The following is a 57,209-nucleotide window of genomic DNA, read 5'->3' on the forward strand; positions in this document are numbered from 1 at the left end:
GCTTTTCGCCATGCTGCCTTTGGCTATGTTCCTTCTCACATTTATCGGAGGGATAAAGGGGCGTGACCGGTTACTGAGCCTCGGGCTGTTTCTTCTCGTGGTCATGCAGTTTCTTACGGTTCAGGTATTTTCCTCCGTATTCATCATTGCAGCGCTTCATCCGCTTATCGCGATGGTTCTGTTCTGGGGCTCGATGGCGGCAGCGCGAAAAGCATGAGCTGTATCGTGTCGTGTCTGCCGGACAACGACTCATCCAAGGAGGTACACATTGAACCTGTTATCTGGAACATTAGCATGTCGATGAGCTGAAAAGGAAGGAGATTGATCAATTTGAAAACAAATATAGATCCCCATTTGGTAAAGCTGGTGCAATCTCAGCATCCGGAGAAGCTGCTTCCCTTTGTCCGCAATATGAATGATCAGACGCTTGCCGCTATTTACGGCACGGATGCCGATACTTACAGATCGATTATTCGTCACTTGACACAGTTGGCTCAGGACACGGCTCGGGAGATGTTGAACGATGCGGCGTTTGCCAATAAGCTGGATCGTATTCCGTTTCAAGCGGGACAGACGATTATTGCAGTCGGCGAAAGCACGACGGACGATCTGCTTTCCTGGTTTGAGCTGCTTCGTCATCTTATCGGACTGAGAAGGCCGCATGACGGAATCCGGTTTATTAATGAAGGTATTTCAGGCTACACATCGACGCAAACGCTACGAAGGATGAGCAGCGTGACCGCCATGAACCCGGACTGGATCTTGTGTATGATCGGCGGCAATGACGCGTTAAGAATCGGCCCGGAGCCTGCCAAAACACAGGTCAGTCCAGAGGAAACGGCGAAAAATCTGAGTGCGATCAGACACATCGCCGCTTCCCGGACGAAAGCCCGCTGGGTCTGGCTGACTCCCCCGCCGATTAATGAAGAGCAGGCAGCGGCTTATCCTTACTTTCAGTTCAGCCAGCTTGCCTGGCGCAGCAAGGATATCGCGCGCGTTAGCGAAACGATCCGCAGCCTCCCGGAGCCTGTCGTTGATATGCAGTCCGTATTTACGGCATATGTTGATCAACCGCCGCTCGGTCCCGACGGCGTTCATCCTACCCTGGAAGGCCATCAAGCGATTGTGACACAGCTTGTTGAAGCTCTTGCCGGAGGGATAACGGCATGAAGCTCGTCATATTCGGTGCTACCGGCGGCACCGGACGCCAGGTCGCCGTTCAAGCCTTGGAGAAGGGACATAAGGTCACGGCGGTCGTTCGTAAACCTGAGGCGTTGGATCTTCGCCATGATAATCTGGAAGTTATCCAGGGGGACGTTCTCCATCCGCCTTCCATAAGGGAGGCAATAAGCGGGAAGGATGCAGTGCTGTCTGCGCTTGGCGTCACGCACCGGAATCCGACAACCGTATATTCCGCCGGAACGGCTAATGTCATGGAGGCGATGCGGACGGCAGGCGTGCAACGTCTCGTCTGCCTTTCGTCGGCAGGGCTTGAGGTCCCCGCCGATACACCGCTTTTGCAGCGGCTTGTCATCCGGCTCATCATTTAGCGGAAGTATCGACACGCTTATCAGGACATGTCGCGCATGGAGACGGAACTCCGGGAATCCTCCGGGTTCACCTGGACCGTTATTCGTCCTCCGCGATTGACAAACGGGCCGCACACCCAGGCTTACCGTACGGCTGTAAATAGGCCGCTGTCTCAAGCGAAGGGGATATCGCGCGCCGACTTGGCGGACTTCATGATCCGATCGATTGCGGATCCGGCCACTTATCAGGCAGTTGTTGAGATATCTGACTAAAGCTACAGGAGGAGTACCAAGATGGCTGGTAAACGCATAGTTCGCGGCCTTTACGTCATCATCGCAGCACTTGGGTTAGGAGCGGTTTGTTTTGCCATCCTGCCTTATCTTACTCTTGATCCAAGCCTTAGCCGTGTGGAGCTGAATCCAGCAATTCCTCTGCACTATCCGCTCCTAATCACACATATTGGCTTCGCCTTTATCGCCGTCATCATTGGCTGGCTGCAATTTTTGCCTGGACTTAGAAAGCGGCGGCCGGTCCTTCATCGATGGACAGGAAGGATATATTTGGGGTGTGTTGCGATCGGGGCCGTAACCGGACTTACCGTAGGAGCTTTTTCAGCTAGCTATGTAAGACAGATGGCTTTCCTGCTCTTAGGGCTGCTGTGGCTGTTTACAGGCTGGAAAGGCTACCGGAAAGCAAGGCTCGGACGATTCGGCGAGCATGGTGTATGGATGGCGAGAAATTACGCACTAACCCTCGTTGCGGCAAGCGCGCGCCTGCTGACTCCGTTCTGCATCCTGCTCTATTTGGCATTGCATGGAGGTCCGCCGGCCGGGGGCGTTGCAGAGATAGTGAAGCAGGTGCTGGAGATCAACATATGGGTCGGTCTTGCGGTAAATCTTGTCATTACGGAGTGGATGATTGTAAATCGATTCAACACCAAATAAGAAAGGATGCTGAGACTTGTGACTATGCCTGAGCAAACAAGAGCATTTCTGGAGGAAGCGTCAAAGTTTCGTTGAAACGGTATCCGGGCATGATCCATCTGTTTTATACAATGACGGATGTGTTCTCCGACGGAAACGATGTTTATGAATGGATTCGCCGGCAGCTTCGGACGCTGGATGCCCCGGACAAATCGTTATCCTGATACCGACCGAATGCCGGATACGAAGCACCCGCGGGTATCTGCATGCCTCCCTCCTCATATGATGTAGAGATAACCGGAAATTGTTCGGATGAAGGCAGGGGATGAAGCATGAGCGTGTGGCATGAAGCGGATGAAGAAATTCGCCGCCTGCGGAACGAGCTTGAAGGGCTGCAGCATGGGGACGGCAGCTGGCGGTTTTGCTTTGAGAACGGTATATTGACCGATGCCTATATGATCATTGTGCTCCGGACATTGGAGCTTCCCTATGAAGCGTTAATACGGCGGCTGCACGACCGGATCGCCTCGGAGCAGCAGGACAACGGGGCATGGAAGGTGTATGCCGACGAGGAGGAGGGCAACTTATCCACCACCGTCGACGCGTACTATGCCCTGCTGTATTCCGGCTACAGTACGAAAAGCGATGAATCGATGCGAAAAGCGGCGCGGTTCATTCGCTCCAAAGGCGGACTCAAGCAGGTGCGCGGCGTTCTGACCAAGGTGTTCCTGGCGGCGACAGGACAATATCCTTGGCCTTCTTCGCTTATCATCCCTCTGGAGGTGCTGCTTCTCCCTCCTTCGTTTCCCATCAGCTTTTACGATTTTTCCGGCTTCGGGCGGGTGCACCTGGTTCCTATGCTTCTTATGGCCGACCGCCGCTTCACGATCCGGACGGATGCCACGCCGGATCTGTCCGATTTGAGCGGGAGCGGTCCTGTTCACGATAGGACGGAAGACGGTACGAACTCGTCATCCCGTATTTCCCATCAAAGGCTTCTGGACGAAATTCAATCCGGCCTTCAGCAGCTGGCCGGACTCCCGGGACTGCTTCACGAGCGCGCTTCAGCGGAGGCCGAGCGCTATATGCTCCAGCGTATCGAGCAGGACGGCACCCTGTACAGCTATGCTACCAGCACATTGCTTATGATCATGGCTTTGATAGCCCTCGGCTACGAGAAGCGCCATCCGGTGATTACCGCCGCCGTACAGGGACTCATGACGATGGTGTGGAGCTTCGACGGGCGAAGCCATCTGCAGAACTCGCCGTCCACCATCTGGGATACGGCTCTGTTATCCGACGCTCTGCAAAGAGCGGGGACATCGCCCGACAGCCCAACCATTCGCAGAGCGAACGCTTTTTTGCTCACCAAACAGCAGCATAAGCTCGGAGATTGGAGCCTTCGAGTCGCTCATCCCGTACCCGGCGGCTGGGGCTTCTCGGAGTCCAATACGATCAACCCGGACGTGGACGACTCCACGGCTGCTTTAAGATCGATCCGTCAGCACGCGCTGCGTGATCCGGCTTACCGGGATGCATGGAACCGGGGGCTCCAATGGGTATTATCCATGCAAAATAAAGACGGAGGCTGGCCGGCATTTGAACGCGGCTCGAACAATGAGCTGCTTGCGCTGCTTCCCATCGATGGTGCCCGCGCAGCCGCAATCGATCCTTCTACTGCCGATTTGACCGGCAGGACGCTGGAATTTTTGGGCACGGCGGCGGGACTTGGCCGAGGCCACGCTTTTGTGAGGCGCGGGGTCGATTGGCTGATCGACAATCAGGAGGAGGACGGCTCGTGGTACGGCCGATGGGGCGTTTGTTACTTGTACGGCACATGGGCCGCCTTAACCGGCATGACGGCTGTCGGCATTCCGCATGAGCATCCTTCGGTCCATAGAGCGATTGCGTGGCTCTTCAGCATTCAGAATGCAGACGGAGGCTGGGGAGAATCCTGCGCCAGCGACCGATTGAGTCGCTATATGCCGCTCCATGCGAGCACGCCTTCGCAAACCGCGTGGGCACTGGACGCCTTAATCGCAGTGCACGATAAGCCCTTGCCCTCGGTGGATAAAGGCATCCGGCAATTGATCGCTCAGCTCCACAAGCACGACTGGACGACCCGCTATCCGACAGGCGCAGGCTTGCCGGGCATTTTTTACAGCAACTATCATAGCTACCGGTATATTTGGCCGCTGCTCGCCCTCAGCCATTATGTCGGGAAGTACGCGGCGCAATGATAATCATTTCAAACTAATGCTGCCTCAATGATGCTTCAACCTCCAATTTGTATGTTTCCACAATATGCAAAAGCCTCCAATCCCCACTGCAACTGCATTAGTGGTTTTGGAGGCTTTTATGCTGACACTTTGGGACGGGCTTACTCAAACCTGTGCTCTCCTTTGCGGATTGCGCCCTTTACAATCGGACCCGCGCCTTGGCGGACAGGAGATCCGTTATTTACCAAAATACCGGCTCTGCTTAAGTACAATCGGACAATGGATCCTTTATTTGGCATTTTTTCGCTCAAACAGCTCCGTAAATGGCCGAATAACGGAACCACGGTCCTATAGCCTCTGCTTTTGAGCTATTTTTCCGAAATAGCGGAACCATTGTCCGAAGAGAGGGAATAGCTGGTCTATACATAAAGCGGGTCAGTACCTTTGGATACTCCCATACGAGTGTTTATGCTTGAACTCAATGATTCGGGACTGCAGCTCTCCAAGACTGCAAGCTCAATCTATTCCTCGTAAATTTTGGTCAGCAGCTCGCTCAGCGTCTTTTGCGCCTGCTCCTCCTGCTCGCCGTCCACTTCCAAAGTCACTTCATCGTTGTGCTGGATACCGAGCGTCAGCATGCTTAAGGAGCTTTTGCCGTTCACTTTTCTCCCGCCCTTGATCACACTCACCTTGCACGGAAATGCGCTTGCCGCCTGTACGAACGCTTTGGTCGGACGCGCATGAAAGCCCGAAGGATTGAGTATCGTATACGTTTGAGATATCATATCAGGTCACTCCTTGTTCTTTTGTTTTACGAATTGTTGAATGCTCGCTTGATTGCCTATCGAGAGAACTTGCTCTATATATCCGGCCCATTCGACCTGCGAGGTTTTACGGATCAATGCTCTTGCCGGCAAAATGGAGCTCGCGCTCATGCTGAATTCATGGAGGCCCATACCGAGCAAAATCGGAATGGCGTTTTCGTCACCTGCCATTTCACCGCACATGCCAACCCATTTGCCTTCCTTCCTCGCTGCCTGGATGACCATATGGATAAGCCGCAGGACGGAAGGATGACACGGCTGATACAGGTAGGAAACATTTTCGTTCATCCGATCCGCCGCCATCGTATATTGAATCAAGTCGTTCGTCCCGATGCTGAAGAAATCGACTTCCTTGGCCAAGAAATCGGCGGCAAGCGCCGCGGCCGGGATCTCAATCATAATCCCTACCTCTATGGAGCCGGATACGGGAATGCCTTCCTGAACCAGCTTCTCTTGTTCTTCCTGAAGCAGGCGCTTAGCCTCACGAAGCTCCTCCGTTACGGCAATCATCGGAAACATGATCTTCAGCTGGCCGTGCACGCTCGCTCTGAGCAGGGCTCTAAGCTGCGTACGGAACAAATCCTGCCTGCTGAGCGTCAGCCGAACGGCACGCAGCCCAAGGAAAGGATTGCTTTCGATCGGCAGCTTCATATACGGAAGCTCCTTATCCCCACCGATGTCGAGCGTACGGATGACAACCGGCTTGTTGTTCATCCGCTCCAGTACATGCTTGTAAACCTGGAACTGCTCTTCTTCGTTAGGAAGCGCATTGCGTCCCATATAAAGAAATTCGGTCCGGAACAAGCCGATGCCTTCCGCGCCGTTCTCGATGACCTTCTGCAAATCTTCCACACTGCCGATATTCGCCGCCAGTTCAACGCGATGGCCGTCCTGCGAGATCGTCGGCTGATCCAGAAGCTTCCGCAGCTCTCTTCTCTTTTCATCGTACGCTTGTTTACGAGCTTGATACATTGTGAGCTCTGCATCGGTCGGATCAATGATAACGGTACCCTCGACGGCATCCATAATGACCATCGTGCCGGTCTCGATTCCGGAAGCGTCCTTGCCCGCTCCGACAATGGCAGGCACTTCGAGAGATCTCGCCATAATGGCCGAGTGCGATGTACGGCTGCCGATCTCGGTTACAAAGCCCAGCACATAATCGAGATTGAGCTGCGCCGTATCCGAAGGGGTCAAATCTTCGGCTATGAGGACACAGGGCTCATTGATCGCCGTTACCGCAGCATAGGATACGCCGCGAAGACGGCTCATAATTCGTCCGGAGACATCCCGCACGTCGGCAGCCCGCTCCCGCAGCAGCTCGTTATCCATCGAGCTCAGCATCTCGATGAAGCTCCTCGCTATGTCGTAGAGGGCAAATTCGGCATTAATGCTTTCATTCTCAATGTTCTCGATAATGGGATCGATCAAATCCGGATCGTCCAGGAGCATCAGATGCGCTTCGAAAATCTCCGCTTTAGCCGCTCCGAGCCGCTCCTCCGTCATCGCTCTGATCTGCTCCAGCTCCAGTCTTGCTTCCTCTACCGCTTGACGGAAGCGCTCCGTCTCTATAGAAACGTCAGCCACCCTCTCAGGTGACGGCTCGTAATGTGCGTTGTTCAGTCGGAATGCTTTGGCAATGGCAATACCGGGGGATGCGGTAATACCGGATAAACGTATGGAACTCAGTTTCGCCATAGAAGAACTCCCCTTTCTTTCTTATCAGGAATGAGATTGCTGAAATTGCTCGTAATGCTTCATAATGGCAGCATGCAGCGGATGATCCTCGCCAATTGACGTATATTTGGCGATCGTTTGAGCGGCGCCAAGCTTGGTAAGCTCGGATTGCAGCTCTACCGCTTCCGGATCCGCTTCGTCCTGGAATAATAGTGCCGCCGCGATGCCCATAGTCAAATAGTTCGGCATCATCCCCAGCTCATATGCCTGCAAAGCCGGACGGACAAGGCGGTCGTTACGCGACAGCTTGCGAATCGGTGATCTTCCCACTCGCGTGACTTCATCCGTCAAATAAGGATTCACGAAACGGCTGATAATTTTGCTAATGTATTGCGCATGCTCCTCAGGTTGGAATCCATACTGGCGAATCAGAACCGCTCCCGTTTCCTCCATGACACGCCGTACCCGCTCCGCAATCGAGGAATCCGCCATAGCTTCTTGTATCGTAGCAAATCCTTCGATATATCCCAAATAAGCGGCAACGCAGTGTCCTGTGTTAACGGTAAAAAGCTTGCGCTCAATATACGACTGCAGCCGGCTCACATAATGAACGCCTTCGATGCGGTGAAAGCCAGGGATCATCTGCGATTCATCGACGACCCATTCGTAGAACGGCTCCACCTTCACTTCCAGAGGATCCTCGTTGTGCTGAATCGGTACGATGCGGTCAACCGCGGCATCAGGGAATGCGACGGTCCGGCTCACCTTCTCCGTGACCTCCGGGCTCAAATGGCTGTATACGTGCTCTTTGAGCCGGGTACTGCCGCCAATCGCATTCTCACAAGCGATTATGTGCAGCGGCGCCGCTTCCCTCTCCGCCCGCTTCTCCAGGCCTTTTGCAATACCGGGGGCAATATGCTTAAGAATGTTCACTCCGACGGCGGTTGTGATCAGATCGGCTTGGGATACGGCTTCGGCAACGTCGTCCAGATGCTTGCCGTTAATAGCCGTCACGTCCTCCACCAAGAAGGTATCCTGGCTCTCATTCGCTAGGCGGACCGTATACGCCTTTCTCTCCTGGAGCAGCTCCACCAAGCTGTCGTTCACATCGGAGAAACAGACTTGGTAGCCAGCTTGAGATAATATCAGCCCGATGAAGCCTCTGCCTATATTGCCGGCACCGAAATGTACCGCCTTCATAGCTCCATACCGCTTTCGAAGATGTTCAGCATATCCTCCGGCGTCTTCGCCGCCATAATGCGTTCGATATTCTCGTCCTCGGAGCAAATCATGGCCACATTGGTCAAAATATCCAGATGCTCATTGCCCGCGGCGGCGATGCCGATCACCAGGTTGGCTCTTTCGCCGTCCCCGAAGTCTACGCCTTGCGGAATTTGTACGATAGACAGCCCTGTGGAGACAATCAGCGACTTGGAATCCTGTGTTCCGTGAGGGATCGCCAGCCCATTTCCCATATAAGTAGACAGTGTTTGTTCGCGCTCGATCATTTTCTCGATATAAGCCGGGGCCGCATGGCCCGCATCGACCAGCAGTTGTCCCGCCATGCGGATAGCTTCCAATTTATCTTTAGGCTGAGCGTTCATTTTGATTTTGTTGACAGATAAAATACTCATAGCAGGTTCTCTCCCTATCCGAATTATTTTTTATTTTCTAAAAAAGCCGTAAGCTCTCGCGATAAAAATTGCTTGATCTCGCTCTGCTCCCCTGTTCTCAGAAGCTCAATCATTTCCGGAAGCAGCAGGTAGGAGCTGATTTCGCTCAGCACCTCCAAGCTTTCCTTGGGAAGCTCTTGCGGACCCAGCATGAGCAGCACATGCCTGACGCCAGGCGATACGGGCTGATCCAGCAGTAAATCCTCCTTCAACTGAAAGAGCGTCAGGGTAGGCTCCAACACCCTCCCGCTTCGGATATGAAACAGCGCCAGCTCCGTATCGGGAATGACTTGGCTGCTTAACCGCTCCCGTTCCAGCAGCAGCTCGACGATCGATTCCACATCCTCGATATAACCCGATTGCCGCGCGTATTCGCACATGACTTGAAGTGTCTCGCGCAAGCTATGAAACGATTGATCCAGAGGATACACCGTGAAGCCGTCCACAATCCGGACGATTTCATTGACGTACATCCGGATCCGGTGAAGGCTTTCGGTTGAATGCTTGAGGTTCCGTACTACGACTCCCTGATCCCTGCCGTTGTCCTTTTGCAAGGTGACGTTTTGGATAAATAACCGGAGCCGTTCGGCTTCATCCTTCGTTAGCAGCGGGCTGAGCTTGATATATTGGTCGTCATCCAAAGGCAAATCTACCGTCGAGATGATCAAATCGTATTCAGCCTCCGGAATATGGACCGCCTCAAACCAGGAGACGTGACCGAGAATTTCAATTTGCGGGAGCTCCTTGGTAAGCCTGACCGCAAGCATCTTCGAGGTACCGATTCCGCTGGTGCAGACAATGATCGCTCTGACGTTGCGGCGCAGCTGCTTTTGCCTTTCCAGTGAAGCCCCGAAATGCATGACCAGAAAGCCGATCTCTTCGTCGGGAACCGCCGGCTCTATTATTGTCTCGTTAACCGACAAACGTATGGCTTCAAACAGCTCTTCGTAGTCTCTCTTGATTTGCGTTAGCAGCGGGTTGCGGATCGTTGCTCCGGCTTGAAGCCGTTTCAGTGCGGATTCAAGGTGGCTTAGCAGGCCGTCCCTTAGGGAGCGGTCCTCACTGTACGATACACCGCTGCGCTCTTCCATTCGCCGGATCAGCTTCCAGACAATTTCCATATAGCTTAATTCATCAAAAGGAAGCAGCTGGTTCGGGTGAGGCTCCTCCGGTTGAAGCAGCTCCGCCAGATAGCGTATTTCCGCCTCCGGCCATTCCATGGGAACGATCTTGGACAATTGTTCTATCGTATGAGTGAGCAAATCACTTCGACGTATGGTTTCCGTTTCTACATTTGCCTCAATAACCTTTCCCTGCTTCATTCTTGCTATCAAAATAGAGATGTCGATCAAGAGACGGGTATATTCACTTTCCGACAGCTTATTTAAACCTTCGTCCTCCGCATCCCAAAGCGCCGCTTCGACGTCCGCAAAATACGATTTGCCGATGAGCTGGAGCAGCTTCATGACAAGCGGCGATGGAGAGCGTGCCGATTTTCCATACAGGTCGGATTCATCCAGATAGTTTCTCGCCAGCCGTGCGATCAGCTTCCGTTTGTTCATCTCCGTGCCGTTCAAGCCGACGCCGTACCCTCTTCTTCGGATAAGAGTAAGGTTGGACTTTTGGATCCAGCTCTCCAGCTCATCCAAATCGTTAGTAATCGTCGGGATGGTCACACGGAGAGAGTGGGCTAAAGCGAACAGCTTCACCGGCTCATCCTCGTCAAGCAAAGTGCACAGAATGAACAGCTTGCGGTCCTGCGACGAATGTTCGATCGCTGCCGCATCATGCAGCTTTCTTTTGAAAGCCTCTATGTCCTGCAAATCGCCTTGAAGCTGGATGCCTTTGCCGGACTTTTTTTGCAGCGATAAGCCGGAAGACGATATTATCGCCTCCAGCTCCGTCAGCTCCCTGTGAACGGTTCGCGTGCTCACGTTGATTTCGGCGGCAATTTCCCCGGCTGTCACATCGACATTACGGCTCAGCAGCAGCTCAAGGATTTGACGGTGCCTATGAGAGAGGGTCATATGCATGCTCCTCGATAACATAATGGAGATAACGCCGGCCGTAAGCCAGCGTTAGCCATGATTCTTAACCCCGCAATCGTTTGACGAGCTCGTCGTATTCCGGGCTTTTCATGAAATTATCAATGGAAATATGCTCGGCTTGCGGCGCTTGATTGCGCGCCCGATCCGTCAACGATTTGTGAGTGATTACGATATCGGCGTCCTTCGGTATTTCGCTGATTGCGGTGTTTACCACGGTGACGTCGACCTCGGCCTCTTTCATTTTCTTTCTTAATATCGAAGCTCCCATCGCACTGGAGCCCATACCGGCATCGCATGAGAATACGATTTTGTTGACTGCGGAAGCCAGCTTCACTACCGCTTCAGCTGCAGCCGGTGCATTAGCAGCAGCTGCTGCTGCGTTTGGCGCTTGCTTCATTTGCTTCATTTTCTCGGTTGCCTGCTCCAGCTCATCCTCTTCACCCGATTGCTTGGTCGTTTTGAGCAGCAGTGCGGCAACGAGGAACGAAACGATAGTCGCAGTGATGACCCCAGTGAAAATGGAGAGCAGACCGCCCTTAGGCGCCATAGCGATGTAGGCGAAAATACTTCCCGGCGACGGTGGAGCAACCAGACCGGCTCCGAACAAGGAGAACGTAAAGGTACCGGTTACGCCGCCCGCAATAACCGCCAAGAGTAAGCGAGGGTTCATCAATATATAAGGGAAATAAATTTCATGAATACCGCCGAAGAAGTGAATAATGGCGGCACCGGGAGCAGACAGCTTTGCCGAACCGCGTCCGACCAGCCAGTAGGCCAGCAATATTCCAAGCCCCGGACCTGGATTGGACTCCAGCATGAACAGGATGGAGCGTCCTGTATTGGAGGCCTGCTCCAAAGCGATAGGACTTAGAACGCCATGGTTAATTGCATTGTTCAGGAACAAAATCTTGCCCGGCTCGATCAGCACGTTGGCCAGCGGCAGAAGCCCTGCATTCACCAGGAACTGAACTCCGGCTGTGAGCGCTTTGCTCACGATTTGGACGACTGGGCCGACTACGGTGTAGGCAAGAACCGCCAAAATACCGCCGATAATACCGGATGAGAAGTTGTTGACGAGCATCTCGAAGCCGGACTTCACTTTGCCTTCAATCGACTTGTCAAAACGCTTCAACACCCAGGCAGCGAAAGGACCGACTATCATCGCTCCCATAAACATCGGGATATCCGTGCCGACGATAACCCCCATCGTGGCTACCGCGCCGATGACACCGCCGCGCGTTCCGTGAATCATCGATCCGCCCGTGTACCCGATCAATACTGGCAGCAGGTACGTAATCATGGGGCCGACTAGCTTAGCCAAATACTCATTGGGAAACCAGCCTGTCGGAATAAATAAGGCGGTAATCAGCCCCCACGCGATAAAAGCACCGATATTGGGCATGACCATGCCGCTTAAAAAACGCCCGAAGCTTTGCACTTTGACCCGGACTCCGCCGGAGGACGCTTGTTTTTGTGCTGCGATAGTATCCATTAGGATAACCCCCTTTAACTATTTCATGATCTAATCGTAATGCAAAAGCGCTTTCAGGTTCAATGAAATCAAAATCCTGTTTCGTCATGAACATTGTTGACAACATTTTTTTACCCAAGTCTAGGGCCCGGCGAGGGAACTGCTTCCATGGAGAAAACTAGTTGCTACGGATGACAAAAAAACCCGGATCCATTGGAGGATCCGGGTTTACGTTGATAGGGTCAGAACCTAATGTTGCCAGTGAAGCCGTTGGAAAACACTCTTTTACTTCGCCGCAGGCATCGGCTTCTGCTCCTTATACTGCAACTCATACAAGCGGTAGTAATAGCCCCGCTGCGCCAGCAGCTGGTAATGGTTGCCGATTTCGCGCACTTTGCCCTTGTGCATGACGATGATCTGGTCGGCATGCTGAATCGTCGACAGCCGGTGGGCTACGATAAGCGTCGTTCGGCCCGCTGAAATGTTGTGCAGCGCGTCCTGAACGACAATCTCGGTCTCGGTATCGATGTTCGACGTCGCCTCGTCGAGAATAAGAATTTCCGGGCGGAACGCGATCGCCCGCGCGAAGGAAAGCAGCTGCCGCTGACCGAGCGACAGGTTGATGCCCCGCTCGCCGAGCAGCGTGTTATAGCCTTGCGGCAGGTCGCGGACGAACTCGTCGATATGCACCATTTTGGCCGCATCGAACACTTCCTCATCCGTTATTTCGGTGTTATTCAAGCGAATGTTGGATGCAATATCGCCGGTGAACAGGAAGACGTCCTGCTGCACGATACTGATGCTGCGCCGCAGCTCGTCGAGCGGGATATCGCGGATATCGACACCGTCGAGGCGGATGCTGCCTTTTTGAATATCATAAAAGCGGTTGATCAGCTGGATGATCGAGCTTTTGCCGGCACCCGTCGCTCCTACGAAGGCTATCGTCTGTCCAGGCTGAATGGTGAAGCTGACATCCTTCAGCACCCAATCTTCTTTATTGTAAGCGAACCATACATGGTCGAACGTAATTTCGCCGCGGATCGGCTTCGGCAGGCTCTTGGTGACCTCCGAGTCGATGATGGACGGCTTCTCGTCCAGCATTTCGAATATACGCTCCGCTCCGACCATCGCGGTCTGAATCTGATTGTATTTCTCCGCCAAGCTCATCAGCGGCTGGAAAAACTGTCTTACGTAATGCGTAAAAGCATATACGATACCGAACGTGATGCTTCCTTCGATAACGCTGGCCCCGCCATACCAGAGCAGGAGTGCAATCGCCAGGTTGCCGAAAAAGCCGATAGCCGGCTGGAAGATCGAGTTAATAACGGTACCCCGCATCCCCGCACGGTAAAATTCCGTATTGTGGTGATCGAACTGCTCCCATTGTCTTTGCTCCCGAATAAACAATTGCGTAATCCGGATGCCAGACAAATTTTCCGCCAAAAAGGAGTTCAACCGCGACAAAATGATTCTCGATTTACGCTGCGCCTCTCTGATGACAGACCGGTACCAGAACGTAAGCACCGCAAGAAACGGGATGACCGCAAACGACAGCAGCGCGAGCTTCATGCTCATTTGCATCATGATAACGATCGTTCCGATCAGGAAAATTACGTCCTTCACCAGGTTGACGACAACCTGCGAATATAATTGGTTCAACGATTCGGTGTCCTGGGTTACCCTAACGACCAATCGTCCGACCGGATTACGGTCAAAGTACGACATCGACATCCGGTTCAAATGGCTGAACAGCTGCTGCCGAATATTGAAAATGATCGTCTGGCCCGTATATTGCAGCAGATTGCTTTGCAAATAGTTGAGTATCGCACCTGTCACAACTGTGAGCAGGAACAAAATTCCAAGCGTAGTAAACCCGCTGTAATCCTGCTTCTTGAACGCATCCAAAGCCGGTTCATCCAATACAACGGCATCGTAGACGCTGTTCTCCGCCGTCGTCAGCTTCACCGCTCCGCCCTGCTCCGTAACCTTCAATTCGGATTGCTGCGCAGGAAGCCAGCCGTTGATCATGTACTCACGGCCGTCGACGTTCACGATCTGCTTCTTTTCGGTCCCTGCAGGAATCGTTCCGTTCTCCGTCTCATCGGGCTCCAAGCGGACAAAGTCCCGGCCATTCCAGGAGGCAGCTGAACCGCCGTAAGGCTTCAGCTTCCCGGCTTGATCGCTGCTGACAGCGAGCATGGGCTTGTGCATCCCGTTGATATGACCGTCGATTGCGATTTTCATTAAGTAGGGTCTGGCCAAGTCCGCCACCACGATCAAAAACGAAAGGGCGATACACAGAAGGATCATCTTCCAATAAGGCTTGGCGTAAGACATAAGCCGCGAGATCAGCTGGCTGTCTTTAAAATTCTTGATCTCTTTCTCCGTATGAATATTCATGCGCCTGCTCCCTTCCGAATAAGCCCGCCCTGAGTCAAATCAAGCTCTTGGCCTTCCTGTCTTTCGGCCTCTTGATCCAACAGCTGCTTATGGTACATATCCGCATAAATACCGTTTTGCCGAAGAAGCTTCTCATGCGATCCTTGCTCTACGATTTCGCCTTCATCCATAACGACGATTTGATCGGCGGACTGAACCGAAGAGATCCGGTGTCCGATAATAATGGTCGTTCTTTTGTTCATAACCGATTTCAGCCCTTCGAGAATCAAATCCTCGGTTATCGTATCTACGGCCGACAAGCTATCGTCGAAGATGAGAATGGAAGGCTTCTTAATAATTGCCCGGGCAATGCTCACACGCTGGCGCTGTCCGCCGGATAACGAAATGCCGCGTTCGCCGAGCGCCGTATCGAATTGTTCGGGAAACTCTACAATGTTATCGTACACTTGGGCTACCTTGGACGCTTCGACAACCTGTTCATCGGTATACGGCTTCGGGTCGAAGCCGATGTTGTCGCGAATGGTCGACGAGAACAGGAACTGATCCTGCGGCACGATGCCAATCTGCCCGCGCAGTGTCTGCAGCGGAATTTCATGGATGTCGTTGCCGTCGATGAATACCGTTCCTGCCGGCGGATTGTAAAGGCGGACAAGCAGATGCACAAGCGTGCTCTTCCCGCTGCCCACTCGGCCGACGATGGCGAGGCTGCTTCCTTTTTTCACTTTGAGCGAAATGTTTTTCAGCGTCGGTCTGTTTGCCTCCGGGTAAGAGAAGGTCAGATTGCGAATTTCGATATCCCCGTCGATGTTATCGATGTGCTGCTTGGCCATCTCGTCGTCGACAATATCCGGCTGCGTGTTGAAAATTTCCATCAAGCGAAGCTCCGACGCTCGGCCGCGCTGCATCAAATTGACGACCTTGCCCAAGTTCTCAATCGGTCCCATCAGCAAGGATAAATACGTATTGAACGCTACGAATTCTCCCAGCGTAATAATGTTTTTAAGCACCATAATGCCCCCGAGCACGACGGATACGAGAAAACTGAATCCGACGATACCGGAGCTCAATGCGCCGAACAGCGAGTTCGAGCGGACGAACCTGCGGTTCATGTCAACCGCATGCTGATTATCCTTGGTGAACAGCTCGCGCTCCGCCTTTTCCTGTACAAACGCTTTCACGACACGAATCCCCGCGGTGAATTCCTGCACTCTGCTGGTCAAATCGGAAATGGCCTTTTGCATATCGACGGATTGCTGCTGAATCCGGCTGTTGAAGCGATAAGCCAAGAGGCTTAACAGCGGCAGCGGGAGCATGGTTATCAGCGTCAGCCACGGATTTACCGATGTCACCATCGCGATAACCGAAATGACGATCAGCATGAGCGATTCCATAATATTGAAATATCCTTGCATCGTCACCTCGCGGACGACGCCAACGTCACTAATCGCGTGGGACATTAAATCGCCGATCCGCTGGTTGTTGAAATATTGCGCGGATAGTCTCTCCCAATGCTTGAACAAATTCCCTCTTACACGCATTTCGAGCATTCTTGACAGTCGGAACAAATAAATCCGGCTCGTCGAACGGAAAAATGCTATCCCAAGCCCTACCGCCGTCATCCACAGCGCGAACTTGATCGTTTCCTGGTACGTTAATGCCGAATCCTGCAATTTGTCCGTAAAATCACCAAGCAGCAGCGGTATTAACAGCTGAAGCAAGCTGGATATGGACAATAATGCAAATCCAATCAAGTAAGGCCAGCGATTCCTCTTAACATGGTTCCAAAAAATATTGTGCCTCTCCATCCGTTTTCCCCCCACGGCTTTCCGCATTGATGCCTACTTTTTACGAGTCCTTGCCGTATCTAGTATAAGGCTAATGTTAAGATTACCTTGATTGGAAGGAAGATACCATGGATATACTTGCTTCAAATTATGGACTATTTTACTTTTCCGAAATGCCAAATATGGATTTTGGCCGCTCCTCCTTTGACCCATTGGCCAAGCTGCTCCCAGTCCGTCATGCTGTATTTGCTGCTTGCCGGTAGGGCTTGCTCATTCTCGTCGTTTACCGTCAGCTGTCTGGCTTTTTTCAGCGATTCATACTCTTCGTACGACACGTGCCACAGCTCGACGAACAAACCGGGCTGGTCCGTCCCCTCCAGCCAAACGAGCTCCGGGTAATTAGCCCTCACACCGTCCATCCACTTTGAATAATCTGGCCTGTAATTGGGTAAGATTTGATATTCGACAAATGCTATAGACATTTTTTAACCCCTTTAGCTTTATTTTAAGGTAGAAAATGATACACTAATAATATGCCCTTCCGCCTTCATTTCTCAAGAAAAGGAAGCCGGAGCTGGCGCATTTGCTTTCCTGCGGAAAGCCAGGTTTATGCTTACGATGCAAGCTTTCCTCCGGAAAGCTCGGCACATGCTTACGATGCAAGCTTTCCTTCGGAAAGCTCGGCACACGCTTACGATGCAAGCTTTCCTTCGGAAAGCTCTTAGGAGGAGACCACAACATGGACAGCGGAACACACCTTGTAATCGGCTTCGGACTAGCCGGATTGGCTTACATCGATCCCGTAGTTGCAGCGGATCCCAGCGTTTCCACCGCCGTTTTAATCGGGACCGTACTCGGATCGCAAGCGCCCGATGCAGATACATTGCTGCGGCTGAAAGACAACGCTACCTACATTAAAAACCATCGCGGCCGATCGCATTCGCTGCCCGCCCTCATCATATGGACGGCATTAATCACCTTAGGCCTAATGATGGCCTTCGACAACCTGCCATTCTGGCACGTGACCATGTGGGTATTTATCGCTGTAGCATTCCATGTGTTCACCGATTTGTTCAATACGTACGGTACGCAGGCGTTCCGGCCATTTTCGGAAAAGTGGGTCTCGTGGAACATTATTCATATATTCGATCCCGTCATTTTTATATCCCACCTCATTGCTATCTTCATGTGGTCGGTTCATCTGGTTCGTCCGGAGGTTCTCTTTCCCATTTTGTACATGATATTGGCAGTGTATTACGTCTGGAGATCGTGGTATCATCATTATCTGGAGTCCAATCTGTTCCAGAAAGATCCCCGCTATAAGCAGGGCGAACGCTATTATTTGATACCGACCTTTCATTTGTATGTATGGCAAGTGGTGAAGAAGATGCCTAACGGCCATTTTGCCCTTGGGGAATACAGGAACAACCGGATCAAGTGGGTCGATGAAGTGTCTTGCGATGCTCATCCGGCCGTGGAAGCTTCCAAAAACAACAAAGATATAGCCGCTTTCCTGTACTTTACCTCTTTCGCCTGCGCGGATCTTCACTTTCATGAGTGGGGATATGAGGTACGATGGGCCGATGTCCGGTACCGCCACCGGAAGCAGTATCCGTTCGTAGCCGTCATGATGCTGGATAAGGAGTTGAACCCCCTCGATTCTTATGTAGGATGGGTCAGCGAGACGCGTCTCGGCAAAAAATTGCGGGTCAATACGTAGCTCGGGTACCGATGCTGCTCGACATTCGATGAAAAATGGCAGGAGAGGCCACTTTCGCACATGCACCGTTAAAATCTTGGGCTGTTGCAGAACAGCCCTTTTCTTTTGCCTGAGGGAGTCGTATCTTATATAATACAAAAAAGCCCAGGGATTGCTCCCTGAGCTTCTATGATGATACGTTGATTCGAAGCCAGTGTCGATTAACGAGTTTGGCCAGCCAGCGATTGCTCGGCGATTTGAACCAGACGACGAGTGATGTGACCACCGATTGCACCCGTGTCACGGGATGCCATGTAACCGTAGTACCCGTCTTGTGGGATTTGAATACCCAACTCTTGAGCTACCTCATACTTTAATTGATCCAAAGCTTGGTTTGCTTGAGGTACGACTAATTGGTTACTGCTTCGGGATTGTCCTTGTGCCATGATGATCAGCACTCCTTTCAATCTGAATGATATCTTTGATGTATTTGCAAGCTTGCAAACTTATTATGTGACGCACGTCAAAAAGTATACGCACAATTTGAAAAAATCTTTTCGATTTTCAAATACTCATCAGAAAGGCGGTACTACCCGCATGAACAAAGGACTAGCACTCTTATTCGCTATTGTCGGAACGCTGCTGCTGGCCGGCATCAGCTTCTCTCTCAGCGTCGGAAACGGATGGCTCGCATTGCTGTTCTCCGTATTGTCCATCGGCTTTATCGGATTCGGCTTTGTGGTCAAAGCCCGACTCAGACGGCGCAACGGAGAGGGCAATTAAAGAACGAGAAAGCCCATTCTCTCTTTCGTGATCCGCAATATGTTCTCGGCTTCCGCGGATGCCCTTTCAGCGCCTTGACGCAATATATCATGGAGCTCGCCGGACTTGCGGATGTCCTGATAGCGCTGCTGAATCGGCTCCAACAAGGCAACGACCTGCTCGGCCAATTCTTTTTTGAACGGACCGTATCCTTGTCCTTCATACTGGGCTTCGATGTCCGCTATGGACTTATTCGAGCATTGCGCGTAAATGCTGATCAAATTGCTGACCTCCGGCTTGTTCTGAGGGTCAAATTTCACTTCACGGCACGAGTCGGTTACGGCTCGGCTTATTTTTTTGCGGATGACGTCCGGCGCATCCAGCATGGCGATGAAGCTGCCTTGGTTGGCGCTGCTTTTGCTCATTTTCTTCGATGCGTCGTCGAGCGACATTATGCGCGCTCCGACTTGCGGAATGTACGGCTCCGGAATCGTGAATGTATCGCCATATCTTTGGTTGAACCGCTGCGCCAAATCGCGTGTCAGCTCTAGATGCTGCTTCTGATCGTCGCCTACCGGTACGAGGTCCGCATTATATAGCAAAATATCGGCGGCCATCAGAGACGGGTATGTGAACAATCCGGCGCCTACGGATTCCTTGCCCGCCGCTTTGTCCTTGAACTGCGTCATCCGCTCCAGCTCGCCCATATAGGTCAGCGTCGTCAACAACCATCCGAGCTCCGCATGCTGGCGCACATGGGATTGCAGGAATACCGTTGCCTTGGACGGGTCGATCCCCGCCGCGATATACAGCGCGGCTACCGCCTCGCTCTGCTCGCGCAGCGCGGCCGGCTCCTGCGGCACGGTGATGGCGTGCAAATCGACCGCCATGAAGTAGCAGTCGTGCGTATGCTGCAAAGCCACGTAGTTTTTCAGCGCTCCGATGTAGTTGCCCAATGTCAATTGTCCGCTCGGCTGCATGCCGGATAATACTCTTTTCATTTGATGTTCCTCCTTGATTTTCTTTATAATGTTGTTTTATGGGTGGTGTTCCGATTTTGCATGGGACGATATCCCGCTTCACCCGCTTGTGGAATGCACAGCGCAGCGGCAGCCATTTCACCTTCACACTACTACTCCCACCAAAATAACGAGCGTCAGGGAGTATGTAAAGATACCGGAGAGCTTACGATCCGCCTTTTGAAGCTGTGTTCTCACCACGGGAATCGGATAAATAGAACACGGCTTCAACAGCGGACGGAGGTACTTTACTACTCCCGAAGCCCCGTTATTTTACATACTCCTCAACACAAAAAGGCCCTCCGCCGCAAGGGACGAAGGACCGTGGTGCCACCCTATTTTGCTTACATTCGCAGGGACAACAACGCCCAGCACTTATAAGCCTTAAGCTCTTGTAACGGAGAGTATCCGGACCAGCCTTTGATTATGATGCAACAACACCAGGCAAGAAGCCTGTCCGCATCATTTCGTTCAGCCGTCAGCTCCAGGACCCATTCAACGCCACTGCCTACCGGTTCACAGCACCCACCGGCTCTCTGAAAGGCTCATTGCCGCCTACTTGCTCCTGTCATTGCTTATTTCTATCATTAGGTTCTGATTGCTTCTTGTTATCATATACATAACATCCACACCATGTCAATCCTTCCCCAACGGGCAATTTTTTATCCCGATCCCCTTCATATTTTGTTATTTGCCTGTCCTATATACCGTACGTCCCGCATATTATATAATAATAATATTTACGAATTAGAAAGGGAGAAATGTCCAATGCGGCCAATGATCATGCGTTGGAGTACGAATGTGCTCACTTTAGCCTGCCTTATCATGCTGATTCTTATTTTTACCCAAAAGCATCCGATCGATTGGAGCTTTCTCCAGAGCAACGACATGCAGAACTTCAAAACGTTGTTCCTGAGCATCATTCTGGAGGCGTTCCCCTTCGTACTGCTTGGCGTACTCGTTTCGGCCCTGCTGCAAATGTTCGTCTCCGAGCAAACGATCCGCCGGCTTGTCCCGAAAAACCCGGTGCTGGGCATTCTGTTCGCTTGCGTTGTTGGGATTATTTTTCCGCTGTGCGAGTGCGGGATGATTCCTGTCATTCGCCGTTTGATGAAAAAAGGCATGCCCGTATATGTCGCCATCGTATTCATCTTGGTCGGCCCTATCATTAACCCGGTCGTCTATGCCTCCACCTTCATGGCGTTCCGAAGCCGCCCCGAGATTGCTTACTCCCGCATGGGACTGGCATTCATCGTGGCCTTGGCGATCGGCCTGATTGTTTACAAATTTGTCCGGTCGAATCCGCTTCGCGGCACTACTGCTTCGGCAGCGATACATAACCATCATGCACATGAGAACAGCCATCATCACGATCACGATCATTATCACGCGCACCACCATGCGAGCCATGACCATCATGCTCATGAACATCACAATACACATGAGCATCACCACCATGATCACGGCAGCCATACCCATGCTGGACATACCGGGGTTACAGGCAAGCTGTTCGGCATTCTCGGACACGCGTCCGATGAGTTTTTCGAAATGGGCAAATATTTGATGTTCGGAGCCATGCTGACCGCGGCAATACAGACGGTCGTTTCGAGAGAAAGCCTCGTTTCCATCGGGCAGGGAGACGTTCAATCCCATCTGTTCATGATGGCTTTTGCTTTTGTCCTGTCGCTCTGCTCCACCTCGGACGCGTTCGTGGCCTCCTCCTTCAATACGACGTTCTCGACAGGCTCGCTGCTGACGTTTCTCGTCTTCGGGCCGATGCTCGATATCAAAAGCCTGCTGATGATGCTGTCCGCCTTTAAAGCCCGCTTCGTCATAGCGTTATCCGCATTAATTGTTGTAGTCGTATTGGTTTGCTCACTTGTGTTCGAGCGAATCTTCTTCACCTGATCGAAAGGAGCGTGAAAGCTTGAGTCCGCGAATTATCAGTCTTCATCATTTCATCAAAGCCGCAATCCTGTTCGGCTTCGCCATGTATATCGTCTCTTTGGTCAAGACGGAAAACATTTTATATTACATAGCCCCGCGCATGGTCGACTACGTCAAATGGTCCGCCGTCGGTTTCTATGCGATAGCCGTGTATCAGGTGTACCAGGCATTTCGCTCCTTCTGGGGCAGCGCCGACGCCTGCGATTGCGATCACGACCATACGCCGTCCCGGTCCATTATGAAAAATACGGTGCTGTACGGCATGTTCATCATTCCGCTGCTGCTCGGCTTTCTCCTGCCCGATCTGTCGATGGGAAGCAGTCTCGCCGCCAAAAAAGGTATGAACCTGAGCAGCTCAAGCAGTGTCAAGAAAGATTCGGGAGCCGCCGCGGCGCCAGCATCGCCGTCTAGCACCCCACCGGCACAAAGCGCCAATGCTGGATCGACAGCAGCCGCCGGTTCTTCAGAGGAGCTCTTTCCATCGGATAAATTTACGGAGCAATACGCCAAATACGCCAAACAAATTTACAAGTCCGATCTCATCAAAGTGAAAGAAGAGCTGTACATGGAAACGCTGACTACGGTGGATTTGTATATGGATCGTTTTGTCGGCAAAAAAATGGAGCTGACCGGATTCGTCTACCGCCAGGAAGAGATGAAAGACAATCAGTTCGTTGTCGGACGCTTCTCGATTCAATGCTGCTCGGCCGACGCCGCTCCGTTCGGTGTTCTCGTCGAATACGAACGTGCCAAAAACTTCGCCGATGACTCTTGGGTTACCGTAACCGGAACGATCCAGAAAACAAGGTTCAATGACATGGACATCATGATGCTGAAGGTCGAAAAAATCGCCGCAGCCGAACCGTCCAAAGCCCAGTATGTCTACCCTAATTTCGATTTCGGCACATAGCGGCTGTAAGGGATACCCACCGGAATAGACAAACAAAAATTCAGTTTCCTTGGTTTCTCAAAAGTTCACCTGGCATATGTCCAGGTGTTTTGTTTTGACATCATGACAGCGGGCGTCCGCTTTTGATACAATAAAATGCAGTAGCAACCACTCTATGCACTTTTATCCGGCAAAGGAGACTTTTTCTTATGATCAAGCAAATCGACTGGCAAGGCACTCCCGCTTATACATTGGAGAATGACAAACTGATCGTCTCCATCTGTCCTGCGATCGGCAACAACGTTTACAGCATTTGGGACAAAACGCTCCAGCGCGAAATGCTGCGAGTTCCTGCAGCTCCATCGGATTTGGCGGAACAGCCGGTTCAGTACGGCACGCCTGTCCTGATGCCGCCGAACCGGATTCGGGAAGGCCGCTTCCAATTCGACGGAAGGTCGTACCAGTTCGATATTAACCATGCGACCGGCAACCACATTCACGGTATGCTAAGAAGCCAGTCCTGGGCGGTCGTCGCTTCCGGCGAACGGGACGGCAAGCTGTTCATCACCTCCTCGATCCGTCTGGCCGATGATGCGAATGTACAGCGGCAGTACCCGCATGCGCTGGAGCTTGAGCTCACGTATGAGCTGGAAGGCAGCCGCTTGAGCCACAAGCTGAAGGTCGTGAACAATGGAACGACAGCCGCTCCGTTCGGCTACGGACTGCACACCTGGTTTCTATTGGACGGCGAGCCGGAAAGCTGGAAGCTGCAGCTCCCTGTCAGCTCGATCTGGGAGCTTGACGAGCTGAACGTTCCGACGGGGAACCTCGTTCCGCTTGGAACGTATGACGCGCTCCTTGAAGGCGATGTGCTGAAAGGACACAACATGGATACCGTGTTCCAAATTGGGGATCATCCGTGTATTGCCGTTCTGTCCAAAGATACGGTGGAAATCCGTTATAGCGGATCCGATTTGTTCAAGCAATGGGTTATTTTCACCAAAGGCGAAGCTCATGATTTCATCTGCCTCGAGCCTTACACTTGGGTAACCAACGCGCCGAACATCGATCTTCCAGCCGAGGTTACCGGATTGCGCGGTATTGAACCAGGCGAATCGCTGGAGCTCGAAGTCACGCTGGAAGTCGTGTACAAGTAAGGGATCACAAATATAAAAAGGGATTGTTCACTCAGCACGAATTGCTTGAGTCGAGAGAACGATCCCTTTTTTTCATTTCAGCTTACAGATTCCACTCCCGTCTTGCTTCCTCCATCGTTTTCATTTGCCCCTTGCCCCAGGCGTAATGGCCCTTCGGCTGCTTGCCCACCCAGCGCTCATCGACCGGCTCGCTCTTCAGCTGATACCTTGTATCGGCGCTAAGCCGGAACCGGTTCGTCATGTTGTCCGTCGAGCCATGCAGCAAATACATGCCGAAGATCATCACGTCTCCTGCAGAGAACGAGGTTGTGGCCCATTGGCCGCCGAATCGGTCCACCATCTCGATCGGATCCGTTGAGAACCAACCGTTCTCGTGCTGATCGCGGTCTACATCCACTTGACCGTACGTCTGCTTCATTTGCTCGAAGCGATGCGATCCGAGACATACCGTCAACGTTCCCTGCTCGATCGGTATATCGCCGAGCGGCGTCCACATCGTGTACACCTGCTTCGTCCCCCGCCCCATATAGACGATGTCGTAATGCGCGCCCGTATTTCCTCCCTGCCCTACCGCACGCGGCCATTTATAGTCATAGGTCATGCTCTCTCCGCCGAGCAGTCGATCGAAAAATTCCATCACTGCTTGCCCTGTTACAAGCTCGTAAAACGGCCTCATATCTTCGTCATCCGGCTGGGCCGGACCGCCGAACATGGTTCCTTTCGCGCCTTCCGCGATGACCCCTTCCTCCAAAGGATAGCTATGGTCGAGCCGCGCCTGCTTGTCGAGCTTTCGCAGTAGGCCCGTTCGCGCCTCCAGCACCTTCTTCCGGTCGTGAAACCCGCGGATCAACAAATAACCGTCATCCTCCAGCCGTTTGCGCAATGCCGCTGTATCATGCAAAATAGCGTTCGAATCCTGCAGCTCGGTTAAATAGCGGCTGCCCATCTCCAATGAAACCTTGCCCATTTGAATGCTCATGCTCTTGCCTCCCCGAACGGTTTGGAATGCTTCACTAAGATGCCGGCGCCATCAGCCGTTGTTCGTCCCAGCCTCAAGCTCCCAAGCATATCTTGAGTTCAGCTTACCATCGGGCGCATACGTTCACCATGGCTAATCGTCTTTACAATTTGCATCTTTGTAGAGTAATGTTTAAGTCAAAGAGCCCTATCATGATCGTTTCATGCAAATCCCTTAATTGATAAGGAGCCACTTCTATGGAGCATCGATTCACCTTACCCAAGCTGTACAGCGCCATTCAAGTGCCGGGGATGGAATACGCGCTCCGGCCTGCAGGATGGTCCTATCCGAATCACCGCCATCCTTACTTCGAGTTTATTTACTGCGTTCAAGGGGAAATTGAGCAGTGGGTGGACGGTCAGATGGTGCTGCTGCAGCCTGGCGAAGCCGTTATTATTCCATCCGATTCCTATCACTCGACGAGCACTTCCATCGACAGCAGCTACTTCGACTTTCATTTTCATGTGGAGGCCGATGAGATCAATCTTGTTTTTCAGCTGTCCCGCCATACGCTGCTTCGTTCTTCCGATGATTTTGCTATGGAGGACTGGGTGAAGCAGTTTTTGACCCGTTTCGGCGAGCCGCTGTCCATGATGTCGATTCAGCCGAATGAACGGACTCACGATGTGTCCGGGTCCATAAGGCAGTCGGTTATTTTGCTGCAGATTCATTCGACCATCGTGCAGTTCATCAGCATGATCGCCTCTCATATTCTTAGTGCCGGCAACGATTGGCTTCTATCTGCCAGCGTCAAGCCGTCCCAGATCAAGCTGGCGAGGGAAGCCGCCTATCTTATGGAGCAGCAGCCTGAGAAGGCTCCCTCCATATCCGAACTGTCGCGGCAGCTGAATGTTCACCGCACCTATTTGCATTCCTGCTTCAAGCATGTATACGGTTTGTCGCCTTCCGCTTATTGGCAGCGTAAAAGAATCAACGAAGCCCGGCAGCTGCTGCAAAAAACAAGCCTGAGCATCGAGGAAATCGGCAGCAGGCTCCACTTCTCGTCAACGAGTCATTTCAGCCGTACGTTCCGGTCGATGTCAGGCATGTCTCCCCAGCAATTCCGGACTCATAATAGAAGAGCCTAGCGGACGACTGCGAATTATTGCTTGCTTATTTCAAGAATATGCATGTTCCCCTTTTCATCCGCTTCCCGCAGCACGGTGTTGATATCCTTGTTCTCGGTTACCATTGCTTTGGCCGCTTCCTTCAAGAACGAATACATTTTCGTATCATACCGGGTCGCCTCCGGCAGCGGAGCCGGTTTCACCGCGAAAATACCCGCTAGATTTTTCCCTTCATACAGCTTCGTTTCGCTTGCAAATTGCTTTTTCAAGTTCTGGTCCTTTAGAATCGTCAGCCTAATTCCCTTGTTCATCGATTTCTGGACTTCCTCGTTGATCAGCGTTTGGATAGCTGCGAAGGCCGCATCTTTGTTAGAGCTCGTCGGTGTGATCATCGCCATGTGGAAATCGATCTCCCGGCCAAGCCCCCGCTTATCGTCAAAGGAAGGGAAAGAAACGACATCCCAGTTAAAATCTTTGCCCGCTTCTTTCAATTGCGGCAGACGTGTCGTCAAGTTCGCAATCCAATACGGGTACATTGCCAGCTTCTGATCCTTCAGGAAGTAATCGATCCCGTACGTGTATTTCTTATTGCCGTCGACAATTCCCGGAATCGTATACAGCTGGTCGTACAACCCGAACACCTTTTTATATGGATCGCCGGTCAGTGCGGCTTTTTCCTGTTTATCGTCGACCACGGGCAAGGAGTAGGCTCTGCTCAGCACCTGAGGATCTCCTATATCCAATCCGATATACTGGGTTCCCTGATCCATTCGCGTCACTTTGCGCGCCAGCTCCATCACTTCGTTCCAAGTCATGTTATCCTTCGGATACGGTACGGCGAATTTATCGAAAATATCTTTGTTATAAGCCATAACTCCATAGTTCATTGCGTACGGGATGCCGTAAATTTCCCCGTTCTTCCCGAATTTCTTAAGCAGGTTGACCGCCTCCGGCTCCAAGGCATTCATGTCGATGTTCTGCTTCTTGATCCGGTCGTTCAGATCGATCCCCAAATTTTGCTGAAGCAGGTCATGCAAGTAGTAATTGCTTGTCAAAATAACATCCGGAAGCTGATTTGCGGTGATGAGCTTGTCCAGGGACGTTCCGGAAACATACTGAACTTCAATGTTCGGATATTTCGATTTGACCGGTTTAGCGACCAGCGCATCCAGATCGGCTTGACTTAAAATTCCAGCATTATGGTTATAAAAAGTTAAAGTAACCGGTTCATTATTATACACATTTTCGTTATTGGGTGCTGAGGAGGTCTCCTTGCCTCCGCATCCGGTCAGCAGCAGTAAAGCCGACAGAACGACTCCGATACCGCTTTGAAATCCTTTATGAATACTCATTTTCACCCCTCCAATTGCTTGCAAATCAAGGAATTGTACCCTTTTCTCACTGAACAGGCAAGTTTGCCTCTTGTAAAATGTCATCCGGTGACGTAATAATCCTAACGCAGATTGCCTAAGAAATGAATGAGCAATATAATTAAAACATAAACTATTCTGCTATTCCTGATAACGGGTGATTCGATGGAAAAAAGCATACTCCTATGCGGCTATTCATACCATCTTCAGAAGCTGCGAAGAGGAAACAAGAAGGTAGGATTAGGAAGCTATCTGCTTCGGTTGCAAACTCATGGAAGCTGTATCGTAACTATGGAAGGAAAGGACCTGATCATCGAACCCGGCGATTTGATCATGCTGAGGCCGGGCAGCTCGTATGAAATGAGGATAGAAGGAGTGACCGGCAGCGGAGACTATTATTTATTTTGCCAAGGAGCCTGGATGGACGAATGGTGGAGCCGGTACGAGAAGCCGAGTCTATCCCGCATCAAGCTCGGAGAATCGATCTTGCATCCATGGAGACAGATTATTAAGGAATCGCGCCGGTTAAATGAAGAAAACAGGGAATTAACGGATTATTTGCTGCGGGTGTTATGCTTGTCGCTGGACAGGGCTGTTACCGATACGACGGCTTCTTACAGCCGATCCATGACCGCCATCCGCATGAAGCAGTTCATTGAGGAGCATGCTCACCAGCCATTCAAGGTGGAGGATGTGGCGAAGCATGTACAGCTGAGCATTTCGCGTGCGTCACATTTTTTCAAGGAGTGCTACGGGAAGACGATCATAGAGTACGCTTTGGAATTTCGCCTTTCCATTGCCGTAGAGCGAATGCGGCACACGAATATATCAATGGAGCTTATAGCGGAGAGCTGCGGCTTTGGGAGCTATACGTATTTCCACCGCGTGTTCCGGCACAAATTCGGCATTCCCCCTTCCCATTTCCGCAAGCTGGAAAAATCGTTCCGCTGACATGAGGCTCCAATAATGAAAAAGGGATCTCCGGAAGGAGGCTTCTTCCGCTCTCCAACCCGCAATCCCACAAGAATACACTCACTGGCCTACTTAAGAAAATAGCCCCTCCGGCACCTTTGCATCCCACCGTTCCGGCTGCTTCAACCCCAGAGCGCGGCATACTACCGCGGCCGTATCGATCAAACCCAGCGCCTCGGGTACGTCGGAGCCAACGGCGATGCCAGGGCCGGAGCACATCCAGAATACCGTCTTATCGAGCGGATGGTCGCTGCCGTGCCCTTTGGGATTGTCTCCTCCTCCGCCATGGTCCGTCGTCAGGATGATCAGGCTATCGTCCGCCCAGCCGGCATCCTTCACTGCCTGGAGAATGATCCCGCTCCAGCGGTCGGTCTCGGTAATGGCCTGCAAGTAGTCTGCAGTCCCGTAGCCATACTTATGACCGGCCGCATCCGGATAATCGAATTGGACGAACAGCACATACAAGTCCGGGTTGCTCCGGATATATTCTGCGCAAGCTACCGCGAGCTCCGCATCCGGCATGGATACTTTATGCACGCCTATCCCGTCTTCGACAATGCCGTCCATGATCGGCTTCCAGCATGTAAAGGCAGCCAGCTTCCGATCCGGATGCGCTTCATGCGCCACGCGAAAAAAGGACGGATACGGCGAATCGCCGGGATACGTATGTCTTGCCGCCCTCTCGTTGTCCAATCCGTGCTTCTCCGGCCCTACCCCGTGCAGCAAAGCGCCCCAGCACTCAGCGCTGATCGTCGGCGACACAGTCTGTGCGGATATGGTAGAAGCCCCTTTGGCCATCCATTCGTCCAAATGAGGCGTCGGTGTATGCTGCACGAAGCTGCCTGCGCCGTCCCAGCCGATCACTATGACCCGATTGATTGTATTGCTCTGTGAAGCCTTCATCATCATCTCTCCCAGCCCGATAATTTTCGTTATGAGAACTTGTTATCTAATGTTCATTGTAGGGGGATTTTCGAATTAGTCAATACAAAATGCAATTAAATACAACCAATAACAACAAAATCAACATACTGCATCGGATTTGCATCATTCCTTCACCAAGGTAAAGGGATTCAAAACGATCGTTTTATTTTGAATCATTTGCTTTGTTTTTGGATTCATTATAAACTACAGGAAAAAGGTGGGAAAATCACGGAAATGGCTAGCTTTTTGCACGATACTGCTGTTGAGAATTCGACCACGATTCCCGGAATTTTGCTCTCCGATTTTTATACAAGATCCCATGGCTATATGGTCAAGCGCTCCAAGGGAACCCAGGACTTCTATTTGACGTACACCGTCTCGGGCAAAGGATTGTTCCACAATGGCAAAGAAGCGCTGGAATGCTCGGAGGGGGATGTGACCATCATTACTCCCGGAACCCCGCACTACTATGCTACCAGCGAGCGGCATATATGGAGGTTCTACTGGTGCCATTTCGTCCCGCGCGAGGATTGGGCCCCGCTGCTGCTGCTGCCCGATGGCGTACAAGGCATCAAGTGGCTGCGGATCGATAGTGCTGCGATGAACTCGCGGGTAAGCTCGGCGTTTGCCCAGCTGCTCCAGTACAATCTTGAATCCGGTCCGTTCTCGGAGCGGCTTGCGTCCAATGCCTTGGAAGAGGTGCTGCTCCTTATCGCCAGCAGCCATGCGGCAGAAATCCAGAACATCGACCCCCGGATCCAGGAGGCTCTCAACCTGATCTCCAACCGGTACCATCAGCCGTTCACCGTCGCATCGTTGGCCGCCCAAGTTAATTTATCACCTTCCCGGTTCGCCCATTTGTTCAAGCTGCAAACCGGTGAATCGGTCATGGATATGCTCATTAAAGTCCGGTTAAGACATGCCAAAAAAAGGCTGGAGTACACCTCCTTGTCCATCGCGGAAATCGCCGCAGAGGTCGGATTCAACAACCCGTTCTACTTCACCCGCCAGTTCGCTTCCTTTTACGGCTGTCCTCCGGCTGCCTTCCGAAGAAGCCTGCAATCCTCTCATGCCGGGAAAACACCCCAATAGCAGCAGCGGCCTTTATAAGCCTGCCTAACGAGCACAGCTTTCGGCTTCGAAGTCACGCAAGACCTTTTCTTCACTGGGAAACGCGATTTGTAATATCAAAAAAAGCCTCCCGGCAAGCTTATAAAAGCTTCTCAGGAGGCTATCGGCATATTAAATTTGTCCGCCCGGATACAAAGTCGAGCTGTACAGTCTTTTCGTTTGCGGCAGCGCCTTTCCAGCCGGCTTCTTCGTTAAATCCGCGGGACGCGAGGAGTAAATGTACGCGTACTCGCTGTTATAAATAATCACCTGCTCGTGCCCCTCACCAAGTAAGTCCGCATGCACGACATAGCCGTCTACCGGAAACTCGACGACTGCATTCATCTCGCCGTCATACAAGGTAGGGTTAATGCCTCCCCCTCGGCGATAGGCCAATATGTAGTCGAGAGGCGACTCGTCCCAGCCGCTCATCGTCTCGATGATGGTGAGCCAGCCTTTGCTCGTCCGGTTCTCTTTCCATACTTCCTTGCCTTGAGCATCAAGCAGGAACATCCCGTCCTTACCGTTCTCGTTGCCTCGGACGATACGGTCCAGTCCGGCGATTTGCAAACCCGGCATATCGCCGCGGAATTTGCCCAGCGCGACATGCTGGGATTCGATGGAATCCTCATAGCGCCACAGCTCATTGCCGTGCCGGTCGTACATCACGGTTACGCTGCCGCCGATCACCAGCTCCGGAACGCCGTCCCCGTTGACGTCTCCGACCCAAATACAGTCGGCGTGATCGTCCAGGTCTCGGCACGACCATACCATACGGCCGTCCGCGTCAAGGAAATCGTAGCCGGCCATCACTTCGTCACGGCCATCCCCGTCGAAATCATACACCCATGGGAAGTGACCCAAGTTGCCTTCATGCTTCCACAGCAGATTGAAATCCTTGTCCAGCGCCCACATCCGCTTGTAGCGGTCCTTCAATATAATGTCCTGCGGAATTGCATTTCCACTTAGATTGGCTATAATGATGCAGTCGTGGGCTAGCGGATCAGGCAGCTCGTAATTCGCCTTCACAGAACCGGTCGAACCGTCCAAGATGTAGAATCGCTTCTCCATTACGTACAGCACTTCCATTCTGCCGTCGCCATCGATATCGCATATTTGTGCGGGGTAGTCGGATCCCGGCCCGCCCGGGTTTTCGCTCGGCTCCCCTACTTGCCACAGAATGTTGCCGAGCAGGTCCATCGCTGTCAGACATTGAACTTGATGCGGCACATAGCGGTCGTCGATGCCACCGTCAGGCTGGACCAGCAGCAGCTCCATCCGTCCGTCGCCGTTCAGATCTCCTACGAGTACTTTATTGCGCAGTCCTGCCGCCTGAATATCGATTTGTCCCAATAAGACAGGCTGTGATACGGCCTTTGACATGTTGATTCCTCCTAAGAGTTTTGCGTTAGCAAAACTTGCTTCGTAAGCGTTACTGAGTTTTGCGTTAGCAAAACTTGCTTCGTAAGCGTTACTGAGTTTTGCGTTAGCAAAACTTGCTTCGTAAGCGTTACTGAGTTTTCGTTAGAAAACTTTCTTCGTAAGCGCTGCTCAAGCTTTACGCTTTTGCCAAAATAACACGAATTCGCAGGAGGAACCATACACGATGCTGCTCTTTTCCTTTGATATTCTGCTTTTTTTATAAGCAGACCCGCGGTCGCTTCACCCTTTTGCAAGCAGCTCTTTCACTACCTTAACCGTGTCCGAGAAATAAGGCCGGTAGTCCAGGCCTTCAATGAATTCAACATACTGCTGCGCGACAGCATGGACTTGCTCTCGATATACAGCCACCGGCACCTGGTAGGTGCCAAGCTCCCTCGCCTCTCCCTGCTCCCTTTCTTCCAGCTCGGTTAATTGGAGCATACCGGGTTCATCGTGCCTGACGCGGAACGAATACCCTCTGCATTCGGGATCGCCGCATCCGCAGCAAAAGAAAGGCATTCGCTGCCATTCCTTGGTGTCCGCCCAACGATGGGGCTCCACATCGTGCCTAATGCTGTACAGCATGGCAGGAAGTCCTACATCTATGCATAAAGGCTCATCGATCACCACCTCACCATCGAGCTCCAGTCTGACGTCGGCGTGTATAATTTGCAGGTCCGAATCCCAGGACCATCCTTTGCAGGTTAGTTCGAACATAAAGCGACTCTCCCCTCTAACAACCGATATAACGTATTTGGTCTTTTCATTATAGGAAATGACATGAGGCTTGTATAGAACCCGTTTCCGGATCGAAATCCATGGTTATAATTTCCAGTTTTCTTCATGCGTATAATTTCATTTTTGGTACATACTACCTTATGAACGGAGGTGACTACAATGGCACAAGGACAATCCCGCAGCAGTAACCAACTGGTTGTACCTCAAGCTAACCAAGCTTTGGATCAGCTGAAATATGAGGTAGCACAAGAGCTGGGCATTCAAATCCCGCAAGACGGTTACTATGGCTTCATGGCAACTCGTGATACAGGTGCAATCGGGGGCCACATCACTCGTCGTCTGGTTCAAATCGCTGAGCAACAATTGGCAGGCAAGTTTACAAGATAATGATTCACTTCTATACTTAACCGAGGGGCGGTTCTTTCGAGAGCCGCTCCTTTTTCATCTATACAAAAAGCCCCGCCAACCAATAGGTCAGCAGGGAACCGATTCTCCAATATTAGTTTAAAATAGAAATGAAAATATAAGGACACAACAATATAAAGAACCGGCTTACATTGTAAGTCTTGTGAGCTGCATTAAATCTTTCTCTTTTTGTCGGTATCGGCAACAATGCTTGCCATGTTGTAGTTCGATTCAAACGCCACGCTTGTGCACAAAGTGTTCTTCCTCATAGCAAATTCAAACAAAATTTCTCCATGCGTCCACCGCTTCAGCTTTAACGATTCTACAGCGGTTTGCCGGAAAGACTGGACATGCAGCTCGGATAACCCCGGGCCCATCAGTTGTATTTCGCCCCCTCTACTTTCGACTGGGAACGCTCTGACCCCGAACTTTCCAATCACATTATTGCGGATTTGCACGAAAACCGTCCCTGAGGTCAGTTGAGCCAGCTCATCCTTAATTTCGCGAAATACAAAGTCCAGCTGCCTGGCCAAAGGCACATTTTCCAAAATCATCAACATCCTCCTGTCTAGTTCTTTTATAGGTAATATTATGCATTTCTAGTGCTGTAGCCCCATTATATGTAAATACAATCCGTATTTCAACAATAAATTACATTTTGCAGGAAACTTCCTATTTTTCACCATTTTCCTACAAAAATAGACAACTTCCTCAAGGAAGCTGCCCATTATAATCCCATCCCGTACGGGGTGTCTCGTATGTTATTTTACGCTTGGTCAAGAACCTCCGCGTTAAATTCAATGACGTTTCGGTCCGGGTCGAGCACGTAAATTTGCGGGAAGCCCGCTTTCGCATGAGGTCTTGCCTCATATGGTACTCCATGCTCATCCAGCCATTGTCTTGCAGCCTTGTAGCTCGATACACGCACGGCAAAATGACCGTCCCGGGTATGGATTTCTCCCTGCCGCAGCGTCTCCCCTTCATGGACAATCAGATGAAGCTGCTGTCCCGTATTCCCTACGGCATACCACGCTCCCGCGAAATCGAACGGCGGACGCTCAATCTCCTTCAGCCCAATGACGTTCTCATAAAAAAGCTTGGATCGCTCCAAATCGCGTACGCAAATACTGACGTGGTGAATTCCTTCGATGGGTAACATCGTCTATCTCTCCTGTCATGTTAATTTTATTTCGAAGCACGACTTAAGGATCACGTGCATTCCGCGCCTCCGTCCAGCTAGTACTTATGACCCGATATGAACTGCCAAGCAATGGGAGATCAGGATAAATACTATAGACCATGGTACTATTGGATGATATAATTTTCCATAGTAAGAAATTAACAATCATGTAAAGGGGATTTGCTGATGAATTGGGTCCAGGGCTTGTCGTTTAAAAGAAAATTGCAGTTTGGCTGCTACACGCTAGTAGCTGTTTATTCCATTGCACTTCTCCTTTTGATTCTCCAGAACTCCATCCATGTTGTATTGGGATCCGTGTTTCTGGTCGTGATGATCGGACTCAGCTTTCCTTTTGTAAGCTGGTTTGAGAGAGCGCTTACAGAGCCTATCAGCGACATTTCCCGAGCGGCCCTGAACATCTCCAAGGGAGACTTTTCGCAAAAGGTCATCGTCCAATCGAACGACGCTCTGGGTGAGCTCGGTAATGCTTTCAACAAAATGACGAACAAGCTTCGCGAAATTTTGCAGGATTCCGGCAATATGTCGAAACATGTATTCGACTCCAGCCGAGATATTTACTATAAAAACGAAGGCTTGAAAAGCGTACTGGACCAAGTCGCCATATCGTCGAACGAGCTTGCGGCCGGAGCAAACCAAATATCCGAAGAGCTCGCGGCCATCTCCATCGCCACCAAGGATATCGAGCAAAAAGTGACCGCCTATACAGCGTCGACCAAGGAGATGGACTCCCGTTCCGGACAAATGATCGCACTGGTGGAAAAAGGACTGCAAGCCGTCGAAACGCAAGGCGACGGCATGAAGCGCAACGTCGAGTCTACCGCCAACGTCTCGCAAACGATTGACCGGCTGGCTCAGCAGGCGAACGGCATTTCCCAGATCACGCGGTCGATATCCGACATAGCTGAGCAGACGAATCTTCTCTCGCTGAACGCCTCGATTGAAGCAGCCCGAGCGGGAGAGCACGGCAAAGGCTTTGCCGTCGTTGCCCAGGAGGTGCGCAAGCTGGCTGAAGAATCCACCACTTCTACCAAGGAAGTGTTTCTCCTCGTCCGCAATATCGAGGAAGGGATCCGCGAAGCGCTGACCCACATTACCGAGAATGAGCAAATCGTACATAAGCAAACGCAATTGATCCATGAGACGGAATCGGTATTCGCCGAAATCGTCACGAGCGTCAAATTCATATCCGAGCAGATCACTTCCTTCGCCCGGGAAAGCGAGTATATGCTCGACAGCGCGCAGCGCATCTCGGCGACGATGGAGAGCATTTCCGCCATCACCCAGCAGTCTGCTGCAGGCACCCAGGAAGTATCCGCTTCGATGAACGAGCAGATCACCGCGGTGCAGGCGATTGTTGCGCAGTCCGAGGAGATGACCAAGCTCGCTACGAAGCTTCAGCAGATGATGCAGCTGTTTAAATTGTAGGGGAAAATGAGCGCGGCTGTAACGTATGAAAACATGGACTTCGCAGGAAGGGATGTACCTCCGGTCCCTGTTGAAATCGTGTTCCTTTAATTAGACTAAAGCTGTGGGAACACGATTTCAAAGGGGACGCGTAAACTCTCCGATACATTCCCTTACCCGCTGACGCTTGTTTTCTAAATACAAAGCCGCGCCCATTTCCTGGGGTTAGGGACCACGGGGGCTTGGAATCAGCCCCCGGCTTAAAAGTTGGAAAAGCCCGGGGCTAATGATCAGCCCCAGGAAATGGAAGGAGGCTGCGCCAGCAGCCTCCTTTGGTTTACTCCGTCAAGCTCATGAAGGCTTTGACGTCCTCAACGGACAAATCCATAGCCTGCTGCCAGAAGTCCGGCTTGCGCAGGTCGACGCCCAAATGCTTCTGGGCGAGCTCCTCTACGGTCATGCTGCCCGTGTCCCGCAGCATGGCGATATATTTATCCTCGAACGCGGCGCCTTGCCGCAGCGCCTCGGCATAAATGCCGGCGCTGAACATGTAGCCGAACGTGTACGGGAAGTTGTAGAACGGCACCTCCGTAATATAGAAGTGCAGCTTCGACGCCCAGAAATGCGGATGATATTCCGCCAGCGCATCGCGGTAGCCTTCCTTCTGTGCTTCCACCATCAGCTCGTTTAACCGCTCGACGCTCACGATGCCTTTGGCCCGCTCTTCGTAGAACCGCGTTTCGAACAGGAAGCGCGCGTGAATGTTCATGTAGAAAGCGACCGAGCGCTGGATTTTGTCCTCCAGCAGCGTTAGCCGTTCCTCTTCCGTAGCCGCCCCTTTGACCGCTGCGTCGGCAACGACCATCTCGGCGAACGTGGAGGCCGTCTCCGCGACGTTCATCGCGTAATCCTGCGCCAGCGCCGGCAGATCGTTCATCACGTGCTGATGATAGCCGTGACCGAGCTCGTGCGCCAGCGTAGCCACGTTGGAGGCTGTGCCCGCGTAGGTCATGAAGATGCGCGTCTCCTTCGCGATCGGGAACGACGTGCAAAAGCCTCCGGGTCTTTTGCCCGGACGATCCTCCGCTTCAATCCAGCCGTTTTCGAAGGCCATGACGGAGAAGTCGGCCATTTTCGGGCTGAAGCGGCGGAACTGCTCGACGATCAGCTGCGCGCCCTCGTCGTAGCTGAAATGCTTGCTGCCTTGCCCTACAGGCGCATCGACGTCGTACCAGCTCAGCTTGTCGATGCCGAGCAGCTTCGCTTTGCGGTTCAAATATTGAACGAAGACGTCTTTGCCCCGTTCAATGACTCCCCACATCGCGTCCAGCGTTTCTTTGGACATCCGGTTAATGGAGAGCGGTTCCTTATGTATCGTATCCCATCCGCGCCGTTCATACAGCTTCAAGCGGAAGCCGGCCAAATGATTCAAAGCGTCGGAGCAATAATCCGCATGCTCGCCCCATTGCTCCTCCCACAGCTTGAACAGCCTTTGGCGTACGGAGCGGTCGGGACTGTGCATCCGGTTGGCCGCCTGCCCTGCCGATAGCTCGCTCGTCTTCCCGTCCTCTTCCCACAATACCTTGAACTTGCTTACGGTGGTGTTGTAAGCTTCACCCCACCCGTGATAGCCGTCGATCGCGAGGTCGTTGACGAGCGCCTCCTGCTCCGGCGGCAGCTTCTCGGCCGCCTGCTCGCGCCGTTCCGTCAAAGGAAATGCGATTCCGGCAAGCCCGGGACTGGCTGCGAGCTGCTTCCACACCTCATCCGGAATCTCCGTCAGCATCTGATCAAATACGGTCAGAGCCGACGCATAGGAGGCCGATACCGTTTTAATTTTGCCGGCCAAAATGATTGCTTTCTTGTCCGCCTGATTTTCGGCTGCCAGGCATCCTACGAATGAGTCCGCTTCTCTTATTTTCATAGCTATCGACTGAAGCAAATCCAGTGCCGGCTTCAACACGGCGGCATCGGGAGCCTGCGGCGCTTTCAGCTCATTCAGCAATGCAGTGAGCTGCGCAACCTGCTTCTCCAGCGTATCCAAAAAAGCCTGAAACGCCGTAGATGTGCTGCCGCCCGGAAAAAATCGTTCCAGATTCCATGTTTGCTGCAAAGGTGTTTTCATGCAAACATCGCACCTTTCCTAAAAATTAGTTACAATACTATTAAACCATAAATCATGCCCAAGCCAAAATAAGCAACCCACCAAATTTTGGTTGAATTGTTATCACGGGTATGTTTAAATGGTGACTATAGATCTATTGACAGGAGTGGAAGTCAACATGAAACCATTACAGATCTCGCCCGAAACGGCACAAAAGCTCGCTAAACAACTGAACGTTCCGCTGGAGCATCTCATGCACATGCCTCAGCATATTTTAATGCAAAAGCTTGCCGAGCTTGCTAAAAGCGCTTCCAGCAGCGAACAGAAGGAATCCGACGGCACCAAGCAGGAGTCCTGACCGATGATCCCTTTTGAGAACAGTTGGCCTTACGAGCTGATCCAGCAAGATGTTTACGTTCATGAATGTCCTTTTTGCAGTGAGTCTAACGTCCTACTCCCTTTGAAAAAGAAAGATATTCCGGGAATCCAGCAAGGCGCCAAGAAGCTGCTTGTATTTCCGTGCTGTCACAACAAAATCACGATTGTAGACGCTGACCGCGATTACTTGCTCGCCAGCCAGCCTATAAGAAACCGCCGCTGACCTAAGGTTAAAAAGAAGCAAACGCCGGCTCGGATCAGGAGTGGAACAACGCAAATGTATTATATTTCCTTTACGCACGCCTGCACCTTGATTGCCTTAAGCTATATTGCATTGAAGCTCAAAAACCGGCTGTTTATGGAACGGTATGAAACTCTCAGCGCCTCTCTGTTGACCGGCTTGGCTTGCATCATTATTATGCTTCAACCGTTCCCGACCGACGGATTGGTGACGGATCTTCGATTCGCTCCGATCGTTATGGCCGGTTTGAGGTTCGGTCCGATCGTATCCCTGCTTTCGACCTTGTTGCCGTCCTTCTACATTATACAGATAGGCGAAGTCCACGGGTTCGTCCGGATAGCGCAGGAATTGATTTTGCCTGCAATCGTCAGCTCGCTTTTCCATCGCAAGGAGAATGAGAGCGGCTATGCCATGATACCTTTTATCGACGGGATCAAGGTATGCGTCATGCTGGCTGCCATCCGTTTTATCATCCAAACGTACATGAAGCTGGATTTTTCTTTGCTGGCGATTGCATCCCACTTGATTACGCTCGTTCTGTCTATTCTGGCCGTGCTGGTTCTTATCGTTATGTATAACGACGACAATCGTTCCTGGATACTGCAGCGGCGATTCGAGCTTCAGGCGAATCAGGACGGCCTCACCGGACTGCCGAATTTAAGAAGCTTCATGTCGATCGCCCAGAATACGATTCGGCAGCGGCCGTTGTCCATCATGATGATCGACATTGACAATTTCAAGTATTACAACGATACGTACGGCCATTTGCAAGGAGATTTGCTGCTGTGCGAGGTCGGACAGCTGCTCCGGACCACGATCCACGAGTCGGACTATGCAGCCCGCTACGGCGGCGAGGAATTCATCATCATGAGCCACACCGTCGATACGGACCGCCTGAAGCAGTATGCCCTGCAGCTCTGCGATACGATAGCAAGGCATCACAGCCAGGTAAGATCGGATTCGGCGGTTATCACGATATCCATTGGCATCTCGGTTGCCTTCGGCTATCAGGACGAGCTGCTTAGGGTTATTTCCGAGGCCGACGAAGCGCTCTATGTATCGAAACGCGAAGGGAAGAACCGGTTTACCATCTACTCCGACGATATCCCTTTTACGGCAAATAACGCATAATGCAGCATTCCGGACGGACTGTGCACTATGCGTTATTTGTTGTTTGATTACGGATTTATCCTTCGTGAATCATTTCCTCAGGCATATCGATTTTTTCCGAAATCATCTGCTCCCTTGTCGCCGCCCATTGCTCGCGGCAAGCGCGGATCATCGCCGAATCCATAATGCTCTTGTCATTGATAACTCTTCCGAACCATTTGACCGCTTCCTTGTACTGGTTCAGCCTGCGGTGCAATTCCCCCATTAAATACATGAGCCGGGCATTATTCAGATCGGCGCCTTCGGTTTCGAATACGTTAGTGTACGCATCCAGGGCAAACTGTAAAAACCGTCTTTCCTGCTCCGTGTCCTGCTTGTACCTGTACAGCCAGGCAATATGATGCAGAAGTCCGGCGACGACACGCCCTTTTTCATTCTTGATCTGGGCGCACAAGAGCGCAAGCTTGTACGCGTACATCGCATCGTCCCAGCTGCGTTCTCCGCCGTAATCTTTAAACTGCCAGTTCACCGCCACCTTATTATAGAACGCTTCTTTATGGGCGGGCGTGAAGACATTCGACGTGTTCTCCGTACTTGCGTAGCCGCAATAAGGACAGATTCTGACTACGTAATAATCCGGGTTCGTCTCTTTATAATGAATGCAAAAATCGGTATCCGTATGTGTCGCCTTCTTGAAGCTTGGCCTCACTCTGGATGTTTGAAAAGCGGATTCGCAGCAAGCGCACTCCACCTTTACTTGAAATAAAGGCTCGACCACAAATTCACATCCTTTTAGTTAGGCATTCTTGTTAATAAAATGATAAGCAGGGCCTTTCAGTCTCTCAAGCACGAACGCTTTCAGCTCCGGCTCCAGCCCTACCTTGTCCAAAGCCTGCCTCATACAGCCTAGCCAAGCCTCAGCCCGCTCCGGAGTAATCTCGAACGGCAAATGCCGGGCCCTCATCATCGGATGGCCGTACAGACTCGAATACAGCGGAGGTCCTCCAAAAAACTGGGTCAAAAATAAATACTGCTTTTCCCTGACCGGATCAATATCTTCTGGGAATAACGGGCCGATAACCGGATTCGCCTGTACCAATGGATAAAATGCATCCACGATCCGGCGGATCGTCTCCGCCCCTCCCAACGCCTCAAACGGCGTGAGCTGCTCAGATTCATGTTTATCGGACATTTACGTTTCCTCGCCTGTTCTATGGAATTGTGCGCTCAACAATAAAAAATCCCCAAAAGTGAAGACAATCTTAGAATCAACAAAAAAGATGCCAATCGATTTCGCGATTAGCATCCAAACCTTAGAAGAAACCGCACTCACTGTACTAGCTTTCCAGATCCTCTTCACCGGAAGTCATCAAGGTTTCCCTAATGACATACACAAACGCACATACGAGAATTCCAGCAATCACAGCCGTCATCCGGATCAACCCCTATTCTCATATTGGTTTGGTACTATTGTACCATAATTATTCAAAACATTCAGCAATTTTACGATAAACTATCATATTTTTCTGACAGTTTGTCCAATGCGGATACAGGCATGTCTCCTACCCCTTGTACATATAAGTAAATGATGGTGTTCTTGAGGATCCGATGGATTCCCTATTAGGAGGATATTGCCATGACGTTCAAGAAATTGTCTCCCTTTTACCTTATCGCCTTGTTGATATTGGGCCTTATGTCCTTGATGCTTGTCTTCCCAGCCGAAGTGTTCCGCGCTTCCATCCGAGGCGTAGGAATCTGGTGGGACGTTTTGTTCCCTGCGCTTTTTCCTTTTTTTGTTATATCGGAGCTAATGCTTGGAGTGGGGATCGTCCATTTCTTCGGAACGCTGCTGGACCCGATGATGCGTCCTGTGTTCCGGATTCCGGGCATTGGAGGGTTTGTCGTAGCGATGGGCTTTGCCTCCGGCTATCCGGTTGGAGCCAAGCTGACGGCCCAGCTCTGGGATCAAAAGCTCGTCAATCGCGAAGAAGGAGAACGGCTCGTTTCGTTCACTACATCCTCCGATCCGATCTTTCTGATCGGAGCGGTGTCCGTCGGTTTCTTCCATGATGCGAGCCTGGCCGGAATTTTGGCGGCAGCCCATTACGGTTCGGCGATGCTGCTTGGCTTGATGATGCGGTATCACGGACGCAAACAGTCCGCTACCCCGGCATTGGCAGCTGTTGCGACTTCAGCCGGTCCAGCGGCTTCGATATGGGTACGTGCCTTCGATGCCATGCATGAGGCGCGGATGAAGGACGGGAGAGCTTTGGGAGAAATGCTTCGCATGGCCGTCGCATCGTCACTGCAGCTTATTTTTGTCGTAGGGGGACTGGTTGTCTTCTTCTCCGCCGTCATGGAAGTGCTCACATCCGCGCATATCATGAACATTTTCTACATAGGGATTAATGCGGTGCTTCAGCTGTTTGACGTCCCCGTATCGCTGACCCAGGCGGTAGCGAACGGATTCTTCGAGGTGACTTTGGGGGCCAAGGCTGCCGGAGGAGCCGGCTCGCAAATTCCGCTTGTATATAAAGTGGCGATAGCCGCGTTTGTTCTTTCCTGGGCCGGCTTGTCGGTCCACGCACAGGTAGTCAGTCTGCTCCACCGTACCAATTTGCGTTATATTCCGTTTATCACGGCACGCTTACTTCATGGGCTTATGGCCTTTGCCGCCGTATTTGTGTTATGGGAGCCACTGCAGCCGTATCGCGGCACCGTAGCCGCTTTTATCCCTGCCATTGATGTGGAATCACCGCTGACAACGTTATGGCGTTATTCGCTGCCTTGGGGAATTACAGCTTTCAGTTCCGTTATTGTTGTACTGATCTTGTTATTCCTCCTGCATTTCGTGGTTAAACAATGTATGAAGCGGTTTGTATAACAAGATAATAAGACCGTCAAACGACGTACGAAGCGAAGGTTGGTGATGGCATGAATACGAAATTTCCTTATGCGTTCCTGAAGCTGCCGCTGGAAATAGAACGATTGCCGGAATTGGCTTATAATTTATGGTTTAGCTGGAACGATGACGCGCTGGATCTGTTCGCCCGGATCGACAGGGAGCGTTGGGATCAAATTCTGCACAATCCCGTACGCCTTCTGTTGGAAACCGACCCTGCGGTATGGGAATCCATGAGCCGGGACGAAGACTTCATTCAGCATTATCAACGCGTAATGAAGCATTGGGACGCCTACAATAACGAAGCCACCTGGTTCCAGAAGACGTATCCGGACCATCTCCAGCATACAATCGCCTACTTCTCAGCAGAATTCGGCTTTCATGAATCGCTGCCGATGTATTCGGGCGGACTCGGGATTCTTGCCGGTGACCATTGCAAATCGGCAAGCGATTTGGGCATTCCGCTCGTAGGGATCGGGCTGCTGTACAAGAAAGGATATTTCAATCAAAAAATCAATGCAGAAGGCTGGCAGCATGCGGAGGCGATGAGCTACGATTTCTCAAGGCTCCCTATTTTACAGGTCGTCACGGACCAAGGAGACCCGCTAATCGTTGACGTCCCGATGGCCGACCGCACCGTCAAGCTGAATCTATGGCAGGTTCTCATAGGACGCAACAAGCTCTACTTGCTCGACGCCGACCATGAAGCCAACAGCCCCTGGGACCGGGAGCTTACGGCTCAGCTGTACGGAGGCAATCAGGATATTCGGATCGCTCAGGAAATTTTGCTCGGAGTCGGAGGCGTCCGCGCTCTGCGTGCGCTTGAGCTGCCTACAGCCGTTTATCATATCAATGAAGGGCATGCCGCCTTCCAGGGGATAGAACGCATTCGCGAGCAGCTGGAGAGCGGAGTACCGTTTCACGTAGCGGTGGAAGTGATCCGAGCGAGCTCCGTCTTTACTACCCATACTCCCGTTCCTGCCGGTCATGACGCGTTTCCCCCTTCCATGGTGGAATATTACTTCAGCTCAATGTTCTCCAAATGGAAGGAGCATAAGCAAGCGTGGATGAAGCTCGGTCTGGACAACGCCAAGCCGCTGTTCAACATGACGCATCTCGCGCTGAATACGGCGGCGCTGCGCAATGGGGTTAGCAAGCTGCACGGCCAGGTTTCACGCAATATGTTCCGTTCCTTCCACGGCAGCATTGACGAAAAGGAAGTTCCGATCAGCCATATTACGAACGGCGTTCATATGAAATCATGGCTTGCTCCCGAGCTGAAGGAGCTGTTCGACCGCTTTTTGCCCGGAACCTGGGTCAGCAATCAGACCAACAGCGACCTGTGGCGCGCGATCGATATTATACCGCCGGAATCTTTGTGGGAGGTTCACATGCAGCTGAAGGAACGGTTGCTTCGCTATGCGAGAGCGAATCTTCGCGAGCAAAGAAGGCGCAACGATCTGCCCGCCGAGAAGGTCGAGGAAGTGCGCGGCTTTTTGTCAGCCCGGGCGCTGACTATCGGATTCGCCAGAAGATTCGCGACCTATAAGCGCGCCAATCTGATTTTTAACGATTTGAACCGGCTGGACCGCATTGTTAATAACCCTGACCGGCCTGTACAATTTTTGTTTGCGGGCAAAGCCCACCCTGCCGACCATCCGGGACAGGAAGTAATCCGCGAAATTTACCGGGTATCGCAAATGGACCGTTTTAAAGGCAAAATCGTGCTGCTGGAAAACTACGACATCCACCTGGCGAGGTATCTCGTTCAAGGAGTCGACGTGTGGCTGAACAACCCTCAGAGGCCTTATGAGGCAAGCGGAACGAGCGGCCAAAAAGCCGCGATGAACGGCGCTATCAATTTTAGCGTTCTCGACGGCTGGTGGGAGGAAGGCTTCGACGGCAGCAACGGCTGGAGCATCGATGGAAATAACGATGCCGACAGCAGCACGCAGCATCGGGAAAATACGGAGTCCATTTACCGGAAGCTGGAGCAGGAAATCATCCCTTTGTATTACAATCAGGGCCAGCTGCCGGTGCAATGGGTCTCCCGCATGAAGCGTTCCATCCAATCGTTGACACCCGCCTATAATACGGATCGCATGGTAATGGACTATACGAATCTCACTTACATCCCAACCTTGAGACGCACGCTCTCGTTTATTGCCAATAATTACGATACAGTGACGAAGGTTGCGGATTTCAAGCAGTTTGTCCTGTCCAACTGGCATTATGTCCGTATTCTGGAGGTCAATGACGGGGGCAGCGCCGCTCCAGCCGCTAAGACGGGAGCCGCATCCGGCTTGACGGATACCAGACAGCCGCTCAAGGAAGTGAGAGCTACGATCCGGTTTGGTCCCATATGGTACAAAGATACGGCGGTGGAGCTTATTTACTACGAGGAGCGGAGTGACGGCTGGCATCAGGTCGTCGTTACGATGGAGGCGGTAAAGGAGCTTGAAGACCGGGTCGTCCAGTACCGTGCCCTTGTTCCTTCGCATCTTCGCCATCGGGCACATTTCTCTGTCCGCGTGCATCCGATCAGCTCTAATTTTGCTACATCGTTCGAGCTGCCGCTCGTAACGACCTTGTAAGTTTCGACATTTTTCAACACCAAAGAACAGCCCTTCTCGCTCTCTATCAAAGGCCATTTAGGTCTTTAGTAGGGAGCGTTTTGCATTTCGCATAGGCTCTGCCATTGTGTTATCTGGAAATATTGATTATTATGGAGTTATATGTTTACTACTATTACTCTATGGTGATCCTATGAATTGGAACCAAGCTTTAGGTTACGAAATGATTGTGCCTCGAATGAGCGCCAACCTTATTATTGTCGGTGAGACTAAAGAAGGAATGCCGTTCTGCTACGAGGACAGCTTCGTTCTGCAAAAAGTGGATGAACAGCAGCTGGTCGCTACCATGGAGTTTCAGATGAACCCTTTGGAAAAGCTGCACCACGTATGCTTTATCGAATTTTCATTCCGCGAGCGGGGAATTCTATATTACGCTTTTGTAGACCTGCTCGAAATAGAATCCAAGCGCAATGTCTGCACGCTAACTCTCACGGCTCCGCAGGAGCTGAGCACGTTTCAAAACCGCAGGTTCCAGCGTATCCACCTGCCGGTCAGGACTCCGCTCACCTGCCGGATTATCGGCGTGCGCAAGGCGTCCACGCATCAAGGAATTGCTTTTTCCGGACAAATTCAGGATATTTCCGCCGGCGGGCTCTCGTTTGTAACGAATACACGTATTTTTTATCCGTTATTTTTGGAGCTGAGCTTCGTCCTGCCGGATCATCCTAACAAATTTGTCGTGAACGGAGAGATTGTCCGCGTCACCCATTTCAGCAACGATTCGTACCGGATCGCTGTGGAATTCCGGAATGTGCCGGAAAGCCTGACTCATCAGATTGACGAATATTGTACACGTACGAGCGAGTAATTCGCGAGCGAAGCAAGCTTTGCATTGCAAAACTCAAGGCTTATGCTTACGAAGTAAGTTTTGCTTCGCAAAACTCAAAGCTTATGCTTACGAAGCAAGCTTTGCTTCGCAAAACTCAAAGCTTATGCTTACGAAGTAAGTTTTGCTTCGCAAAACTCTTAGGAGGATACCCGATTGAAGTATAATGTTGTTCACCGCGGAGACGAAGTGTCCTTCCAACTCATGCAAACATTCCATCGGCTCGTCGGACAGCACGGCCTGGTCCACGATGAGAAGCATCCCGATGTGGTCCTGTCTATCGGCGGCGACGGTACGATGCTGCATGCGTTCCATCAATACAAAGAACAGCTGGAGACGATCGCTTTCGTCGGTATCCACACCGGGAGACTCGGATTTTTTGCTGACTGGAAGCCGGATGAAGTCGAGCTGCTCGCCGACCTGATGGTAGAAAGCTCTCGGCAAAACGACCTGCGCGTCGTAAAATATCCGCTCGTCGAGATTCAAATCACGACGAATCAAGGTATTGAAACGCAGCTGGCTCTGAACGAGTTTACACTCAAAGGCGTGGATGTAACACTGATGGCGGAGCTGCATATTAATGACGAGCCATTCGAGACATTCCGCGGCGATGGAATTTGCATTTCGACGCCGGCCGGAAGCACCGCCTATAACAAAAGTCTCGGCGGTGCCATCGTACATCCGACGCTCGATTCCATCCAGATTGCGGAGATCGCCTCGATCAACAACCGGGTGTTCCGAACGCTCGGATCGCCGATTTTGCTTCCGAAGCATCATCATTGCGATATTTATCCGCGAAGCAATCAGAATATCATTTTGTCGCTGGATCACGTCATTATGCAGCGGAACGATATTATATCCATTCGCAGCATGGTCGCGGCAGGCAAAAAAGTGAAATTCGCCCGCTTCCGTCCCTTCCCGTTTTGGAGCCGGGTCCGTGAAGCCTTTATCGGCTATGAGCCGATTCCGGAGAAGAAGCCTTGATTCCGAGGCTTCTTTTTTTCATGCACGAAGATCGCCAATTGGAAGGTTCTCCGATACACTTTATCGATTTTAAGCTTCCCAATGTGGTCAAAAAAGCCAGCCCATCAGGGCTGGCTTAGTTCATTCGTTAAGTTTGCTTCACTTGCTGCTCTTTAACCGGCGCCTGCTGCTCCTTGGATTGGGACTGGCGCTGCGCATGTTTATGATGATGATTCCGGTTTTTGTGCCCGGAGCCGTTTTGGTGATTCTTTCTATGCTGGTGATTCGGGTTGTGCTGCTGTTGATTGCTGTTGTGCTGATTCGTATTTTGCTGCTGGCTTTGTTGAGGCTGCTGCGACTCACGTTGACGCTCCGGCTCCGCATGCAGCCTGGCTACCGGCTCTGAATCCGCCGCCGCTGTCTCGGATTGCGCTTGTGCCTCCTCCACATCCATACCGCTTCCCGTCTCTTGCGGGAGGTTCGCATGCTTGGACGGCACTTTCTCAATAATAAAATAAGCGCAGCCAAAATTGCAGTATTCGTTCAAATAGTCCTGAAGCGTTGCAATGGAGGAGTCTTTCGTTGCTTTCGGGTGGTTGTCCTTGAAAAAGCCCCGCAAGCGCAGCTGATTATAGCCCCAATCGCCGACGATAAAATCATACCTTTCGAGCACTTCGCTATATCGGTCGCGGAACGCCTCGGGTTTCCAGCCGTTCTTGTGGTCTACCACCACTTCGTACGTTTTATTGGCTATGTGGATCACTAGTTTGGGTCCCTCCTAAAAAGTTTCACGAAGTGAAACTGGCTACGAAAGCATTTGGCTGAGTTTCACGAGGTGAAACTCATTCAATAACTGGCCGCCTTTATGCTTGCTTGGCGGATTTAACCTGCTCATGCGCATGATACGAGCTGCGTACCAGCGGACCGGATTCGACGTGGCTGAAGCCGCGTTTCATTCCTTCGGTTTTGAGCTCGGCAAATTGCTCGGGCGTATAATATTTCGATACCGGCAAATGATTCAAGGAAGGCTGCAAATATTGGCCTATCGTCATAATATCACAGTCCACCGCTCTTAAATCGTCCATCGCCTGCAAAATTTCGTTCCATTCCTCCCCAACGCCAAGCATAATGCTTGATTTGGTAGGAATTTTGGGCGCAATGTGTTTAGAACGCTTCAAAAGCTCCATCGAACGCTCGTATTTCGCTTTTGCACGCACTTTATCGGAAAGACGCTCTACCGTTTCAATATTATGATTCAAAATGTCCGGCTTAGCCTCCAGCACGGTGCGAAGGGATTCTTCGCTGCCTAAAAAGTCAGGGATGAGCACCTCGACACTGCACATAGGAAGCCGTTTGCGGATAGCCAAAATCGTCGCAGCAAAAATCGAGGCTCCTCCGTCTGCCAAGTCGTCTCTCGCAACGGAGGTCACGACGACATGCTTAAGCCCCATTTGCTCCGCCGCTACCGCCACGCGCTCCGGCTCCTGAAGATCCAGCTCGGTTGGCAGCCCTGTCTTCACGGCGCAAAAGCGGCATGCCCGGGTACAAATATCGCCTAAAATCATAAAGGTAGCGGTACGGTTAGCCCAGCATTCATGAATATTCGGGCATTTGGCTTCCTCACATACCGTATGCAGCGTCTTGCCGCGCATCATATTTTTTAATTCCTTGAAGTTATCTCCGGTCGTTAATTTTATTTTCAGCCAATCGGGTTTGCGCTCTATTTGACGAGTAGACATATCCTGTCCCTGCTTTCTAGTTCATTGTCCTTAGTCCTTACTCTTGAAGCTATTATATCAACGAACGCTCGAACAATCCACTTTCCATTTCATTTATGATAAACTAAAAGCGATATTATTTTCGTTATAACCCAATACCTTTTGTGTCCGGAGGAATGTGTTTTTCATGATAAATTTGGAATCGATATTAAAGCTCGTTCGCTCAGGAGATTTGGATGTTGCGGAAGCAAAGGAGCAGCTTGACGAAATCGTCAAAGGGACGCAGATCAAGTCCGATGGAGTCGAAGATCTCGGATTCGCCCAGCTGGACACCGACCGCGCGCGGCGCACCGGCTTCCCGGAAGTAATTTACGGTGAGCACAAGACCGCGGAGCAAATCGCCGCCATATTCGAAAGGCTTATGCAGCACTCCGACCGTGTGCTGGCGACTCGTATCAGCAAAGATAAAGCAGATCACGTGCAGAGCAGGATTGAAGGAGTCACTTATCACGAGGAAGCGCGCGTGCTGACCTGGTACCAGAACGATGCGGCGCGCAAGCCGGAAGGCTCTGGTTACATAGCTGTCGTCTGTGCAGGCACTTCGGATCTACCTGTCGCCGAGGAAGCGGCGCTCACAGCGGAAATCATGGGCTGCCGCGTAGAGCGGATTTACGATGTAGGCGTTGCCGGCATTCACCGCCTGTTCCGCAGACTGGAAGTCATCCGTGGAGCTACTTCGATTGTTGTAGCAGCCGGCATGGAAGGCGCGCTGACGAGCGTAGTCGGCGGACTGGTCTCCAAGCCTGTTATTGCGGTACCGACCAGCGTAGGCTACGGCGCAAGCTTTCAAGGTCTCGCGGCGCTGCTCGCGATGCTGAATTCCTGCTCATCCGGCGTATCGGTGGTTAACATCGACAACGGCTTTGGCGCAGGCTATAACGCCGCATTGATTTACAAAACTACGATAAAGAGGGATTAACGATGAAAATAGCTTATTTGGATTGTTTCTCCGGCATTAGCGGCGATATGACCCTGGCTGCCTTGGTGGATGCAGGTGCGGACCGTAATTATATCGAAGAAGAGTTAAGCAAAATTACGATTGAACCGTTCTCTCTCGACTGGAAACGGGTCAACAAAAAGGGAATTTCCGCCTTGAAAATGGACGTCGTGCTGGACCCTGATACTCCGCCTTCTCACCACCGTCATTACTCGGAAATCGTACAGCTCATTCACCGTGCTGGATTCAACGAACGGGTCGTGAAGCTGAGCCTGGCTATTTTCGAAAAAATCGGCGTTGCCGAGGCGAAAATTCACGACATTCCAGTGGAAAAGGTTCATTTCCATGAAGTAGGAGCCATCGATTCCATCGTGGATGTCATCGGCGTCGCTCTGGCTATGGACTCCCTGGATGTGGAAAAAATTTACGCTTCCCCGGTACCTCTCGGTTCGGGAACGGTCCGCTGCGATCACGGCATTTATCCGGTACCGGCTCCGGCTACGCTCGAAATGATGCGCGGCTTGCCTATTGCGCCTACTTCCTATTCGATGGAAATGACGACGCCTACAGGGGCCGGTATTATTTCCGGACTGGTTGACGAGTTCGCCAAAAGCTACCCTCCGATGATCGTTGAATCTATTGGTTACGGTGCCGGTACCCGTGATTTGCCGAATCAGCCGAACGTGCTGCGTGTCGTGATCGGCCAAGCCGATCCATTCATTCATAAATATCAAATTCATCCCGAAGCGGTTCATACCCCTGTGCACCACCATCATCACCATGCGCATGAGCATGAGCATCATCATTCGCACGATCACGATCATTCGCATGAACATGGTCATTCCCATGATCACAGCCATTCTCACGATCACGGCCATTCTCACGATCACGGCCATTCCCATGATCACGGCCATTCTCACGATCACGGCCATTCGCACGATCACAGCCATTCTCACGATCACGGCCATTCTCACGATCACGGCCATTCTCACGATCACGGTCATTCCCATGATCACGGCCATTCCCATGATCACAGTCATTCACACGATCATGACCACGAACATGAACATGAGCACGATGATCGGCGCCATATCCATAAGCATAGCCACCATGAGCACGAATCGCACTCTCATGGACACAATGCCAGCACTTCGTGCAACTAATTCAAAAGGACACCTGACCGGTGTCCTTTTCCTTTTTCCTTAATCCAGCGGCTGCTGCTTGTCATTGTTCAAAAACCGCCGCTTCACTTCATCGTACACTTGCTTCAACGGCACGCCGTGCTGCTTGGCCGCTTGCTCGCACTCCTTGAATTCAGGAGCAAACTGCACCATCGCGCCGCGGTGGTAGCCGACTTTTACATGAATCTCTCCCCAAGGGGTAGACACCGCCTCGAACTCTCTTCCCAGCCTATGAACCGATGCGCGCATATAGCGAAGCCCTATCGTAGTCGTTTCGCGGAAAATTACGGCTTCCATCGCCTCCAGCAGCTTCTCGTCAACCAATACGTTCAGCATGATGCCGGGGCGGCCTTTTTTCATAATGATCGGTATCCAATACACATCGTTCGCACCCGCGTCGAACAGCAGATCGCTTACATAAGAACAGAGCTCCGGGTTCATATCGTCAATGTTAGCCTGAAGCACGATCATTCCTTCGTCCACATGCTCTTCTCTATGCTGAAAGCCCATTTTGAATTCCTCCCTGCCAGGCAGCTGCCGAGCTATTAAATTCCAACATTATACCAAAATTTTATATACCTGAAAAATGATTCTCTTGAAACCGCCGCTACCCTTTCTCTGGATAAAAACAGGCCGCGGTTCACATCCTATACGTATCAAAATCTGCTCTGAAAGTACATGGTGGAGGTCAAAAGTTTATGGCAGCGAGATGGAAGCGCCCAATTCTTGCATTATCGATATGCGGGGGCCTGCTTATCGGAGCGGCTTTCCCTGCAAAAGCAGCACATGCCGCTGCTCCAAAGCCGGGAGCACCGGGCACCAATATGAAAGCCGTCTTTGCCGAACGCAAAGATGTGTTCGAGAAGGTTGGTGCGGTAACAGGCATTCCATGGAACTACTTGGCGGCAATTGATCAATACGAACGGACGATTAATCTGGCACGCAAAAGACCGGTAAGCAATGGACTTATCGGCATCTATTTCTCAGAGCTGCAATGGTGCGGAATGATGAATCCGGACAACGAGGATACGAATGAAAACAGCATCGCACTGTTTGACGGCGTCGGCAGAGACGGCTCGGGCGACGGCAAAGCCGAACGGACCAACGATCTGGATGTGCTGAATTCGATGGCGACGCTGCTGTTGAAGTTTGGTACCGCTGAGGAAGACTTGAGGATCGGGCTCTGGGAGTATTACCAAAACACGAGAAGCGTTGAACGCATCCAGCAATTCGCGCAAATTTATGCCAAGTTCGATACGCTTGATCTTCACGAGCATACCTTCGTCATGCCGCTCAAAGCCGATTATTCATATCGCAGCACATGGGGCGCTAGCCGGGGATGGGGCGGCTACCGTATTCACGAAGGCACCGATCTGTTCGCAGGGTACGGCGTCCCTGTACGAAGCGCGGCATACGGCATGATTGAAGTCATGGGATGGAATCCTTACGGCGGCTGGAGAGTCGGAATCCGTGACCTGAACAACGTATATCATTATTACGCTCATCTATCCGGATTCAATAAGGAAGTCAAAGAAGGGGATATTGTGACCCCAGGCCAAGTCATCGGTTACGTCGGCAGCTCAGGGTACGGTAAACCGGGGACTTCAGGGAAATTTCCTCCGCATCTTCACTACGGATTGTATCGTGATAACGGTCTGACCGATTGGTCCTTTGATCCTTTTCCCCATTTGAAAAAGTGGGAGCGTGAGGAACGCATGCGGAAGAAGAAATGAGGCGTTTCGCGGGTAAGAAAAAAAGCCGGTAGATTCTTCGGAATCCCGGCTTTTTTATATGAACATTTATTCTCCCGGCAGCTTCTTCGGCTGTCCTCCGAACCACTGCTTGTACAAGGCTTCGTAGGTTCCGTCCTTGGAGACGGTTTCGATGGCGCCGTTGATTCTGCCCATGTAGTTGTTTTTCTTTTTCGCAACGACAGCGTAGCTTTCCTTGTTCAATACTTCGCCGACCATCTTCGCCTTGCCTTTGCCGGAGTTTTGCAAGTAGTCATGAACGTTCCGTTCATCAAAAATGACGGCATCCACGTTCTTGTTCACCAATGCATCGTAGGCTTCTGTAATATCGGGATAGCCGCGGATTTCCTTCGCTCCTTGTATATTGCCGGCGTAGGTATATGCCGTCGTTCCGTTCTTGGTTGCGATCACTTTTTGCGCCAAATCGTCTTTTCCTTTAATTTGATTGTTATCTGCGGCAGTGAGAATGACCAGTCCCGTCTGAAAGTAAGGATCGGAAAAGGCAAAGTTGTCCTTGCGCGCTTTGTTCACCGTCATTCCTGCCACGGCGAGATCGATATCTCCCTTACTCAGCGCCCGGGTTATCTCTCCGGAGTCCATCGGCACCAATTCGTATTCGAGGTTCGCTTTTTTGGCGAGCACCTTCCATAATTCAACCTCGAAGCCTTTATTTTCTCCTCCTTCCGTATACGTAAACGGCCGGAAATTGCTCTCGATGCCGACTTTGACGGTTCTTTTGTCAGCCGTACAGCCTGCCGTGACCGCCAGCGTCAGCAAAAGTGTCAGCAGCAATCCTCGCTTGCCTGCCTTTGTAACGCGCATCGACTTAGACTCCCTTCGTATTAGATCATCGATGCTATTATTTGTAAACGGGCGCCCGGCTATTCAGCCTGACCAAGCCCTCTGTGCGGGGTAACAACCGCTCTTGCTCTCGGGTAACAGCGGCAGGAGTTCGCCAGCTCCGCCCGGGACTCACACCCAAAAGATGGCTCTCATTTGTAGCACATACAACAACAAGCCTGGCATACCGCTGCCAAGCTTGCGTCTTATTGAGACCACCCTATCCGGGCGGCCTCCTTTTGTTGTGGAGCGCGTCCAATATCTTATTTCTTGGTCTTCTGAGCATAAGATTCGTTCATTTCCTTGATCATCTTCTGCAGCTCCGCGTCCTGCTTCAGCTTCTCGATAAAAGCGTCATATACTTCGATTTTCTCCTGCCCCATAATGATCTTCACTCTCATATCGTCGACCTTTTTCTTAAGATCGGTCCACAATTTGGTTCGGGTTTCGGAGTACACACCGACAGACGGGTTTTTCGGCGCAGCCTGCTCCCTCTCCGCGTATACTTTCTTGTTGATATCATAAAACTCGGGGGTAATGCCGGGCACAAGCGTCACCAGATCGTTGCTGTTCAAGATGTATACCCCTTTGAAGTTGCCGTCGATCAAGTCCGTCTCAAACTTATCCGTCGTCACCTTCATCCCGTCTTTTTCCGTATAATGAACGTCCTTGATCCCGTAGTTGGCCAAATCATTGCCTTCCTTGCTGTAGCCGTAATCCATGAACGCGAGAATTTTCTTCACCTTATCCTCAGGCACCTTCTTCGGTATGGCGAAAGCTCCATAGTAACCGTCAGTGGAAATGGTGAACTTGTTGCCCTGAGGCCCCTTCAAGAAAGGAACCGGCACCATGGCGGCCTGCGGATTCGTCTTGCGCAGCTCGGCTGTAAACGTCCATCCGTTGTTCATCGCATAACCGGCGGAGCCCGCTTTGCCGCTGTTGACGGCATCCCCGATATTGGACAGCTTCAGCACCGGGAAATCCTTGCTGATGAGATTTTCATCATACAAGCTCTTGATGTACAGCAGCGCGTCCTTCGACTCCGGCTCGGTAATGATCGGGACGAGCTTCCCGTCTTTTTCCTTCCATTCCCCGTTCGTATTGTTATAAACATTGTAGATGAAGCCTAAGGAGCTGGTCATCGCCGAGTAACCGGTCGTATCCTTCTGTCCGTTGCCGTCGGGATCGTTGTTGACGAAGGCATGGAGCGTCTTCTTGAAATCGTCCAGGGTTTCCGGCATTTTCAAATTCAATTTATCCAGCCAGTCTTTGCGGATGAGCGGGAACAGGCCGCCGCCTACAACCGGGTAAGGCCGCGGAACGACGTACGCCTTGCCGTTGATTTTGCTGTTCTCCCAAGCATAATCCGGCACATTTTTAAAATTCGGATAATCTTTAAGGAATGGGGTCAAATCCCAGAAAGCCCCTTGCGAGATCATGCTGCGGAACTGAGGAGTTTCAAGAGATTCCAGAAACATCAGATCGGGAATATCGCCGGATGCCAGCGTCACGTTCGTTTTCTCCAAAATATTGTTCGGCGAAACCCAAGTGACATGCAATTTGGTGTTGGTCCTCTTCTCGATTTCCTTCCACATGACGTTATTCTCGTCGGCGAATTGTTTGCCGTAATTGATGACCATAATGCTGATATCCGTCGTTTTGCCGCCGGCACCGCTTCCGGAGTTGGCCGAACTGCCGGGATTGGATGCCCCGCAGCCGCTAAGCAAAGCGGAAGTCATAAGCCCGAAGGCCGCAAGTGTAACTGTAACCCGTTTTCCCTGTTTGATCATTTTAGTGCTCCTCCCGTAAAATAAATTATTGGTATTATCCTTTTACAGAGCCCACCATAGCCCCCTTGGCAAAGTGCTTCTGAAGAAAAGGGTACACAATCATAATCGGAACGGTCGCTATGATGACGGCCGCCATCTTCAAGGTTTCCGACGGCATCCTTACTTCGGAAACGATCTGAGTGGAAGCCCCTCCGACGGCGGTCATCGGGTCGATAAGCATTTGCTGGAGCAGCACCTGAAGTGGCCATTTCGTATGGTCGTTGATATAGATCACTGCGTTGAAGAACGTATTCCAGTACCCGACGGCGAAGAAAAGTCCGAAGGCGACAAGCGCAGGCAGCGACAGTGGAATAATAATGCGGAAGAACACGCCCAGTTCATTGCAGCCGTCGATTCGGGCCGCTTCCTCAAGGCTGTCCGGTATACTGTCGAAGAACCCTTTCATCAGGAGGATGTACCACCCGCCGGTTAACGCCGGAATGATCATCGCCCATACGCTGTTTAGCATACCGAGACCTTTGACGATCATATAGGACGGAATCATTCCCGCTTGCAAAATCGTCGTTAAAAAGATGAGCAGCATCAGCGTCCGGCGAAACCGGAGCCGCCGGCGCGAGACGGCGTAGGCCAGCCCCGAGCTGACGATCAGGCTAAGAATTGTTCCGAGCGTCGCCAGCACGGTACTGATTTCGATCGATTTGACAAACGAGCCGGTCGACATGAGATATTTGTAAGCTCCAAGCGACCATTTCTCGGGGAACAAAATGAACGGCTTTTGGTAATACTCCGTCGGGTCGGTAAACGATACGACCGTAATGTAGTAAAACGGGAACAGACAAACCAGGCTGAGGACAAGCAGGAATGTAATGTTCAAGCTGTTAAACACGCGGTCTTTCCAAGTCTGCTGCATAGTACCCCCCTCTTCGTATTCAAGGCATGACTTTTCTTTCAGACGCAATCAGAAGACTCCTTCTTCCCCAAGCCGTTTGGCCGCTTTGTTAGCCAATAATACAAGAATGAAGCCGACAATCGATTTGAACAGTCCGACGGCAGTGCTGTAGCTGAATTCTCCCTGCTGGATTCCCTTGCGGTACACATAGGTGTCGAACACATCGGCTACGTCGGCGACGGCGCCGTTCATCATCAGGTAAATCTGCTCGAAGCCGACATCCATGACATGACCGAGCCTCAGGATGAGCAGAATGGCAATGACGTTGCGGATCGCGGGCAATGTAATATGCCATGCCTGGCGTAATCTCCCTGCCCCATCCACTCGGGCGGCTTCATACAGCTGAGGATCGACGGCAGCCATAGCCGCTAGAAAAATGATCGTCCCCCAGCCCGCTTCCTTCCACATAGACTGAAGCGTTAGCAGAATCCAGAAATAGTCCGGATTGGTCAAAAACGGTACCGCTTCTCCCCCTGCCGATTGAATGATCTTATTAATTAAGCCCTCGGATTGAGACATCATCAAGAAGGTTAAGCCGATAATAATAACCCAGGACAGAAAGTGCGGCAAATAGATAATGGTCTGCACGATTCTTTTGAACAGCATGCTTCGCAGTTCATTGAGCAATAGGGATAACAGAATGGGAAACGGGAAGAAGAACAGTAAATTCAACAAGCTGATCGCCATCGTGTTGCGAAACAGCATCCAAAACTCTTCTTCCGCAAACAGCCTCTGAAAATGCTCGAGCCCGACCCATTCGCTATCCCACATCCCCATATAGGGCGAGTAGTTTTGAAAAGCAATAACGAGGCCGCCGATCGGTATATACTTGAAAATCAGTAAATAAAGCAAACCGGGCAGCGCAAGCAAATACAAATATTTGTCCCTGATCAAGTCTGCAAGAAGAGTGCTTCGCCGCAGCGTTTTTTTATTCAGAGCGGCCTGTGCATTCTGTACGGACGGTGATGCCATAAGCAACCTCCTAACCATTTCGAGTCGAGTCCAACGATAGCGGCCGATGCCATTTCCGGCAATAATAACTTCTTGCAGAACGCTGAATTCCGTGCCACAGCGCGCTTTCCAGCCTGTTTATAAATCCGTTTCCAACTAACATGTAATTAACAATTTATGAAATTAATTCTAACTATATATTTACATAAATCTTACTTTTAC

The 57,209-nt window shown here is 51.5% G+C and carries 53 protein-coding genes, 1 pseudogene and 1 other annotated feature (1 of these 55 only partly in view); of the genes and pseudogenes, 26 read left to right on the plus strand and 28 right to left on the minus strand.

Annotation, left to right across the window (positions count from 1 at the left end):
• The 6 genes and pseudogenes from DVH26_RS30190 to shc form a co-directional block, all read left to right on the plus strand.
• Positions 1–217, plus strand: partial view of a DUF6220 domain-containing protein gene (locus DVH26_RS30190; protein WP_239628738.1) — the 3' portion only. The gene continues 134 nt to the left of window position 1, outside the view; the window shows 217 of its 351 coding nt (coding positions 135–351); its start codon lies off the left edge, out of view; it ends in the stop codon at positions 215–217.
• Positions 218–330: 113 nt separating this feature from the next.
• Entirely contained in the window at positions 331–1,170 is an 840-nt protein-coding gene (locus tag DVH26_RS30195) for an SGNH/GDSL hydrolase family protein (protein ID WP_239628740.1), read from the plus strand.
• A pseudogene (locus tag DVH26_RS30200) lies at positions 1,167–1,802 on the plus strand (NAD(P)-dependent oxidoreductase). Before DVH26_RS30195 ends, DVH26_RS30200 begins: the two are co-directional and overlap by 4 nt.
• Before the next feature lie 21 nt (positions 1,803–1,823).
• Positions 1,824–2,474: a DUF2306 domain-containing protein gene (locus DVH26_RS30205; protein WP_239628742.1), complete on the plus strand. Its 651-nt coding sequence runs from the start codon at positions 1,824–1,826 to the stop codon at positions 2,472–2,474.
• A gap of 71 nt (positions 2,475–2,545) precedes the next feature.
• Entirely contained in the window at positions 2,546–2,677 is a 132-nt protein-coding gene (locus DVH26_RS37120) for a hypothetical protein (protein WP_275590431.1), read from the plus strand.
• A 108-nt stretch (positions 2,678–2,785) separates the two neighbouring features.
• The gene (gene shc, locus DVH26_RS30210; RefSeq protein ID WP_239628745.1) at positions 2,786–4,693 is read left to right on the plus strand and encodes a squalene--hopene cyclase; all 1,908 of its coding nucleotides are present in this window, start codon (positions 2,786–2,788) and stop codon (positions 4,691–4,693) included.
• Positions 4,694–5,193: 500 nt separating this feature from the next.
• On the opposite strand, the gene DVH26_RS30215 is transcribed toward shc, so the two are convergent.
• From DVH26_RS30215 to DVH26_RS30255, 9 genes are all read right to left on the minus strand, one after another.
• Positions 5,194–5,457, minus strand: coding sequence for an HPr family phosphocarrier protein (locus DVH26_RS30215; protein WP_239628747.1), 264 nt, complete (start codon positions 5,455–5,457; stop codon positions 5,194–5,196).
• 6 nt (positions 5,458–5,463) lie between these two features.
• A complete protein-coding gene (ptsP, locus tag DVH26_RS30220) occupies positions 5,464–7,194 on the minus strand; it encodes a phosphoenolpyruvate--protein phosphotransferase (protein ID WP_239628749.1) in 1,731 nt (576 codons plus the stop codon).
• 24 nt (positions 7,195–7,218) lie between these two features.
• Positions 7,219–8,373, minus strand: a complete 1,155-nt coding sequence (locus DVH26_RS30225) for a mannitol-1-phosphate 5-dehydrogenase (protein ID WP_239628751.1) — start codon at positions 8,371–8,373, stop codon at positions 7,219–7,221.
• Positions 8,370–8,807, minus strand: coding sequence for a PTS mannitol transporter subunit IIA (locus DVH26_RS30230; protein WP_239628753.1), 438 nt, complete (start codon positions 8,805–8,807; stop codon positions 8,370–8,372). The genes DVH26_RS30225 and DVH26_RS30230 overlap by 4 nt, the downstream gene beginning before the upstream one ends.
• Before the next feature lie 23 nt (positions 8,808–8,830).
• The gene (locus tag DVH26_RS30235) at positions 8,831–10,873 is read right to left on the minus strand and encodes a BglG family transcription antiterminator (RefSeq protein ID WP_239628755.1); all 2,043 of its coding nucleotides are present in this window, start codon (positions 10,871–10,873) and stop codon (positions 8,831–8,833) included.
• A 64-nt stretch (positions 10,874–10,937) separates the two neighbouring features.
• Positions 10,938–12,386 carry a PTS mannitol transporter subunit IIBC gene (locus DVH26_RS30240; protein ID WP_239628757.1) on the minus strand — a complete coding sequence of 483 codons (1,449 nt, stop codon included), beginning with the start codon at positions 12,384–12,386 and terminating at the stop codon, positions 10,938–10,940.
• A 264-nt stretch (positions 12,387–12,650) separates the two neighbouring features.
• Positions 12,651–14,765: an ABC transporter ATP-binding protein gene (locus tag DVH26_RS30245; protein ID WP_239628759.1), complete on the minus strand. Its 2,115-nt coding sequence runs from the start codon at positions 14,763–14,765 to the stop codon at positions 12,651–12,653.
• Entirely contained in the window at positions 14,762–16,570 is a 1,809-nt protein-coding gene (locus tag DVH26_RS30250; RefSeq protein WP_239628760.1) for an ABC transporter ATP-binding protein, read from the minus strand. Before DVH26_RS30250 ends, DVH26_RS30245 begins: the two co-directional genes overlap by 4 nt.
• Before the next feature lie 134 nt (positions 16,571–16,704).
• Positions 16,705–17,031: a hypothetical protein gene (locus DVH26_RS30255; RefSeq protein WP_239628762.1), complete on the minus strand. Its 327-nt coding sequence runs from the start codon at positions 17,029–17,031 to the stop codon at positions 16,705–16,707.
• A gap of 257 nt (positions 17,032–17,288) precedes the next feature.
• Here DVH26_RS30255 and DVH26_RS30260 point away from each other — a divergent pair, with 257 nt between their 5' ends.
• The gene (locus DVH26_RS30260; protein WP_239628764.1) at positions 17,289–18,269 is read left to right on the plus strand and encodes a metal-dependent hydrolase; all 981 of its coding nucleotides are present in this window, start codon (positions 17,289–17,291) and stop codon (positions 18,267–18,269) included.
• Positions 18,270–18,469: 200 nt separating this feature from the next.
• Here DVH26_RS30260 and DVH26_RS30265 read toward each other — a convergent pair whose 3' ends face one another.
• Positions 18,470–18,694 carry an alpha/beta-type small acid-soluble spore protein gene (locus DVH26_RS30265; protein ID WP_239628766.1) on the minus strand — a complete coding sequence of 75 codons (225 nt, stop codon included), beginning with the start codon at positions 18,692–18,694 and terminating at the stop codon, positions 18,470–18,472.
• Between the two features lie 151 nt (positions 18,695–18,845).
• Between DVH26_RS30265 and DVH26_RS30270 the strand changes: the two genes are divergently transcribed.
• Positions 18,846–19,031 carry a DUF5325 family protein gene (locus tag DVH26_RS30270; RefSeq protein ID WP_239628768.1) on the plus strand — a complete coding sequence of 62 codons (186 nt, stop codon included), beginning with the start codon at positions 18,846–18,848 and terminating at the stop codon, positions 19,029–19,031.
• On the opposite strand, the gene trpS is transcribed toward DVH26_RS30270, so the two are convergent.
• Entirely contained in the window at positions 19,028–20,011 is a 984-nt protein-coding gene (trpS, locus tag DVH26_RS30275) for a tryptophan--tRNA ligase (RefSeq protein WP_239628771.1), read from the minus strand. The genes DVH26_RS30270 and trpS overlap by 4 nt on opposite strands.
• Before the next feature lie 325 nt (positions 20,012–20,336).
• Positions 20,337–20,610 (minus strand) — a binding site (T-box leader).
• Positions 20,611–20,797: 187 nt separating this feature from the next.
• Between trpS and DVH26_RS30280 the strand changes: the two genes are divergently transcribed.
• The 3 genes from DVH26_RS30280 to DVH26_RS30290 all read left to right on the plus strand — a co-directional run bounded on the left by DVH26_RS30280 (position 20,798) and on the right by DVH26_RS30290 (position 24,022).
• Positions 20,798–21,937, plus strand: coding sequence for a permease (locus tag DVH26_RS30280; protein ID WP_239628774.1), 1,140 nt, complete (start codon positions 20,798–20,800; stop codon positions 21,935–21,937).
• A gap of 19 nt (positions 21,938–21,956) precedes the next feature.
• Positions 21,957–22,886, plus strand: a complete 930-nt coding sequence (locus DVH26_RS30285) for a TIGR03943 family putative permease subunit (protein ID WP_239628776.1) — start codon at positions 21,957–21,959, stop codon at positions 22,884–22,886.
• A 188-nt stretch (positions 22,887–23,074) separates the two neighbouring features.
• The gene (locus tag DVH26_RS30290) at positions 23,075–24,022 is read left to right on the plus strand and encodes an aldose 1-epimerase (RefSeq protein ID WP_239628778.1); all 948 of its coding nucleotides are present in this window, start codon (positions 23,075–23,077) and stop codon (positions 24,020–24,022) included.
• Positions 24,023–24,104: 82 nt separating this feature from the next.
• Here DVH26_RS30290 and DVH26_RS30295 read toward each other — a convergent pair whose 3' ends face one another.
• Complete coding sequence (locus DVH26_RS30295; RefSeq protein ID WP_239628781.1) at positions 24,105–25,001, minus strand: phytanoyl-CoA dioxygenase family protein; 897 nt, start codon at positions 24,999–25,001, stop codon at positions 24,105–24,107.
• Positions 25,002–25,237: 236 nt separating this feature from the next.
• On the opposite strand from DVH26_RS30295, the gene DVH26_RS30300 reads away from it, so the two are divergent.
• Positions 25,238–26,128, plus strand: coding sequence for an AraC family transcriptional regulator (locus DVH26_RS30300; RefSeq protein ID WP_239628783.1), 891 nt, complete (start codon positions 25,238–25,240; stop codon positions 26,126–26,128).
• 14 nt (positions 26,129–26,142) lie between these two features.
• On the opposite strand, the gene DVH26_RS30305 is transcribed toward DVH26_RS30300, so the two are convergent.
• Positions 26,143–27,459 carry an ABC transporter substrate-binding protein gene (locus tag DVH26_RS30305; RefSeq protein ID WP_239628786.1) on the minus strand — a complete coding sequence of 439 codons (1,317 nt, stop codon included), beginning with the start codon at positions 27,457–27,459 and terminating at the stop codon, positions 26,143–26,145.
• A 183-nt stretch (positions 27,460–27,642) separates the two neighbouring features.
• On the opposite strand from DVH26_RS30305, the gene DVH26_RS30310 reads away from it, so the two are divergent.
• On the plus strand, positions 27,643–28,428 hold the full coding sequence (locus DVH26_RS30310) for an AraC family transcriptional regulator (RefSeq protein WP_239628788.1): 786 nt from the start codon (positions 27,643–27,645) through the stop codon (positions 28,426–28,428).
• Between the two features lie 93 nt (positions 28,429–28,521).
• On the opposite strand, the gene DVH26_RS30315 is transcribed toward DVH26_RS30310, so the two are convergent.
• Positions 28,522–29,352 (minus strand): alkaline phosphatase family protein, encoded by an 831-nt coding sequence (locus tag DVH26_RS30315; RefSeq protein ID WP_239628791.1) that lies wholly within the window; start codon positions 29,350–29,352, stop codon positions 28,522–28,524.
• A gap of 255 nt (positions 29,353–29,607) precedes the next feature.
• Here DVH26_RS30315 and DVH26_RS30320 point away from each other — a divergent pair, with 255 nt between their 5' ends.
• Complete coding sequence (locus DVH26_RS30320; protein ID WP_239628794.1) at positions 29,608–30,465, plus strand: helix-turn-helix domain-containing protein; 858 nt, start codon at positions 29,608–29,610, stop codon at positions 30,463–30,465.
• A 150-nt stretch (positions 30,466–30,615) separates the two neighbouring features.
• On the opposite strand, the gene DVH26_RS30325 is transcribed toward DVH26_RS30320, so the two are convergent.
• Positions 30,616–31,866 carry an FG-GAP repeat domain-containing protein gene (locus DVH26_RS30325; protein WP_239628796.1) on the minus strand — a complete coding sequence of 417 codons (1,251 nt, stop codon included), beginning with the start codon at positions 31,864–31,866 and terminating at the stop codon, positions 30,616–30,618.
• Positions 31,867–32,145: 279 nt separating this feature from the next.
• Entirely contained in the window at positions 32,146–32,622 is a 477-nt protein-coding gene (locus tag DVH26_RS30330) for a hypothetical protein (RefSeq protein ID WP_239628805.1), read from the minus strand.
• 180 nt (positions 32,623–32,802) lie between these two features.
• On the opposite strand from DVH26_RS30330, the gene DVH26_RS30335 reads away from it, so the two are divergent.
• Positions 32,803–33,030 (plus strand): alpha/beta-type small acid-soluble spore protein, encoded by a 228-nt coding sequence (locus tag DVH26_RS30335; protein ID WP_239628808.1) that lies wholly within the window; start codon positions 32,803–32,805, stop codon positions 33,028–33,030.
• Between the two features lie 191 nt (positions 33,031–33,221).
• Here DVH26_RS30335 and DVH26_RS30340 read toward each other — a convergent pair whose 3' ends face one another.
• Positions 33,222–33,602 (minus strand): O-methyltransferase, encoded by a 381-nt coding sequence (locus DVH26_RS30340; RefSeq protein ID WP_239628810.1) that lies wholly within the window; start codon positions 33,600–33,602, stop codon positions 33,222–33,224.
• A gap of 212 nt (positions 33,603–33,814) precedes the next feature.
• Positions 33,815–34,207 carry a VOC family protein gene (locus DVH26_RS30345; RefSeq protein WP_239628811.1) on the minus strand — a complete coding sequence of 131 codons (393 nt, stop codon included), beginning with the start codon at positions 34,205–34,207 and terminating at the stop codon, positions 33,815–33,817.
• A gap of 207 nt (positions 34,208–34,414) precedes the next feature.
• On the opposite strand from DVH26_RS30345, the gene DVH26_RS30350 reads away from it, so the two are divergent.
• Positions 34,415–35,674, plus strand: a complete 1,260-nt coding sequence (locus tag DVH26_RS30350) for a methyl-accepting chemotaxis protein (RefSeq protein WP_239628812.1) — start codon at positions 34,415–34,417, stop codon at positions 35,672–35,674.
• 316 nt (positions 35,675–35,990) lie between these two features.
• On the opposite strand, the gene DVH26_RS30355 is transcribed toward DVH26_RS30350, so the two are convergent.
• A complete protein-coding gene (locus tag DVH26_RS30355) occupies positions 35,991–37,778 on the minus strand; it encodes a M3 family oligoendopeptidase (RefSeq protein ID WP_239628814.1) in 1,788 nt (595 codons plus the stop codon).
• Positions 37,779–37,935: 157 nt separating this feature from the next.
• Between DVH26_RS30355 and DVH26_RS30360 the strand changes: the two genes are divergently transcribed.
• The 3 genes from DVH26_RS30360 to DVH26_RS30370 are packed head-to-tail and all read left to right on the plus strand — an operon-like array spanning position 37,936 to position 39,507.
• Positions 37,936–38,115, plus strand: coding sequence for a YycC family protein (locus DVH26_RS30360; protein WP_239628816.1), 180 nt, complete (start codon positions 37,936–37,938; stop codon positions 38,113–38,115).
• A gap of 3 nt (positions 38,116–38,118) precedes the next feature.
• The gene (locus DVH26_RS30365; RefSeq protein WP_239628818.1) at positions 38,119–38,358 is read left to right on the plus strand and encodes a hypothetical protein; all 240 of its coding nucleotides are present in this window, start codon (positions 38,119–38,121) and stop codon (positions 38,356–38,358) included.
• A 54-nt stretch (positions 38,359–38,412) separates the two neighbouring features.
• A complete protein-coding gene (locus DVH26_RS30370; protein WP_239628821.1) occupies positions 38,413–39,507 on the plus strand; it encodes a GGDEF domain-containing protein in 1,095 nt (364 codons plus the stop codon).
• A gap of 55 nt (positions 39,508–39,562) precedes the next feature.
• Here DVH26_RS30370 and DVH26_RS30375 read toward each other — a convergent pair whose 3' ends face one another.
• Both DVH26_RS30375 and DVH26_RS30380 read right to left on the minus strand, forming a co-directional pair.
• The gene (locus DVH26_RS30375) at positions 39,563–40,264 is read right to left on the minus strand and encodes a DUF2225 domain-containing protein (RefSeq protein ID WP_239628823.1); all 702 of its coding nucleotides are present in this window, start codon (positions 40,262–40,264) and stop codon (positions 39,563–39,565) included.
• 18 nt (positions 40,265–40,282) lie between these two features.
• Positions 40,283–40,678, minus strand: a complete 396-nt coding sequence (locus tag DVH26_RS30380) for a globin domain-containing protein (protein WP_239628826.1) — start codon at positions 40,676–40,678, stop codon at positions 40,283–40,285.
• 444 nt (positions 40,679–41,122) lie between these two features.
• Between DVH26_RS30380 and ylbJ the strand changes: the two genes are divergently transcribed.
• From ylbJ to DVH26_RS30400, 4 genes are all read left to right on the plus strand, one after another.
• Entirely contained in the window at positions 41,123–42,370 is a 1,248-nt protein-coding gene (gene ylbJ / locus DVH26_RS30385; protein WP_239628828.1) for a sporulation integral membrane protein YlbJ, read from the plus strand.
• Positions 42,371–42,420: 50 nt separating this feature from the next.
• Positions 42,421–44,982, plus strand: coding sequence for an alpha-glucan family phosphorylase (glgP, locus tag DVH26_RS30390; protein WP_239628830.1), 2,562 nt, complete (start codon positions 42,421–42,423; stop codon positions 44,980–44,982).
• A gap of 172 nt (positions 44,983–45,154) precedes the next feature.
• Complete coding sequence (locus DVH26_RS30395) at positions 45,155–45,829, plus strand: flagellar brake protein (protein ID WP_239628832.1); 675 nt, start codon at positions 45,155–45,157, stop codon at positions 45,827–45,829.
• Between the two features lie 174 nt (positions 45,830–46,003).
• On the plus strand, positions 46,004–46,831 hold the full coding sequence (locus tag DVH26_RS30400; RefSeq protein ID WP_239628834.1) for an NAD kinase: 828 nt from the start codon (positions 46,004–46,006) through the stop codon (positions 46,829–46,831).
• A 127-nt stretch (positions 46,832–46,958) separates the two neighbouring features.
• Here the strand turns inward: DVH26_RS30400 and DVH26_RS30405 are convergent, their stop codons facing one another.
• Positions 46,959–47,573 carry a YutD family protein gene (locus DVH26_RS30405; RefSeq protein ID WP_239628836.1) on the minus strand — a complete coding sequence of 205 codons (615 nt, stop codon included), beginning with the start codon at positions 47,571–47,573 and terminating at the stop codon, positions 46,959–46,961.
• Between the two features lie 100 nt (positions 47,574–47,673).
• Positions 47,674–48,549 (minus strand): lipoyl synthase, encoded by an 876-nt coding sequence (gene lipA / locus DVH26_RS30410; RefSeq protein WP_239628838.1) that lies wholly within the window; start codon positions 48,547–48,549, stop codon positions 47,674–47,676.
• A gap of 166 nt (positions 48,550–48,715) precedes the next feature.
• Between lipA and larB the strand changes: the two genes are divergently transcribed.
• Positions 48,716–49,507 (plus strand): nickel pincer cofactor biosynthesis protein LarB, encoded by a 792-nt coding sequence (gene larB, locus DVH26_RS30415; protein WP_239628841.1) that lies wholly within the window; start codon positions 48,716–48,718, stop codon positions 49,505–49,507.
• 2 nt (positions 49,508–49,509) lie between these two features.
• Positions 49,510–50,688, plus strand: coding sequence for a nickel pincer cofactor biosynthesis protein LarC (gene larC, locus DVH26_RS30420; RefSeq protein WP_239628843.1), 1,179 nt, complete (start codon positions 49,510–49,512; stop codon positions 50,686–50,688).
• Positions 50,689–50,727: 39 nt separating this feature from the next.
• Here the strand turns inward: larC and larC2 are convergent, their stop codons facing one another.
• Complete coding sequence (larC2, locus tag DVH26_RS30425) at positions 50,728–51,216, minus strand: nickel pincer cofactor biosynthesis protein LarC2 (RefSeq protein ID WP_239628846.1); 489 nt, start codon at positions 51,214–51,216, stop codon at positions 50,728–50,730.
• Between the two features lie 188 nt (positions 51,217–51,404).
• Here larC2 and DVH26_RS30430 point away from each other — a divergent pair, with 188 nt between their 5' ends.
• Entirely contained in the window at positions 51,405–52,439 is a 1,035-nt protein-coding gene (locus DVH26_RS30430) for a M23 family metallopeptidase (RefSeq protein ID WP_239628849.1), read from the plus strand.
• 66 nt (positions 52,440–52,505) lie between these two features.
• On the opposite strand, the gene DVH26_RS30435 is transcribed toward DVH26_RS30430, so the two are convergent.
• The 4 genes from DVH26_RS30435 to DVH26_RS30450 form a co-directional block, all read right to left on the minus strand.
• Positions 52,506–53,279 (minus strand): transporter substrate-binding domain-containing protein, encoded by a 774-nt coding sequence (locus DVH26_RS30435; RefSeq protein WP_239628851.1) that lies wholly within the window; start codon positions 53,277–53,279, stop codon positions 52,506–52,508.
• A 281-nt stretch (positions 53,280–53,560) separates the two neighbouring features.
• Positions 53,561–55,087, minus strand: a complete 1,527-nt coding sequence (locus tag DVH26_RS30440) for an extracellular solute-binding protein (RefSeq protein WP_239628853.1) — start codon at positions 55,085–55,087, stop codon at positions 53,561–53,563.
• A 34-nt stretch (positions 55,088–55,121) separates the two neighbouring features.
• Positions 55,122–55,997, minus strand: a complete 876-nt coding sequence (locus tag DVH26_RS30445) for a carbohydrate ABC transporter permease (RefSeq protein WP_239628854.1) — start codon at positions 55,995–55,997, stop codon at positions 55,122–55,124.
• A gap of 48 nt (positions 55,998–56,045) precedes the next feature.
• Positions 56,046–57,008, minus strand: a complete 963-nt coding sequence (locus tag DVH26_RS30450; RefSeq protein WP_239628855.1) for an ABC transporter permease — start codon at positions 57,006–57,008, stop codon at positions 56,046–56,048.
• Between the last annotated feature and the right edge of the window lie 201 nt (positions 57,009–57,209).

Source organism: Paenibacillus sp. H1-7 (genome assembly GCF_022354825.1).
Lineage (GTDB): Bacteria > Bacillota > Bacilli > Paenibacillales > NBRC-103111 > Paenibacillus_S.

What these genes read in the sequence shown, in the direction of transcription:
- DVH26_RS30205 (WP_239628742.1), top strand. Translation starts at nt 1,824, where the DNA reads ATGGCTGGTAAACGCATAGTTCGCGGCCTTTACGTCATCATCGCAGCA.
- shc (WP_239628745.1), top strand. Translation starts at nt 2,786, where the DNA reads ATGAGCGTGTGGCATGAAGCGGATGAAGAAATTCGCCGCCTGCGGAAC.
- DVH26_RS30215 (WP_239628747.1), bottom strand. Translation starts at nt 5,457, where the DNA reads ATGATATCTCAAACGTATACGATACTCAATCCTTCGGGCTTTCATGCG.
- ptsP (WP_239628749.1), bottom strand. Translation starts at nt 7,194, where the DNA reads ATGGCGAAACTGAGTTCCATACGTTTATCCGGTATTACCGCATCCCCC.
- DVH26_RS30225 (WP_239628751.1), bottom strand. Translation starts at nt 8,373, where the DNA reads ATGAAGGCGGTACATTTCGGTGCCGGCAATATAGGCAGAGGCTTCATC.
- DVH26_RS30230 (WP_239628753.1), bottom strand. Translation starts at nt 8,807, where the DNA reads ATGAGTATTTTATCTGTCAACAAAATCAAAATGAACGCTCAGCCTAAA.
- DVH26_RS30235 (WP_239628755.1), bottom strand. Translation starts at nt 10,873, where the DNA reads ATGACCCTCTCTCATAGGCACCGTCAAATCCTTGAGCTGCTGCTGAGC.
- DVH26_RS30240 (WP_239628757.1), bottom strand. Translation starts at nt 12,386, where the DNA reads ATGGATACTATCGCAGCACAAAAACAAGCGTCCTCCGGCGGAGTCCGG.
- DVH26_RS30245 (WP_239628759.1), bottom strand. Translation starts at nt 14,765, where the DNA reads ATGAATATTCATACGGAGAAAGAGATCAAGAATTTTAAAGACAGCCAG.
- DVH26_RS30250 (WP_239628760.1), bottom strand. Translation starts at nt 16,570, where the DNA reads ATGGAGAGGCACAATATTTTTTGGAACCATGTTAAGAGGAATCGCTGG.
- DVH26_RS30255 (WP_239628762.1), bottom strand. Translation starts at nt 17,031, where the DNA reads ATGTCTATAGCATTTGTCGAATATCAAATCTTACCCAATTACAGGCCA.
- DVH26_RS30260 (WP_239628764.1), top strand. Translation starts at nt 17,289, where the DNA reads ATGGACAGCGGAACACACCTTGTAATCGGCTTCGGACTAGCCGGATTG.
- DVH26_RS30265 (WP_239628766.1), bottom strand. Translation starts at nt 18,694, where the DNA reads ATGGCACAAGGACAATCCCGAAGCAGTAACCAATTAGTCGTACCTCAA.
- DVH26_RS30270 (WP_239628768.1), top strand. Translation starts at nt 18,846, where the DNA reads ATGAACAAAGGACTAGCACTCTTATTCGCTATTGTCGGAACGCTGCTG.
- trpS (WP_239628771.1), bottom strand. Translation starts at nt 20,011, where the DNA reads ATGAAAAGAGTATTATCCGGCATGCAGCCGAGCGGACAATTGACATTG.
- DVH26_RS30280 (WP_239628774.1), top strand. Translation starts at nt 20,798, where the DNA reads ATGCGGCCAATGATCATGCGTTGGAGTACGAATGTGCTCACTTTAGCC.
- DVH26_RS30290 (WP_239628778.1), top strand. Translation starts at nt 23,075, where the DNA reads ATGATCAAGCAAATCGACTGGCAAGGCACTCCCGCTTATACATTGGAG.
- DVH26_RS30295 (WP_239628781.1), bottom strand. Translation starts at nt 25,001, where the DNA reads ATGAGCATTCAAATGGGCAAGGTTTCATTGGAGATGGGCAGCCGCTAT.
- DVH26_RS30300 (WP_239628783.1), top strand. Translation starts at nt 25,238, where the DNA reads ATGGAGCATCGATTCACCTTACCCAAGCTGTACAGCGCCATTCAAGTG.
- DVH26_RS30305 (WP_239628786.1), bottom strand. Translation starts at nt 27,459, where the DNA reads ATGAGTATTCATAAAGGATTTCAAAGCGGTATCGGAGTCGTTCTGTCG.
- DVH26_RS30310 (WP_239628788.1), top strand. Translation starts at nt 27,643, where the DNA reads ATGGAAAAAAGCATACTCCTATGCGGCTATTCATACCATCTTCAGAAG.
- DVH26_RS30315 (WP_239628791.1), bottom strand. Translation starts at nt 29,352, where the DNA reads ATGAAGGCTTCACAGAGCAATACAATCAATCGGGTCATAGTGATCGGC.
- DVH26_RS30320 (WP_239628794.1), top strand. Translation starts at nt 29,608, where the DNA reads ATGGCTAGCTTTTTGCACGATACTGCTGTTGAGAATTCGACCACGATT.
- DVH26_RS30325 (WP_239628796.1), bottom strand. Translation starts at nt 31,866, where the DNA reads ATGTCAAAGGCCGTATCACAGCCTGTCTTATTGGGACAAATCGATATT.
- DVH26_RS30330 (WP_239628805.1), bottom strand. Translation starts at nt 32,622, where the DNA reads ATGTTCGAACTAACCTGCAAAGGATGGTCCTGGGATTCGGACCTGCAA.
- DVH26_RS30335 (WP_239628808.1), top strand. Translation starts at nt 32,803, where the DNA reads ATGGCACAAGGACAATCCCGCAGCAGTAACCAACTGGTTGTACCTCAA.
- DVH26_RS30340 (WP_239628810.1), bottom strand. Translation starts at nt 33,602, where the DNA reads ATGATTTTGGAAAATGTGCCTTTGGCCAGGCAGCTGGACTTTGTATTT.
- DVH26_RS30345 (WP_239628811.1), bottom strand. Translation starts at nt 34,207, where the DNA reads ATGTTACCCATCGAAGGAATTCACCACGTCAGTATTTGCGTACGCGAT.
- DVH26_RS30350 (WP_239628812.1), top strand. Translation starts at nt 34,415, where the DNA reads ATGAATTGGGTCCAGGGCTTGTCGTTTAAAAGAAAATTGCAGTTTGGC.
- DVH26_RS30355 (WP_239628814.1), bottom strand. Translation starts at nt 37,778, where the DNA reads ATGAAAACACCTTTGCAGCAAACATGGAATCTGGAACGATTTTTTCCG.
- DVH26_RS30360 (WP_239628816.1), top strand. Translation starts at nt 37,936, where the DNA reads ATGAAACCATTACAGATCTCGCCCGAAACGGCACAAAAGCTCGCTAAA.
- DVH26_RS30365 (WP_239628818.1), top strand. Translation starts at nt 38,119, where the DNA reads ATGATCCCTTTTGAGAACAGTTGGCCTTACGAGCTGATCCAGCAAGAT.
- DVH26_RS30370 (WP_239628821.1), top strand. Translation starts at nt 38,413, where the DNA reads ATGTATTATATTTCCTTTACGCACGCCTGCACCTTGATTGCCTTAAGC.
- DVH26_RS30380 (WP_239628826.1), bottom strand. Translation starts at nt 40,678, where the DNA reads ATGTCCGATAAACATGAATCTGAGCAGCTCACGCCGTTTGAGGCGTTG.
- ylbJ (WP_239628828.1), top strand. Translation starts at nt 41,123, where the DNA reads ATGACGTTCAAGAAATTGTCTCCCTTTTACCTTATCGCCTTGTTGATA.
- glgP (WP_239628830.1), top strand. Translation starts at nt 42,421, where the DNA reads ATGAATACGAAATTTCCTTATGCGTTCCTGAAGCTGCCGCTGGAAATA.
- DVH26_RS30395 (WP_239628832.1), top strand. Translation starts at nt 45,155, where the DNA reads ATGAATTGGAACCAAGCTTTAGGTTACGAAATGATTGTGCCTCGAATG.
- lipA (WP_239628838.1), bottom strand. Translation starts at nt 48,549, where the DNA reads ATGTCTACTCGTCAAATAGAGCGCAAACCCGATTGGCTGAAAATAAAA.
- larB (WP_239628841.1), top strand. Translation starts at nt 48,716, where the DNA reads ATGATAAATTTGGAATCGATATTAAAGCTCGTTCGCTCAGGAGATTTG.
- larC (WP_239628843.1), top strand. Translation starts at nt 49,510, where the DNA reads ATGAAAATAGCTTATTTGGATTGTTTCTCCGGCATTAGCGGCGATATG.
- larC2 (WP_239628846.1), bottom strand. Translation starts at nt 51,216, where the DNA reads ATGGGCTTTCAGCATAGAGAAGAGCATGTGGACGAAGGAATGATCGTG.
- DVH26_RS30430 (WP_239628849.1), top strand. Translation starts at nt 51,405, where the DNA reads ATGGCAGCGAGATGGAAGCGCCCAATTCTTGCATTATCGATATGCGGG.
- DVH26_RS30435 (WP_239628851.1), bottom strand. Translation starts at nt 53,279, where the DNA reads ATGCGCGTTACAAAGGCAGGCAAGCGAGGATTGCTGCTGACACTTTTG.
- DVH26_RS30440 (WP_239628853.1), bottom strand. Translation starts at nt 55,087, where the DNA reads ATGATCAAACAGGGAAAACGGGTTACAGTTACACTTGCGGCCTTCGGG.
- DVH26_RS30445 (WP_239628854.1), bottom strand. Translation starts at nt 55,997, where the DNA reads ATGCAGCAGACTTGGAAAGACCGCGTGTTTAACAGCTTGAACATTACA.
- DVH26_RS30450 (WP_239628855.1), bottom strand. Translation starts at nt 57,008, where the DNA reads ATGGCATCACCGTCCGTACAGAATGCACAGGCCGCTCTGAATAAAAAA.